A 57,671-nucleotide genomic window follows, 5' to 3' on the forward strand; every position below is an offset into this window, starting at 1 on the left:
GTGCCAATTCTATCTCGGCCTCTCTGGCCTGTGCTTCTGCTTTTTGGAGGTCTAAGAATCGGACATAAGCTTGCTCAAAAACTTTCCCTAATCGTTGAAGTGTCTCATTTTCTTTTTCTGAAAAAGGGAGGCCACTATATCGAATAAGCTGTATACCTGTATTTTTATATAATGCTATTGAAATGATATATGATTTAGCATCCAGAATCATTTTTTTTCTTTCATCAGGGATTATTTTAAAACCTGAATGTTTAAAAAGATGATTCCATAGCTTGTTTTTTTCTTCATATGTATAGGATTTTGTAAAAAGATCCTTCCTTGTTTTAATTACCTCACTAAAATATGCTATATCGGGGTCATTAATTTCAGGTACATGAATACTTGTTGTACTATAACCCCTGTCTGATTCTATGCCAATCCAGATATTCAAATCTGCGTTTTGCTCGGACAAAAGTAAAATACTTGCAGTGTCTATTTGAATATTTAATACTTTCAGATTGGTGAATACAGTATTAACTACTTCCTGCAGCTCATCACTCTTATGCATTGCCAAAGAACGGCTACGCACTTTTTCGAGTGCCGCTTCTATCTGAGCTTCTCTTGCTTGTGCTTCTGCTTTTTGCAGGTCAAGAAAGCGGGTGTAGGCCTGTTCAAATACTTTTCCGAATCGCTTAAATATTTCCTCCTCTTCCTTCGAAAATTCTTCGAGTTGTAGCCTATCAATAATCAATATTGAATTCTTAGATTTCACAACTGACCTGACCAATCCAGGTGCATTATATAAGTTATCTTGCCTTTCTTTTGTAGTGTTTTTTAAATCCGAATTTTCGATAAGAGAATTGAAATATTCATTTTTAAGTCGTTGAGAATAGCTTTCTGTATAAAATTCAGTTTCATTTTTTAAGGCTTTGATAAACCTTTTAATAATAGGATGTTCTAAATAATTTGAATGTTTTATGTATGGGATGTGAAATTTTTGCAGGTAATCACGTCCATCTGCCGCCATCCAGATATTCATGCCATTTTCAATGATACTAAAATCGGTTGAGATATTGATGTAATAAATATCTATCCCTAATCCGAATATTTCTTTGTAAAGAGCTTGAACTACCTTGCTTAACTCCTCACTTTTGTGCATTGCCAAAGATCTGCTTCGCACTCTTTCCAAAGCCGCTTCTATTTCCAGTTCTCGCTCTAATCGTATAATTCTATTTTCGAGCTCCTTTTGAATTGTATTTTTATTAGTTTGCATAATTGCTTTTTTAATCGGCAGGTAAATAGTAAAAATTTAACCCTCCCCTTCTTTAGTCCATAAATTTATTTCTCCACCATGAGCCTTTACAATATCGTATGCTAAACTCAACCCTAATCCTGTGCCTTTCCCAGTGTCTTTGGTGGTGAAAAAAGGTTGGAAGATTTTGTCTTTGATGGCGTCTGGGATTCCGGGGCCGTTATCTTTTACGGCTATCAGCAGTTGGCTGTCGGCATTGAGCTGAGTACTAGCGGAAACAGTTGGTTTGTATTCATCTATTCTCTTCTTCGATTGTTCATTAACAGCCTGAAACGCATTATTAATCAAATTCAAAAGTACTCGACCAATATCCTGCGGAACGACTTCAATTTTTGGGAGGTTAGCCTCGAAGTGGGATTCAAAGTCAGCATTAAAATCTCTATTCTTAGCCCGTAATCCATGATACGAAAGACGCAAGTATTCATCTGCCAAGGCATTGATGTCTGTTAGCTCTTTTTTGCCAGAACTAGCTCTAGCTCGCACTTTTTCTAAAGCGGCTTCTATTCCAAGCTCATGTCTAAGGAATTTTATTTCCTCAGCATTTTTTTCCTGATTTTGGTCTATAATATTCATAGTTAATCCGAAATTTTTAAGAGCTTGATTTTTAAGGTATTTTATAAATATATCAAATTATTCTTCCATAATTTCATATAGAATAAATTCCTAGAGAATCGAAAACATTTTTTTTATTGAATGGTAATTTTTATTGAAATTCTAAAAAATTGGCAATCCCAAAAAATCGGCCCCATTTCTAGAAGCCGATTTTTTTTGCTTAATAATCCACTATTTATTTTACTCTTTGTCTTTCTGCATCGGATGCTGTCGTTCTATTTCTCTTTGCTTTCACCTGTTTGTTTCCAAAGTTTTTGCTGTATGTTAATTTGAAAATTCTACGCTGCATGTTTAAATTCATTTTAGCCTCGTAGCCTAAAATTTCTGAATTTTGTTCGAAATTGAATTTCATGGTCGAGAAGATATCATCTACACCAAATTTCAAGTTAGCGTCTGCCTTAGGGAATTTATAAACGGCACCATAATTCAACTGGCCAAATGCTTTCATTACTGAGATACCGTACAAGCCTTTTGACTGATAAAATCCACTTAACTCCATGCTGATTTTTGGTGAAACCGAAAAGCCTTGAAATCCTGAAAGACTATAGTTCATGACTTTAACAGACACTTCAGGTTGTATAAAATCTGCGACGGCATGATTGGCTGAGGCATTGAAGTTCAATTGGCCATTCCACCACTTGGCGATTTTGGTTGGAACCGATACAGTAGCAAACAAAGACTCGGTAAACTTCAGATTTTCAGCGGTATTGTATTGTTTATTGGTTTCGGTGTTAATTTTCAATTGAAATCCGCCGATACTGTAATCTTCGTGGCTATAATTTAAGCTCACATTTACCATTTTTATATTAAAGCCAGCACTCAGATTATTGGCTATGGCAGGTTGCAAGGCGGCATTGCCTGATATAAAAGTATTGGGGTCAACAAAGATTAAAAATGGAGCTAAGTCATTGAAAGCGGGGCGATTGATACGTTTGTTATAATTGATATTAAATGAATGATCGTCGTTTATTTTGTGACTCCAATAAACAGTTGGAAAAATATATCCATATTTACGATCTACTATATTGGCTTGTTTGTCAGAGCCCAGATTTGAAATGGTGTATTCATATCTAAGCCCGCCTTTAAAACTATTTTTGGTATTCAAAGTATAATTAGCTGAACCGTAAGCAGCAGCTATATTTTCTTTTAAACTGTAATCTGCTGTAAATTCTTCGTCCGAAACCCAAGCTCCCTCTACCTGATTTTGCACCAAAACATCGTTCGAAAATCTTGAAATGACAGTCTTCACACCACTTTCAATAGACAGTTTATTATTCAGTTTTTTGTTAAAATCTAAGGCTATTGGAAGCATATTGATTACTGTCTTTTTTGAGCTGGTCAAATTGTCTTCTCTTTCAAATATACCTTGCTGGCTAAATATGTTTTGGTAGGTATTTGGGTTAGCATTGTCATATTTCAATAAATCGATATTAAAAGCCAGCTCACCACCTTTGGCAAATTCATGTTGAATATTGGCATTGACCATTCCATGTTTCCAAAGATTTGTTTCATTGTTTGCGATATTGATACGGTTAATTTCAATACCATTTTGAGAGATCACCGAAGTATTGTTGGCTTTCATGCTCCACTCATTTCTATAGGTTGAGACTAAAATACCTAAGGCTGTTTTTTTGCCTAATTGATAGTCCATTCCTGCTCTTAGGCCATTGTTTAATTGGTAAGGGTCTCGCACAGAATTGATTTTGGTTTGAGTGCTTACCGATTCAAAAACCGTTGTTCTATCGTTTGATACATATTGCATTTGAGCTAAGCGGCTAAATGAATAACCACCATACAAATTCAATTTGTTTTTACGGTAATTTAGGTCGGCATTGGCCACAGGTGCTGAGCCATTAAACCCTGCTGCAGTTAGAGCGTAAGAGCCATTCAAGCCTTCGTCGAGTTTTTGACTCAATACTATATTGATATACCCAGCATTGCCACCTGCATCATATTTGGCCGGTGGAGTAGTGATGAGCTCTATACGTTCTACATTATTTGAGCTCATGCCTTGGAGCATATTGAGAAGGGCAGCAGCAGGAATATAGCTCATTTTTCCATTGATCATCACTCGTACTCCGTCTTTGCCACTCATACTGAGTGTTCCCGCCTGCTTGTTAACAACAATACCAGGACTTTTTTGCAAAATATCAAGCACGGTACCTCCTGCACTTGTGATGCTGTTTTTGACATTGATAACCAAGCGATCTATCTTTTGCTCAATTAGTGGTTTTTTGCCTACCACTACTACTTGGCCCAGTACCAAACCCGCTACTTTGAGTGAATACTCAGTGGGAGTATTTCCAATTGTAGCCGGAACAACCTGATTTTCATACCCTACATAACTGATATTAAGCAAATAGTCTCCTTTTTTAACTTTATCAAAAAGAAAATAACCATCGGCATTTGTAAAACTTGCTTTTATAAGACTACTATCGGCTTTTTCCATCAACAATACCGTACTTCCAGGTAGCGGCTCATTGGTTTCCGATTTTACTCTTCCGCTAATGTTGTTTTGGGCTAAAGTTTCGAAAGTAAAGGAGATAAATAAGTAAAGCAGAATAGTGCTTAGCAGAGATTTTTTTAACGTTTTCATGATTTTTTTTGGTTTATACTAGAAATAATTTTCTTGTTTATTAATGATCTACACGCCTGTTTTTGAATGGTCTCGGTCTATGGTTTCGATTTAAGCTACATCCCTAAAATGAAAGACTTTTAATTAGCTTACTCAAAGCCATTTGCGTAAATAATTACTCAACAAAGGTATTTAAGCCCTACGGATAAGGCTTGGTACTATGTATCCAAAAGTTTGTATATTGTCACATTCTAGTAGAAATTACCAAAAAAAGAAAAAAAAAAAGGGTGCCAATAGGTCCAAAAGACCGCGTTATAAAACAAATTAATTTAAGCCTTGCCCGTGGAAAAAACCTTAAAAGGCAGCATGTAGAAAAAGCCTTTGAATATCGCAATGCCAAGTTTCAATTTTGGCATTGCGATAAAGGCTTTAGAGGTCAATTTAAATTTTCTAATATAAGATTTCATCCTGAAGACTTTTTTTCTTAAGAAAATATCTAAGTAAAAAAGCTTAATTAAATACCTCATTTTTGTTTCGGACTTAGCTTCTTTTTAAGCCAGTTTCTCATAGGCACTTCAAAGAATCGGTTAGCCAACCATGAAGCAAAAAGGCAATAAAACCAAAGAGAACTATCCAAGTTTCCGTTTGACTCTACACTACAGTAGTCTTGCCAGGTGCTTTGGTAGTTTTAAGATAAGCATGGCAATAAAAGGAAACAACATGTACATCCACCATTCTCTACTTATACTCCGTGTGGCGTGGGTGAAGGTAAACCAATGATGAAAATTCATAGAGTGAAGTAGAAACAAGGTATTTACAAAAGAATAGACCGAATTTTTAACTTGAATTAATGGGAATTTTGGAAAGCCAAGACTCCCTGCAATGCCCCAAATAACAGCATTGAGAAAATAGATGCATAGGGTAAATACGGGCAAATCGTGCCACAAAAAATGTCTTGAATTTCTTCATGTTGAAAACTTCAATAAAATAATCAGCGTAGACATAGCAGAGTATGAAGCCGCTCAATACAAAGAAGAAATCGACCATGATGTACATACCACTGAGCAAGCTTGATTTGCTGGGCTCTATGAGCATACTTCCACCAATAAACTTTAAAAATAGTTCGGCATGAAATACCATAGTGAGTAAGGCCGCTATGCCTCTTAGGGGTATTAAATTTTGAAGATATTGTTTTGTTTTCATTTTTTTTGAGGGTTTATAATTGAAGTTTAATTTGAGTCTTGTAAGCGTCTGAGTTCGTCATTGAGGCTGTTTGATGATTTTCTTTTGGCCTTCAATTTTTGGTTTCCAAATTTTAAAGCGGCACTAATACTAAACCTGCGATTGTCAAAAACTCTTAAGCCATCGGTGACAAAACCTCCATAATTACCTTTATAGAAATAATCGCTGTCGGTTCTAAAAATATCTGACCCTGTGATATTAATTTGCAGTTTTTTCTCGAAAAACTCTTTGCGTAAACCAAAGTTGACTCCCTGGTTTCCTTCTACCAAAATAGAGCCACGCCATATCAAATCGCTAAATTTGTAATAACTCAAATCCATGTTAAAACCTTTTGGGAGTTTTAAGCTATTTTGAACTCTTATGTAATAATTTCTTGCGGAAAGGTCAATAATAGTACCACTTAAGTCTCCATTGAAAGTGTTGAAAGAGCCATTGAAAAATGTGGTCACGTTCCAATATTTATTGACTTGGAAAGGATAGGAAACCGAAACCGCATAGCTAGTGGCCTTCTGCATGTTTTGAGGTATTACTCGGTAGCTATTTTCTCCAATAGATTCGAATATCGTGGCGAAAAAATCTTTGGTCACACTGTAGGCATTGGTAATCGTCAATCGCTGCTTAAGGGTATATGTAAACTGGTAGTTCATGATATAGTTGGGCTTAAGAAATGGATTGCCTTCCCATACCAAAAGCTGACTTTGAGGAGTGATAAAAGGGTTTAAGTCGGTGTAAGATGGTCGAGTAATTCTTTTGCCTAAGCTAAGGTTCCACGCATGCGATTTTTGGTCATTATAAGCAAGGCCAATGTTCGGAAATAAATTGTTGTACTGTCGCATTACATCTTTTTTATCAATCTCCTTTGACGAGAAAAGCTCTCCATGGGAATTGGTGTTTTCCATGCGTAAGCCTACATTCAAATTGTATTTTTTGTTAAACTTTACATTGGCTAAGCCATACAAGGCCAATACTTTTTCTTGATATGAAAACGTATTGCTTCGGCTATCGTCAAGCAGAGGTACATTACCTTCAATATTATAAAAATCAAAAGCATTGTCAGTTTTTATGATCCCGTATTTTGCTCCTGTTGAGAGTGTTAGCTTTTTCCAAGATTTGTCATAGTCTGCCTTTATGGAGTAAAAGTTGATATCAGTTGCGGCATCAAAACTGGTGTTTTTAGTAGAAAGGACCAGTTCTCCGTCAAGTGCATAAAAGGTATTGGGTTGCTCGGTGTGTCGGTCAGTTTGGTAATTGCCATAACTTACATCGGCGGAGAAATTTTCAGATGAGCTTATGTCCCAGCGGTGCTGCAAATTGAAATTAAAATTATTGGCTCCACCATTCATTAGGGTTTTAGCGTTCAATATTTCTTGCAAATCGGTCTTTTGCTGGTATATTTTAGTTGTGTTTTGCAGTTGGTTTAGGTTATCGTTGAGAATGGCGACTCCCGAGAAATTGAGCGAATGTTTTTTGCTCAAAATAGCTTCAAGACCAAAGTCGACATTGCTGCTTTTTTGACTTCTCAATTCATACGATTTTGAATCAATAAAACTTCCATTTTGGTCTTTGGTGTCAAACAAATCATCTTGATTATCAGAGTCAGAATAAGTAAGTCTGGCGGAGGCATTTATTTTTGAGCCGCCGTAGTTCAAAGCGACACCCGCACTGCTGCGGTAGAAGTTTCCTTTTGATGAGTTGGCATTGGCGGTACCATTAAAACCCAAGGCTAAGTTTTTCTTTATTTTGATGTTAATAATACCCGCATTGCCCTCCGCGTCATATTTTGAGGAAGGATTGCTGATAATCTCAATGGTCGCAATATTGTCAGAAGTAAGACTCTGCAAATACATTGAAAGGTCGTTTCCGGTCAATCGTGAACGTTTTCCATTGATATAAATCTGGATGCCCCCGCGACCTAAAAGCGAAATGTTATTGTCCATGTCAAGCGTCACCCCTGGCGACTGCTTAAGCAATTCGAGGCCATTGGTTCCCGAGGCACTGGGGCTGGCTTCTACATTGAACACTATTTTGTCAGCTTGAACCTCAAACAATGGAACCTTGGCCGAAACGACCAATTCTTTCAAACCCGTTGTAGCCACTTTTACCTCTATTTCAGGTATATTTTTTTGCTCACCGGACTTTAAATTAAATAAAGCAACTTGCTTTGTTTCGTATTCTAAGTGCCTTACGATCAAGATATAATTGCCCGATTCAATATCTTTGAAAGCATATTTGCCTAATGTGTCGCTAAGTACTCCGGTAATTATAGTAGAGTCTTGGTCCAAAAGCGAAATCGTTGCGAATTCTACTGGTTTTTTCTCTGAGTTTTTGATCTGTCCAGAAATTTGACCGAAGGCCATTCCCAATTTACTTTGAGCATGAAGGTTCACAGAAAAACCGATTAGGAATAAGAGAACAGGTAGGATACGTTTAAGCATTTTTGATTTGTTAGTTTTCATGATCTACTTTTTTTAATGTTAATTGGCACCACGATCTTTTTATAAGAACTGATTACTGAACAAAAGTAGAAATAGGCAAAAAGAAGGGCTTGGTGTATAATCTCAAAAAGTTGGTATATTGTCTCATTATCGAAATTTTAAAATTAGATTTTGGGCTACGAGAGGAGAGTAGGAAATAAATGAATTTTGCTTAAACCTATATTCGGAAAGTTGAAAGAATCCCTAAAATATTGGGTTCAGAATTATTTTCTTGTTATAGAATATTCCAAAAAGAAGAAAACCTATAGCATGGAACAAATTAAAACTAAATAAAAAAGGCTGGCAAAGTATTCTTTGCCAACACCTTAACTATATATTTCATTTTCATTTTTTGGGCAAAATTCTATTTTTTAATTTTCCAATAGGTGGCTTTACCATGTTGATTGTTCTCATACAGGAACTCATGCCGACCCTCTATTTTACCATTCGGCAAAATTTCGAAAGTCAAAGTATCATGCAATCCTTCAGGCATGCAAGGAAACTGAAAAGTATTCTTACCAACATATTCATATGGCTGACCAAATACTTCATTTTTGAGCCACACTGCACCATTTTCCTTTATAAGCACAATTTCACTTTTATCGTTGCTATAGGTACCTACTAGGTTATCCAAACCATTGGGCGATACAGCATAGTTTTTTGCCAACGAAACGTCAAAGTTCACCTTTTTGCCTTCTTTGCTTTCTTGTACTTTTAATGTCTTTTCATTATTTAAATTGAATATTTATTTACAATTTCAAAAACACTAAAAACTTAAACAAAGGGTATTTTCAAAATTCTAGTAAATGCTTCATTTTTATTCAAAAAAAACTGATAAAAAACCCATCACTAATTGATTGCATTAATTTTAATCTAAAATTAGGCTCAAAGGTATTTGATAATAAATGAGACTATTTAGTTTAGTGTTTCAAATACTTAGCGTATAGTCTCAGGCTAAATATTGACAGTAGAAGAAGTTATTTTTGATAAAAAAAAACTTTAAATAAAGCTATTATTGAGAAAAAGAGGCCTTCGGACATTCTAAATATTTAGAATTTGATATTCATAAATTATTCAAAGAATGGCAATGGTAAATAAGCTTTTTGTAGTAAAGTAGAAATTTTTAAAAATTTAGACTAATGAGTTTTTGAGTACTTACCAAAATTCCTTTAAAGAAGACAAATATGTTTTTTAGTAAGCCAAAAAGTTAAAACCAAACCTATAAAAATATTTAGTTTCTCTAAAGAGGCAAGTTAATTTTAAAAGTTGTGCCAACACCTACTTCACTTTCTACCGCCAAAGTTCCTCCATGCCCTTTTGTAACAATATCATAAGCCAAACTCAATCCTAAGCCAGTACCTTTTCCAGTAGGTTTTGTGGTAAAAAATGGTTGGAAAATTTTTGCTTTGTTTTCTTCGGATATACCTGAACCATTGTCTTTTATGCTAATTTCAATGGTTTTGCCTAATTTTTTGGTTGATACCGTTACCAAAGGTTTATAGGATTCATTATTTTCTTTTGCGGTTTTACTTCGCTCATTGCATGCATAAAAAGCATTGTTTATAAGATTAAGAAAAACCCTGCCAATATCTTGTGGAACCGCCTCGATTTTGGGTAAATCTGCATCAAAATCAGTTTTAAAATCAGAATTGAAGGTTTTGTCTTTGGCTCTTAAACCATGATAACTCAAGCGTAAAAACTCATCGGCTAGATCGTTAATATCAGTAGGTTCTTTCTGTCCAGTGCTGGTGCGAGAGTGTTGGAGCATACCTTTTACAATGCTTGAGGCTCGTTTACCATGGAAATTTATCTTCTCCATATTTTGGCTTAAATCTTGTAAAAGTTCTTCCTCAATGCTCCCAGTTGTTAAGATACTTTTTGTTTTTAGAGCTTCGGCCAGTTCTGATACTAACTCTACATTGAGTTCTGAGAAATTATTGACAAAATTCAAAGGATTCTGGATTTCATGAGCTATACCTGCTGTTAGCTCACCTAAAGATGCTAGTTTTTCTTGCTGAACCAATTGATTTTGCGTTGCTTTTAGTTCCTCCACTGTAGCTTCTAGCTCTTCTTTTTGGGCCAATATTTCTGCAGTCCTTTCCTTTACCAGATTGTCCAATACTTCATTTTCATTCAGTATTTTTTTGTTCTTTTCTTCCTCAGCTTTTAGTGCCTTCTTTTGATTATTAAAACTTACTGCATAAGCGACTAACCAAACCAATCCACCTAGCGAAAAGAAATTAAATATATTACTGTATTCTTTAGTAATCGATGGAGCTATTGAATCAAAAAAACCTTTAATACTTACTATTAAAAAAAGTGGAAACCCAGCCTTTAAGAGGGTAAATGATAGATTATTTTCTCTAATAATCCAAAGTACATATAGGATATAAGCATTTAACCCGAACCAAATAAAATTAACCATTGGCTGGAACTTTTCAGGAAGAACCAAGTCTATCACCAAAGCAAATGGTAAAATAAAAAAGACTAAATACCTAGTAGGAGTTTCTAGATTATATTTATCAACTTCTATTTTAAGCTTTTTTCGAATAAAATTGATTACAAAAAAAGTAATGAGAAAATTGACCATTTCAAATTGGATTTTAAAAAATTCGTCCGCGAATAATATTTATAATTTCAAATTTGCAAAAAAAAGACGAGAAAGTTCTACAAATCAAAAATTACGATTAATAATAGCGTTTTAAACCAAATGCAAAGCCCAAACAAGAACCCAAATCAATACGAAACTGATTAAAAGAGAAATATTAACCATCGTGCCGGCTATTCTAGAATCAAAACCAAATTCGTCAGAAAACGGAAGTATAGTCATGCCCAAAGGTAGAATCACCAAAACTATCAAGACACTTTGCATCAAGGAAGGTGGAAGGAAGAAATATAAAGCTGCAACACAAATACCCCCAATCAAATACCTTAAAATCAAAACTTTTGAGATGTGTTTCATTTGTGATTTATTTAGCTCAAAACTCAAATAAATCCCCATCAAAAGTAGCACCAAGGGCTTGTTGGCTTTTGCTAAAATACCTAAAAAATCAAAGGCAATATCGGGTAAAGGAATACTAAAAATATTGATTGATAAGCCAATAACCATTCCTGTAACAGGCGGCAATGTAAAAACCCGAAGGAGCAGTTTAGAAACTGGAAACTTTCCATCGCCACGTTTGGCAAAATAAGCACCTACGGGGTATACGCCTCCAAATGTCATAATCGTGTTGCCGATATCAAACATGACAGCAAAAACCAAGGCTTCTGTTCCCCAAATTCCTTCAATCAAAGGAAAGCCGAAAAGTCCGACATTCAAGCCTCCTGAGCCCATGGTCAATACACCACGCAATTTGGATTCTAGGCCTTTGAATATATAAAATGCTGAGCTTATCATCACTACGCCCATACTCACACATAAAAACGGCAAAAGAAACAAAGTTGGCTCCAGCTTAACTTTGGCAGTAGAAATAATCATCAAAGCAGGAAAAGTAGTGTGCATCAAAAACTTAGAAAGTACTTTCCCTTCTTTTTCGGTAATAAAATTGTACTTTTTTATCAAAAAACCCATCAAAATGAGGGCAAAAGTGATAACGAAAGTAGCGTTTGCTTGGGCCATCTTGTAAATTTAATCTGCAAAGATAATTTGGTTTTTCAGATGCATAAAATTAATATCAATTGAAGACCAAGAATCTGAATTATAGTATCATTCTTTCATTGAACATGTAAATATTTTAATACTAAAATATGTTTTCTACCAAAAAAATAAACTTCTTAGGACTACCAGATGATTTCAAAAAACAAATTAATTCAGTTTTATTTAAAAACCAGGCGGTGGCCCAGAGGTATTATAATCACAACCATCTATTTTCGCAGTAAAACTAGGCATACTGATGGTTTCAAAACCAGGACTGAAAAGTATACTTTTTCCCGCAGAATAAATCAAGGAACCTATTACTTGCACCTTAGCTGAGGATGTAATATTATTTCTAACATTGACTGTGTTTTGTCCTGCCCAAGTCTCTGAAAAAGTCTGAGATAATCTACAATCTTTTAAAACATGAATTTCCTTACCAGCCAATCCATCATCAGCTACAAACATTACTAAATTTCTCAAATTGGCGTAAAAAAACTTATTGGCACCAGAAGAAAAATTACCAGGATTAACATCTTTTCCAAGAAATGTCTCATTGCCGTCATAAAAATAGGGCTCATAACCAATACTATTATCTAAAGTAGTTGAAAAAATAGATGTAAATTCATTTCCTGAAATCTCAGCACCAACAATTGAAGAATTTTGGATTGTCCCAATTTCTGTTAAATCAGATTTTGTCAATACATTCGAAGTTCCATTGTAAGAAAAAAACAAAACGCCAAAATCATTGTGAGAAAAACTATTTTTATTTAAATTTATAGGATTAGAGGATTCTGATCCTGGCCTTATATCTTTAACCATTACGGTTCCTGTTGGCGTTCCATCAGATTTCCAAAGTTCATTCCCATGTGTGCCGTCATCAGCGGAAAAAACCAAGAATTGATTGTTATAGTTGGTCATATATTGAGGATTAGACCCAGAACTCGGAGATATATCTTTTACTAAAACTGTTCCTGCATTGGTGCCATCTGTTTTCCATAATTCTGAGCCTATTATTGGATCTTGATAAGTAAAAAACAAAGTATTGCCAACTATTTCAAACTTAAAACTATACGTTGGTGCATTTACTCCGGGTATTAGTTCTTTTAAAAGTTGTGTGCCAGTTCCAGTACCATCAGTTACCCAAACCTCCTCTCCATTTGCTTGGGTAAATGCAACAAAAAACAACTTTCCATTGCAGACATTAAAGTCTGTCAATGGACTTCCAGATCCGTAAGGCTCTATGGATTTTAATTTAAATTCTATAGTGCCATTTGTAACCCATAGCTCTTCGTTTACACTAAAATACAAAAAGCCGGCATATTCCTTTAGACCGTATTTAGAACCAACTGAGTAAGCGGCATTTTCATGAAAAATAGTGGGTGTAGTTACTCCATCAGTTACCATCAAATGGCGATTCGCGTAGAAATAGGTTTTGCCTCCAAACTCCACAAAGTCAGTATTTATAAAACTAGAGCCTGAATAAAAATCAAAAGTGGAAAGATTTGAAAAATCCCCTTTGATATCGATTGGGTAAGGATTTAGGTCAGCAAAAAGTGTTGTTCCAGATGTAGTTCCATCAGTTTTCCATAACTCCATGCCATGTTTTCCATCGTCATAATTAAACAATATTGCGTTGGTAGTTTCTTTTACATAATTGAAATTTTTCCCATTTTCAAAACCGGCAGTTTTGATATCTTTCACTAGCGATGCTACCCCCGATTCCATTTTATAAAGTTCGTAACCTGTACTAGAATTAAATCCAGTGAAGTAAAATTTATTTCCAACTTTTGCAATTGGATAAATATTGCTAAGCCCAAGTGATGGATTGATGTCTTCTATATCTATTGTTCCTGCCAATGTACCATCGGTTTTTCTACCACGAAAACCATTAACAGTATCATTGCATATATAATACAGCTCATTATCAAATAATTGGAAATTGGAAAAGGTAGAAGATTCAATCCCAGCAAAATGGTCTTTTACAATCGATGTTCCCAAAAGAGTCCCGTCCGTCTTCCAAAGCTCAAAACCTGAGGTACCATCATTTGCAATAAAATACATTTGGCTATTGGCTACGATAAATTTACGCTGATTTAGGTTTGTAGGAAATATGCCTTCTCCAGAAACAAGCGTCGGATTAATATTTTTCAACAACTGTCTTTGACTAAAAAAGCCTGTATTTTCAAATCTGTAAATTTGTCTTTTATTATTGAAGTCTACTGCTGTATAAATCAAAACATTATTCAAAGCTCTTAAATCTTTTGGGTCACTTTCTGTAGCTCCACTTATGCCATTTCCCAAACCAAACTCATCAATGTAAACGATGTTTCTTGGGTTACCAAATCTTGTAGCTGTAAAATAAACAATATTGTTGCAAAAGGTTAAGTCCTTTGGATTTGAGTTTCCATCACCATACCCACCGTTTAAATCTACCGGAAAAGCAAATGAACCATCAGAATAGGCAATTTCTCGGCCGTAAACAATACTATTTATTGGAAAAAATAGGTAATTTGAGTTTGCTACTGGCAGCTCTTGTCCAAATTCAATAGTACTGGCCGTTCCTGAATTTATTCCTTCAGTCAAAACTACAGTGCCCGCTTCTGTACCATTTGTTTTCCAAAGTTCCCTACCCTGGGTATCATTAGACGCATAAAAATAAGCTTCTCCATTGAAAATGGTAAACCCCTGAATACTCGATGAGGTTTGTCCAGGGTATATATTTTTCACCATTTGAGTCCCAGCTGAGGTTCCGTCGGTAATCCAAAGTTCTTCTCCAGCAGTATCGTTGGTAGCAACAAACAAAACCTTCGTACCTAAAACAAAGAAATTCTTTGGGTAAGAGCCATAAGGTCCAGGATATATGTCTTTCAAAATCATAGTTCCGGCAGCGGTACCATTGGAAATCCAAAGCTCTTGATTACTGCTAAATTGAGCATCATATGCTGAAAAAAGCATAATGTTATTAAAAGCAATAAAATTAGAAGGAATATTATTCTGAAAATATGGCCCAAAAGGTGCCGTATATGGACTTTTTACAAGATTTGTCCCCGCATTTGTGCCGTCAGTTAACCATAGTTCAGTGTTTTCATTCGTATTGGTTTTTGTCAAAAAAAACGAATTCCCATTTGCCAAAGGAATAAACTCTCTAGGATGTGATGAACCGTTATCGGTTTTAATATCCTTTAGTAAAGACTGCCCAACAACATTTGTAAATAAAAATAGAATCGGAATAAAAAAAGTTTTTGGTATCATGATAAATATTTTCAATAATTCAAACTCAAACTAGCTTCAAATTCATCTCTTTGAAAATACTCAACCTAATAATCCAAAAACTTTTTATGTTTCGGTAAAAAAAAATAGAAGTTTAGAAAAATTGCCATTTTTTGACTTAACTTCAATAAATTAATTTTTGAAAAAATGCCAACCCTAAAAATCAATAATTGCGATATTCATTACGAAATACATGGAGAAGGAAACGAAACCATCGTGTTTTCTCATGGTCTGCTTTGGAGTGGAAAACTATTCTATAAACAAGTTGAGTATTTCAAATCAGCCTACAAGGTAGTTATTTATGACCATCGTGGACAAGGAAAATCTGAAGTGACAGCATCTGGCTATGATATGGATGCACTTTCTGAAGATGCGGCAAAACTTATCGAAACTTTAAAACTTGGAAAAGTACATTTTGCAGGCTTATCGATGGGTGGTTTTGTTGCTATGCGATTGGCCGCTAGGCGACCTGATTTAATAAAATCAGCAATTTTAATTGAAACATCCGCTCAACCGGAGCCAAATACGGCAAAATACACCTTTCTAAATACCGTTGTAAAACTATTTGGTGTAATTCCAGTGGCAAATGCCGTAATGAAAATCATGTTTGGGGATACTTTCTTAAATGACACCAACCGCAAAGAGGAAAAAGAAGAATGGAAAAACGAACTTAAGAAAAACCAAAAATCTATTGTAAAGGCAGTAAGTGGGGTTATATCAAGAAATGGTGTTGAAAATGAACTGAAAAACATTAAATGTCCAACTTTGGTAATGGTTGGCAATGAAGACAAAGCTACAATTCCTGCAAAAGCAGAGTTTATACATAAGAATATTCCTCAATCTAGGTTGGTTTATATAAAAAATGCTGGTCACTCTTCTAGCGTTGAGGAACCTGAACAGGTAAACATAGCAATTGAAAGTTTTTTAATCGGGTTAAATCCTTGATTTGCAAATCTTTTATAAATACTTTTCAATCTTACTTTTATAGAAATTATTATTTTCAATTTGAATATTCCAAGAAAAACTGGCTCAAAATATCCTTTTTTATTTTCCTTTGTATATCTTTAAAAAACCTAATCGATTTAACAAACTAATAATATATGAAACTTGCTCTTCATTGGAAAATCCTCATCGGACTTGTACTCGGCCTTGCATTCGGTTATTTCATGAAAACCATCGACGCCAAAGATTTTGTAACTGACTGGATAAAACCATTTGGTACAGTTTTCATAAACCTTTTGAAAATGATTGCCGTACCATTGATAGTGGTTTCGCTCATCACCGGCCTTGCAGACTTAAAAGACATCTCTAAACTTTCAAAATTGGGCAGCAGAACTGTTGTTTTATATTTGTTTACGACATTTTTAGCAGTATCAACTGGATTAGTATTAGCCAATATAGTAAACCCTGGGAAGTTTATAAATGCAGAATCAAGACAATCACTACTCGAAAACTTCGCTGGAGATGCAAGCAAAAAAATAGAGTTAGCCGTAAATCAAAAAAGCAAAGGTCCGCTTCAACCATTGTTAGACATTGTCCCTGATAATATTTTTGGAGCATTATCAAACAATGGCTCAATGCTACAAGTCATTCTTTTTGTAATACTTATCGGAATTGGTTTAATTCTTATTGATCCTGAAAAAGCCAAACCTGTAACGGATTTCTTCAAAGGCTTCAACGATGTAATTCTTAAAATCATAGACCTAATAATGTTGATTGCACCCATTGGCGTATTCTCATTGATGTCTGCACTTATGGTCGAAATTCCAGATTTTTCTGTTTTACAAGCTTTACTTATTTATGCATTTACCGTAGTAATTGGCTTATTACTAATGACTTATGGAGTTTATCCAACTTTATTAAAAGTTCTTGCCAAATACCCTGTGAAAAAGTTTTTTAGTGCCATGGCTCCAGCCCAAATCCTGGCCTTCTCTACAAGTTCGAGTGCTGCTACATTGCCAGTAACGATGGAAAGAGTAATTGAACATGTAGGCGTAGAAGAAGAAGTTGCGAGCTTTGTATTACCTCTTGGAGCTACTGTAAACATGGACGGAACCAGTCTCTATCAGGCCGTCGCAGCTATATTTATTGCTCAAGCTTTTTCTATGGATTTGACTTTTTCACAGCAAGTCATGATTATTCTGACTGCTACATTAGCCTCTATTGGCACTGCCGCAGTACCTAGTGCAGGGATGGTTACATTGGTAATTATCCTTGGTCAAGCAGGAATTCCTGAAGCAGGATTAGCACTTATTTTTGCGATTGACAGGCCTTTAGATATGCTTCGCACCGTAACCAACATTACCAGTGACGCAACAGTTGCAACAATTGTGGCATCTTCAGTGGGGAAACTCAATAAGCCTGAACCCCATGAATGGGATGAAAATCTAAAAAAATAAGTCTAAAAATTCGTTCAAAAACTGTCCAAAATCATATTTTTAGATATTTTGCAACAATTAGCCCTAAATATGGGTTAATTTTGCATTATGATTACAGTTAGAGAAAGGCCGGTAACGCATTGGTTGCCAATCACAAAAAAGGAAGTGGAAATGAGAGGTTGGGATGAACTTGACGTTATCCTTATCTCTGGTGACGCCTACGTTGACCATCCATCTTTCGGCACAGCCGTGATTGGCAGAATAATTGAAAGTGAAGGTTTTAAAATAGCCATCATACCTCAACCCAACTGGAAAGACGATCTTCGTGATTTCAAAAAACTGGGAAAACCCAAATATTTCTTTGGAGTAACAGCTGGTTGTATGGATTCTATGGTGAACCATTACACAGCCAATAAACGTAAACGCTCAAACGATAGCTATACACCTGGTGGTGAAGCCGGCTTTAGACCTGACTATGCGACAACGGTGTATTCAAAAATCTTAAAAGAAATTTACCCTGATGTTCCAGTATTGATTGGCGGCATTGAGGCTTCTTTAAGAAGAGTTACGCACTACGATTATTGGGCAGATAAACTTCTCCCCTCTATTTTGGTAGATTCCGAAGCCGACATGCTGGTATATGGCATGGGAGAGCAGCCACTTAGAGAAATTTTACGATTGGTAAAGAAAGGTATTCCTTTGAATAAAATCAAAGACGTAAATCAAGTCGCTTTTCTAGAGGATGGACTTGAGGATGTAAAAGACTATAAAAACTGGGAAACAGTAGAATTAGCTAGTCATGAAGTTTGCCTAGAAGACAAAATAAAATATGCTTCGAACTTTAAAATCGTAGAAGTAGAATCTAACAAATGGCAAGCCAATAGAATAGTACAAAAGGTAGGTGAAAAAACCTTAGTTATCAATCCACCTTTCAAAACTATGGACGAAGCCGAAATGGACATCTCTTTTGATTTGCCTTATACACGTCAGCCACATCCAAAATATGCCAAACGAGGAACTATCCCTGCATACGAAATGATAAAATTTTCGATAAACATGCACAGAGGGTGTTTTGGAGGTTGTAGTTTTTGTACCATTTCTGCTCATCAAGGTAAGTTCATAGCCTCACGTTCTGAGGAGTCTATCATGAAAGAAGTGGATGCATTAGCACAACATCCTGAGTTTAAAGGGTACATTTCTGACCTAGGCGGACCATCAGCCAATATGTACCGAATGAAAGGCAAAGACGAAGCAATATGTAACCGTTGCCAAGCCCCAAGCTGTATTCATCCTGTTATTTGCTCTAATCTTGACACTTCTCATAAGCCGCTTACCAATATCTATAAAAAAGTTGATGCCCATCCTGAAATCAAAAAGGCATTTGTAGGCTCTGGGATAAGGTATGATTTGTTAGTTGACGACTTCAACAAAAACAACCAAGACGGCAATCACGACGAATACATGGAGCAGTTGGTTACTCGACATGTTTCCGGCAGACTGAAAGTTGCACCTGAGCATACTTCTGATGCAACACTGCGTGTAATGCGTAAACCTAGTTTTAAGTATTTCAGAAAATTCAAAGACAAATACGACAAAATACAGGAAAAACATAAGCTAAAACAGCCCCTTATCCCCTATTTCATTAGCTCACATCCAGGCTGTGAAGAAGCGGACATGGCCAATTTGGCTGCTGAAACCAAAGATTTAGGTTTTAAATTAGAGCAGGTGCAAGATTTCACACCTACACCTATGACCGTAGCGGAGGTTATTTACTATACAGGCGTACATCCGTATACCCTCCAACCCATTCATACTGCCAAAACGAAAGAAGAGAAACTGACGCAAAACAACTATTTCTTTTGGTGGAAAAGCGACATGAGAAACTGGATAAAAAATCGTTTAACCAAACTTGGGCAGAAAGAATTGGCAACGAAGTTGTTGAGTCCGATGAAGAAGGATGGAATTGTTAGTGGTGACACGAACATTGGCGGTGTTGGAAATGTTCGAGAGGACACGAACAAAGGCGGTGAAAGAAATGACCGCAAAGCGGTTTTTAAAGGTTCAACAAAACCTAATGTCAAAGCAAAAGAAGAGATAATTCCAGCCAAGAAAAAACCTTTGAAAAAGAAAAAAGGTTGGGCTTAATAAGCGAATAAAATATTTAGAATATACCCGAAAGATTCCTTTTGGGTATTATTTTTTTAGGCTACATTTGAATTCAAAACTAAAAATAAAAATGTCTGATTATAAATCTTTAGCGTATTCCACAAAAGACTTTATCTGTACACTAACCCTTCTAGGGCCAGGCAAAGGGAACGCAATGGGGCCCGAATTTTGGGATGAACTACCATTGGCAATGGATGAAATAAATGTAAATCCCTCAATCAAAGTTATTATTGTAAAAGGAAGTGGTGAACATTTTTCCTATGGCTTGGATATTCTAAGAATGATGCCGAAACTTGGGGATTTATTGGGTGGACAAATGATGGCCGAAAAACGCCTAAAACTCAAAAGTCTTGTAAAACATATGCAAAGTGGTTTTCTTAAAATGCATCAATCTTCCAAGCCAGTAATAGCAGCCGTACATGGCTGGTGCATTGGCGGCGGCCTTAACATGATTTCTGCAGCAGATATCCGCCTTTGCTCTTCTGATGCTAAGTTTAGTTTAAGAGAGACTAGACTTGCAATCACTCCTGATATTGGTGGACTCCAATTTCTCCCAGATATAATTGGGCAGGGATTTACGAGAGAATTGGCCTACACTGCTAAAGATTTTGATGCCAAATATGCTGAAAAAATGGGATTAGTAAACGATATATTTGCAACGCCAGAAAAACTTTTTGAAGAAGCAAACAATATGGCCAAGCAAATAGTTGAAAATTCGTCGGTTGCTGTTCAAGGAGCGAAAGAAGTTCTAAACTATTGTCAAGACAAATCAATAGAAGCTGGCCTTGACTATGTAGCTACCTGGAATTCTGCATTTTTACAATCGGAAGATTTCAATGAAATGCTTATAGCGGGAATGGAGAAAAGAAAACCTAATTACAAGTAAATAAAATTTCAAATCCTTTATTATGATTGGCGTTTTTGATTCGGGCATTGGTGGTCTTACGCTACTTAAAGAAATGATGCACACCTTGCCTAATGAGAGCTTCCTTTATTATGCCGACACCGAAAATGTTCCTTATTCCTATAAAACCACCGAACAAATCAAAGAATTTGTAGAAAAAGCCGTAGTTTTTCTCAGAACTGAAGGTTGTAAAGCAATAGTTATAGCCTGCAATACTGCCACGAATGTCGCAATAGAATATCTCAGAGAAAAATATGATTTCCCAATCATCGCCATACAACCTGCCGTAAAAGTTGCCTTTGACAATAACTCCGGAAATAAAAGAATTTTAGCTTGTGCTACTCCAGTTACCTTAAGGTCAGACAGGTTTGAAAATCTCATAAACTCCCTAGATATTAATCATTTGATAGACAAATTACCCTTACCTAAATTGGTGGAATATGCTGAAAAAGAAATCTTCGATGGACCGGAGGTCTTAAAATACTTAAAGGAAGAATTTTCAAAATTTGATTTAGAAAAATTTAAATTTGTGGTTTTAGGTTGCACACATTTTACCTATTACGAAGACTTCATTCGTGCCAATTTCCCAAACTTAATTCCTATTGATGGAAACGAAGGCACTGCAAGGCATTTATACAATACTCTTTTTACCTTAAATCTTCTCAAATCAGATGAGAAAGGCACTCTAAAATTTATTGAATCTGGAAAATATGTAGTAGACGAAGGGAGGTTTTGGAGGTATTTAGAGAAATAATAATTTTTTTCTCTAAAATAATTTTAAACTAGTTCGTTTTTCCACTTCCGCGTCCATTCCAATGCTCCAAAGGCAGCGATGATACAGGTTATTCTACATTATAAAAAAAATGAATTTCAGATATCCCAAATGATTTGTAATTTTACGGAGCACTATTTTTTTAACTAATAATGAAATCCAAATATCTAATAATTGCAATTCTAGCAATCTTCACAGGGTCATCTTATTCTCAAAACGTAATTTGTGGGCTTAATGATACCCAAATATCAGAGGAAACTCAGTATGCAATGAATATGGCCAAGGAGTGGAATTTCAATAGGAGTGCTAGAACTTCCCAGAATAATGAATATTCAATATGTAAAGTAGCTGTGGATATTGATTATTTCACGTATGATGAATTTAAAAAAGATACCACAAAAATAATTTTTACTGTAAAACAACAGTTACTAGAAGCTTCAAAAATATTTGAAAAGGAAACAAATACAAAATTGGTTTTAACACAAGTTAATATTTGGAAAGATCCAGAAACTGATCCATACGCTAATACAAAAGATATTTTTCGACTGCTTTCAATTCTCGCTGAAACTTGGTCAAAACCTTCATTTGAAAAATACAAAAGTGATGTAGTTATGTATCTTGTAACTAAACCATTTGAAGGTGCAGGAGGAGTTGCTATGTCGATTGGTAGTAAATTCAATGTTTCTCCCCTATTTAATTTATCAACTATCATTCATGAAACCGGTCACAACCTAGGTTCTCCACATACTCAAAACTGTAGTTGGCCAGGCGGAATGTTAGACTACTGCTATCAATCAGAAGGAGGTTGCTATACTGAAGCACTTGAAAAAACTATTGGAACAGTTATGAGTTATTGTTCTGGCAGAAAAATAACCTTTCATCCTCTTTGTCAAGCAATTATAGAAAATTATTCGAAGAAAAACTTCGAGGCTATCACAAAAAAACCCAACCCTATTGTTTTCCCTGCCGAAATCCAGAATACTTCAAATTATTATGAAGTAAAAAACCAAACAAGTTCTGAAAAAATAATATATCAAATTTCTTCAAATCAAGATTTCCAAAACATCTTATATGAAGATTCAACTGAGATTGGATTATTATATTTTCGAAACCTAAAAAACAATAGCACATACTATTTGAAAGCTTTTTCGAAAAATAGATTTGGTGATTCCAACTGGTCAAATGTTATGAAAATTAGTAATTCTAGTATATACATTGATATTCCTAAAATCTTATCTCCAAACTCCCAAAATATAAAATTAGACTTAAATAATAAGATAAATTTAGAATTTAGTCAGACTGAAGGTGCAACAGAATATGAAATAGAAATTACAAATTATTACAACCCGTTGTTTAGGAATATATCTACAGTTTCAATTCCAACGGGTTCAAATTCCATTGAAATTTCTTTAAAAGATTTAAAAATATCCATATATGACCCTCTAATTTGGCGTGTTAGGGCATTAAATAATTTCCAAAAAAGCGAATGGTCAAACACTGGATTTATTATAAATAAAGAACCAAATTTCTTTGTGAATTTTCCATTTAATGATTTAAACAATGCCCCAAGTACTTTTTCATTTAATTTCTATCAAAACTTAAACTATCTTAACTTAAAAATTCTGGTTTCTGAATTTAGCGATTTTAAAAACCCAATTTTAGATAAAGTTTATAAACATGAAGAATATGAGGTTGAAATTTCTTTTTTTTTAGAAAACCTTAAACCCAATACAAGATATTATTATAAAATTGAAACGCTAAAATCAGAAAATAGCATATGGAAAGAGTATCCGAATTTAGTAATCCATGAATACGAAAACTCGTTTAAAACAAATAATTCAAACCAAAACTCGAATACGGTATTTTTCCATAAAGAACATTATAAAGATATGGGATTCAAAATTGACCATATAATTACACCCTATGATAAAGCTATATTTGTATCTGATAATAAATTGCAAACAATAAATTCTGAAAATTTAGAATTAGAAGTCTTTGATAGAAAAAAAACTAATGGAGAAATTGGAGTTACTTACGCAACATCGAAAATTAAAAGTGACGCAGATAATAACATAGCCAAAATAGTAATTTTAGGTAAAATAGAGAAATACAAAGGAGCATTTCCTGAAGATTTATTTGCCTTAAGAATATATGACCGTAAAACACTAAAACAGGTTTCTTCAACAGAATTTTATATAAGCGACTCCATATCCTATATTCAAGATTTTGACCCAACTAATAAATTAATATTTGATGGCAATAAACTTTGCAAAATTGAAAATAAAAAGCTTATTAACATCTTGAAATTTAACAATTATACCAATATTATAAACTCCTCGCCTAATGTTATTTGGTTTAAATTATATAATAACACAAATAATCAGAATGAACTATACCGATATACAATAAATAACAACTTACTAGAAAAAGTAAGTTTACCTCCTGGAAACAATTACTTTAATGAACTTAAGACAGACAAATCCGAAAATATTTGGATTAATTTTGCAAATGGAGATTTAGGAAAATTTGATGGGAATAATTGGGCAATTTTTAATTATCAAAATTCTCCGTTGGGATATTACACCAATGGTTTTGACATTGATAATTTTGGAAATTTATATGTAAATTCTTTTGATTATTACCCATATGGAAATCTATTGAAATTTTCTGACAACAAATGGACTGTTTTAAAAGATAATTTAAATTTTTCAAGCCAACTAAATGTGGATTCTTTTGGTAAACTCTGGATGAATACCTCAAAATCAGCTTTAATTAGAATAAATCCTTGTCCTGAGATTCAAGCACCTAGTATTGAATCCAATTTTGATGAATTACCCACAAATGAAATCCTAAAAATTAAGGCAAAAGGATGTACCAATGTAGTCTGGAACTGGAAAAACAAAGAAGAATCCATAATAGAAAAATTAATAGTTGGCGATAACCAATTAATTCTTTCGCCAAGTTCAAATACTACCTATTTTGCTCGTTGTTATATCGATGGTTGTTCTAGCATAGAATCATCAAAATCAATATATTTAACTCCAAAAATTTTCGTAAATGAAATCCTAAAAAATAGATTATGTGAAAATGAAATCGTAAAAATAAATCTAAAAATTGAAGGTAATTTTGAGCCAAACAATCAATTTTTTGCAGTGTTTAAAAATTCCGATTCTCAACAAAAAATAGAACTGATTAAAAAAGAAAATTATTGGGAATTAAAAACAGGAACAAAAATCCCTACAGGAAAATTTGTCGTTAGTATAGAAAGTACACTTCCAAAAATCGCATCTAAAGACTCTCTAGATTTGGAAATATTGTCAAGCCCAATATCAAAAATAGAAGGTCCCGATAAATTTTGTATTGGTGACACAAAGCTACTTGTTGCAAAAGTGGAAAGTGGAAACTCTCCTTACAAATATTTTTGGAAAAAAGATAAGACAACTATTTTTGATACAAATACTGGAGCTTTTCAATTGACAGAAGGCGGTGAATATCAATTAATTGTGACCGATTCCAAAGGATGTAATTCAGAACCTACGCTATTAAAAGTATTAGCATATGAATACCCTACTGCTGAGTTATCAAAAAATCAAAGTGAATACATTTTTTTGAACAAACCTGACACCTTAAAAGTAATTACTCAACAAAATTTCTTAATTAATTGGTTAAAAGATGGAAAGATTATAGAAGGAGCAACAAAAAACACATTATTAGTAAATGAACCTGGAAAATTCAGCGTGTCTGTCAATAATAATGGATGCATTTTCTATTCTCAGCCAATCAGCATAAACCTTATTACAGGATATAATCAAGAACCAATTTCCAACAATATCACAATTTTTCCTAATCCAAATAATGGAATCTTTACTATTTCTGCAAAATTTGAAAATGGTTTTACAGGTAATTTATTCATATATGACGAAAATGGTCGTCTTTTAGCAGTAGAAAAAATAACAGATATATTCGATTATAAAAAAGAGGCCAATTTTAGCAAAATTCCAAGCGGACCCTATTACATTTTATTTGCAGATAATAAATTAAAAATGGTAAGTAAATTTATCAAAAACTAATAAAACTAAAATTCTACTTAACTCCCATTTTTCCACTTCCGCGTCCAATCCAAAGCCCCAAAAGCAGCGATAATACAGAAAACGAAATATAGAATAGAGTACAATTTGACATCTTTTACGTAATACATGTAAGTACTAATGATGTCGATGGCAAGCCACATCCACCAAGCTTCTACTTTCTTTTTCATCAACATAAAAGTTGCCACGATGCTCATCACGGTAGTGAAGGAATCTATATAAGGAAACGCACTCGGCAAACTGAATAAAGTTGGAAATATTTGGTGTAGATTTTTAGAAAATGTACCTAAAATATACGTACATACTAAACCTCCAACAATCAATATTGAAGAAGTTTTCAATGGCAATTTGGTGATTCTTAGCTCATTTTTCTGATTAGCATCCAAAGCCTTTGGAAACTTCCACATCCAAAATCCTATAATGTTGGTCACAAAGAAAAAACCTTGTAAAAACATATCAGGATATAGCTGAATCTGATAAAACATAATGGATGCGAGCACCACATTTACCAAGCCAATGATCCAGGACCAAACATTTTCCTTTGCAGAAAGCCATACGGCGTAGCCACCTGTTAGAGTAGCCCAAAATTCCAAATGGCTCATATCGTAGCCAAGAATTGTGAAGAAAATGTTCTTAATATCAAATATTACTGGCAATTGGTTTTGATTTAAAAAGTGGCACAGTACTACAAGGCTCCCCAAACATCAAACTTTTTGCTATTGGCTTTAATCGCATTGTTAAATCTACATAAACCGAAGTCGGTATTTTGGCATTGCTACAGCCTTTCACAACAATTCTTTGATCTCTAAATTGCTCCAAATCGAGCTGATTTAGAGCCACTTCGTATAGCTTTTTTTCTAAATCTTCCAATCCACCAAAAACCAGCATATTGGCAAAAGGTTCGAGTTGAATTGCCAAAAGCATATAGGCCCAAGTTGGTACTATGGCATCTTCAGAACAGATAATGGCCACATTTTTTCCTGAATAAACCGACCAATCATTCTCTTTCAAAAAAGCTCTAAATTCCTTTTCTTTGAGCATCAATCCCATAAAAAGATTGTCTTTGATATCGTAAACCACCCTTTCGCCAGGATGAAAATATTCTTCCAAATCAAAAGAAATTAGGCCGCTATTGGCTACTTTGTTTATTATTTCTGCTTCCATAATTTAATTCTCAATTTGAGGCGATTCTTCCAAAGGCACAATGACCTTTTCTAATACAACAGGCTTGCTTTCAAAATAGTTTTTTGCCACTACCAAAGTAGAGATTTTCAAAAAAGTCCTAACAAATACAAACACCTGTTGCACCAAAAACATCACAAAAATAGTAAGGCCCGAATGCATACCTATTACCTTATCTACTCCCAAATACATCACAGAAAGTATCAATCCTAGTATAATAATCAACCAAAAAAGGGCAAGCGTACTTTGTCTTTTAAAAACATAAGAGAATGATTTCCAGAAAGCATCATAAACTTTCAAAGTTTCCGATTTGTACAGCATTACACGAGCGTAATCGCCTAAAACTATTACAAAACCCACAAAATAAGCCAAAATACCCAAAGGCGGCAGCATAGCTAATATATAATCCTTTTCGTTTCCACCTTCGGCTATTGCCGCAAAAATGAAGAAAAACATTCCAGCCAAAGACACTAAAACCAAAAGAAAAATAAACAAGAAAACTAACAGTAATGCGAATTTTGAAAAATACTTGGTAGAGCCTTCAAAAAATTCGGATAACTTAAATTTCTCTTCATCAAATACTTGTAAAATTCCTCCAGCAAAAAAAGTATTCAGAAACAGATATACCACGCCAATAATCATAGCCAAAGCCACAAAAGGTCGAAATGCCTTTCCGCTTTGCTGCAAAAAATCCGTAAAAACCATGAAGTCAAAATCCGCCACCAGTTTGTCTAGAGCCACTGAGCCATTGGCTTCACTCAGAAATGTGACATAAAATGGCCGAGCCACCAACATGGCCAAAACAAACCCTACTCCACAAAAAAACAACACCAAAGGAAGTTTTTTTGATAAAGAAATGAAGGATTTAAATAAAACTGAGAACATATTTCTAAATTAATATTCCAAAACTATTTCAAAAAACATACAAAACTAAGCCAAAATCTCGATTAAAAGTCCAAAATTTTACTCAAGCCAATTTCGGATTATTCTTATGTCTATCGGCATCTCTTATCGATTTTTTCTCCAGGTTTTTCGCAAAAGCCTCTGTCAAATCTATCCCCGTTTGATTGGCCAAACAAATCAAAACAAACAACACATCGGCCATTTCTTCTCCCAAATCTTTGCTTTTGTCCGATTCCTTTTCCGACTGTTCACCGTATCTACGAGCCATTATTCTGGCTACTTCGCCCACCTCTTCCATCAATATTGCCGTATTGGTAAGTTCGTTAAAATACCTCACACCTACGGTCTTTATCCAATTATCCACCACCTCCTGAGCTTTTTTGAGTTCCATTTTTAGTTTTTTCGAGGTGGCGAAATCATGATATGAGCACGGTGCGTACCCGGATCCATAATCCACGGAGCTCCCGGAACAACTTCTTTAAGCGGTAAACCTGTCGACTCCGAAGTAGCCCAAGGTATATAAACCACATAACGATAATTGGCTTTTTCGAGACTTTCCCCACTCAAGACATGCAAGGTAGCAGGATTTTTAGGCATTTTCAATTTACCCTTTTTAGCCTCCGCTTCACGTATATCAAAAACCTCTTTAAAAGACTTATTCTCTTTTTGAAGCTCCCTACCCCTGGCCATAAACGGCTCCAAATCCTTGTGATAGCACGATACACTAAAGCCTTTTTTGTTAGGATCGTCCGACAAACACACATAAGCACCCTCGCCTTTTTGCAACACAACCAACTCACCATCAGCATTATAACCCATCACCTTCGGATTAACCCTATCAACTTCAGGCAAGGCCATCATCGCTTCTTTAATCTGCACATCGGCAGAAGGAACTTGTCCAAAAACACCTATTGAACCCAGCAAACCAGCAAAAAACAGTAATTTTCTCATATTAGTTAAGGTTTAAAATTTAATAAATTGGGCGATTCCCCTGGTCCGATTATCATCAGGCCCAGTGGCCGGGCTTTCGCCTTTACTCCTCGGAGCTTCCTATCGTCAGCTCCTGTGGGGTACCGGCTCTATCCCTATCGCAGCATCCTCGCTATTAGCAAATATAAAAGAATTATCGACAAAAAGGATGATTTCCCGCCGCCTTTGTTTGTGTTATGACAATCCGCCCTTGTTTGTGTCCTCACAAACAAATACACATTTTCCGGTGGCAGCAATTTTTCAAATTGCTGAAAAAACATATCATATCTTTTTTCACCACGATTTGAAAAATCGTGTTACATTTTCCAGTGGCAGCGATTTTTCAAATCGCTGAAAAACCAAATCAAAACCTCCTTTGACCACGATTTGGAAAATCGTGATACTATATCGGTAAAGCGATTTTTCAAATCGCTGAAAAACCAAATCAAAACTTCCATTGACCACGATTTGGAAAATCGTGGTACCTTATCCGTAAAGCGATTTTTCAAATCGCTGAAAAACCAAATCAAAACTTTCTTTAACCACGATTTGGAAAATCGTGATACATTTTCCAGTGGCAGCGATTTTTCAAATCGCTGAAAAACCGCATTCGTTTGTGTCCTCACAAACGAAAACCCATTTTCCAGTGACAACTATTTTTCAAATCGCTGAAAAACCATATCAAAACTTTTTATGACAACGATTGGGAAAATCGTTCCACCATAAACGTAATACACTTTCATAATACACCCAAAGCAATATTTTCGTAATTTTAGCTTTTCAAAAAACAAAAACAAAATCAATATTTTATGAAGCGATTCGGCTTGGCGTCTGTAGCAACTCTCCTGTTGGTATTTATGAGTTCATGGGGCATGTGGGGACACTATACTATCAACCAATCCGCCATTTTTGCTTTGCCGAAGCCATTGGCATTGTTTTTTTACAATCACATAGATTTTGTTGCCGAAGGAGCCAATGTGCCAGATTTAAGAAAATATAGCCATTTGAGAGATAGAAACGAAGGGCCAAGGCATTTTGTCGACATCGAAGACTTTGGAGACATACCTTTTGACAGCCTAAAAACCAAACCAAAAAATGCCTTTGCCGACAAAGATTTACAAAAATGGGGTTATCTGCCTTGGTTTATTATTGATACCCAAAAAAGTTTAGTCACCGCTATGAAAGGAGGCCGTAGAACCGAAGCTTTGTTTATAGCTTCAGATTTAGGTCATTACATAGCAGACGCACACATGCCGCTGCATACCTCCGCCAATTATGACGGCCAGCAAACCAACCAAAAGGGGATTCATGCCCACTGGGAGGCATTATTACCTGAGAGATATGGCAAAAACTATAATTTCTCCGTTGGCGAAGCACAATATATTGAAAACATCGACAACGAAATTTGGGAAATAATACGTCGTACACATTCTTTGGCAGATACCATGCTAAGCATAGACAAAAAACTCAGGAGCGAATTCCCAGCCAAAAAACTTTATGAGTTAGACGCCGAAGGCAAGCAAATTAAAAACAAATTTGGGCAAACGATATTCTCAAAAGAGTATTCTGAACTCTATCATAAAGCCTTGAATGGCATGGTAGAAAAGCAAATGCGAAATTCGATTCAAGCTGTATCAAATTTTTGGTACACAGCCTGGGTAGATGCTGGAAAGCCTGATTTGTTAAAATTAGATCAAGCCAATCTCACAAAAAGAAACGCCAAACAATACAACAAAGACCTAAAAATTTGGAAAAGGGGCAAACTGCCGTATCAATATTTAGAGAAAGAGTATTAAGTAGAGCGATTTTCCAAAATCGCTCATTTTTAATAAGAATATTACCTGACCATTGACGGTTTTTAAATGAATGGACTTCCAATGAGTTAATTTAAACCAAAATAAAATAGCCTCACTACAATCCCTTTCTCCTCTTCCCTACCTCACGCCAGGTAGTCAAAATGATTTTGTTATCTTCCAAATATTTCTTAAAAGCAGGATCCATCATCACCATGGCGTCGCCTTTGCGTACAGTTCCTGAGCCTGATATGTGCTTAAAAACCTCTGTTGGCCAAGTGCAGTGCATGATTACCATCGTTAAGCCTGGCTTTAAGTTGGTTATGGTCTCTATGTATTTTTGTGTTTTGTAGGTTTGTAGTTCGGCATCAGTGCAATTTGGTTTTCCTTCTGGACAACCCCAACCATACGAAACATTGTGCAAATCATCCAAAACGGGTAATCCTGAAGCCCATAGTTGTTTGCCTACAGCCGTGGTCATTTCTATCGTTAGACCTGCATCTTTTTCAGTTTGCAAAATCATAGAATTGTGCCCTCCAGGAAACATCACAGGTATTTTCTCCTCCATGGCCACTTTCAGGTATCTTTCCAAATAATCTTTTCTTGCAAAAACCGTCCCCATGTGTGTATCCAAGTGTGTAGGTTCCCAACCCATAGTACGTGAACGATCCAATTGTGCCCTTATTTCTTTTTCTATTTCGTCAGCAGAGGCATTGGTGGCGGTTGCTCTCACGCTTGGCCACATAGCACCTTCTTTATCCACCAAGCCTGGCACTGCTGGCTTGCCAGAAAGAGGCCCCCAACGGTAGTTTTCCCATTCTGATGTTAGCGTCAAGTGCAAACCTGCATCAGTCTCTGGATGAGCTTTTAGGTATTTCATAAATGCTGGAATCCACGGACAAGGCATCATCAAACTCAATGAATTCGCCACGCCTGATTCCATCGCTTTGATGGCTCCCTCGTTAGAATCGTACGACATGCCTACATCGTCTATGTGTAATATCAGCACTTTGGCGTCTTTGGGATAGCCTAGTTTTTCGGCATAGGTTTGTGCCGAAACTATTTTTGCGACAAATATTAAACACAGGAAAACAAATGCTTTTTTCATTTAAAATTGAATATTGGGTTGAACTTTCTATTGGAAATTAAAGGTAAATTATTAATTGTGTTTTCGCAAAAAATGTGGGGATTTGGGTGAAGTTTGTGAGTACACAAACTTGGGCGGGCGGGGCAAAAAAAAGAGCCTTTCGGCTCTTTTAAATAAATAGAAAAAATATTTTTAGAACATTGATTTATAATCGCCTGTTCCGAAACTTGATTTGTCATTTGGTTTTAATTCTTCAAATTCCATTTCGGTTTCGTCACCTTTATCGGATTTTACAGTATATCCCAATACCATTCTTCCTTGCTCAGCTATTTTAACTAACTCAGGATGGGCATTATAAGCCATATAGTTTTTTGAGGTGGATTTTCCTCCAAATGGAGAAGAACCTTGCGACATTTTTTGAGCCATTTTAGCCATTTCTCCTACTCTATTTTGACTAATCCACATCAAAATATCCTCTTTTTGATCATCACTTTTTATAATGTATCCATCGCATTTATAACCAGCTATAGTTTTTGTTTGGCTAGTTTTAGTCACACTGATTTTAGAGTTTTCCTTCTCCACATATTTCTCCAATTCATCTCCCTTAAATCCAATCCCCATCAAAGTTTTTTTACCATCATTATTTAAAAAAGTAAACATCTTCTTTTGATCGAAATCCATAACAATAGCGTCCATGTTGGCAGAAGCTTTAGCCATATCTGGATTGTCAGAACTTAAAAACTTAATCGCCATCGCACTCATATCATCAGCAAACATATACTTGTTTCGCATGGTGGTGCTTTTTTTGTCTTTGGCTGATTTTATAGTAAGTTTCATTGTCATTGATGAGCCAAAACTATAAGAAGCTTTAGGTTTCCCTCCAAAACTAAACCCTCCAAATCCCGAACTTTCGGTTTTTTCTTTGGCGGCAGGCTTAGGCTTTTCCGAACTAGTTTTTGGTTCAGAACTCTCTTTTTTCTTAGTTTTGAATAATCCATCAAATGCTTTGTCAAAAGCATCTTCAACTTTTTTAATCGGATCTTCCTCTGTCTTTTTTGTCTCTTGGGCATTCAAAATATTGCTCACAAAAAACACGATTACCAACAATACTACTTTTTTCATCTCAAAAATTTAATTTTATTAAAAATAACAATTTCCATGGATTTATACAACGAATGCAATAGATTATTTAGTTAAAAAAGAAAATTATTTCGTTAAAAACTTTTCTTATGGATTAGTTTAAAAAAACAGACTTGTATTTTTTTGAATAAAATACTTTCATAGCTCATTTTTTTAATATTAAACCTAAAAATGAAATATGCAAATTATATAAAATCTCAACTACAACCCTCTCCTTTAGCCTCTTTTTTACGCTCTACAAAAGTAGTTTTTTGTCCAAACAAAGTTGATCCAAGAACTTTCAAACCATATCCACCTTCCACAACAATCTTGGTATAGCCAGACTTGCAAATTGGCCCCCATTGTAGTTTTGAACCAGTAGTAAAACCTACATGAACATAAGCTAATTCTTGATCGGCAACTTTTAAGGCTATTCTCGGAAAAGCAATGCCAAATTGCACGTCTAATTCCGAACCAATTAATCCTGCAGAATCAAATTGGCCTCCCGTAATTTGTTCGTTATTGAGTGTGCCAGTTGTGTTCATATTACCACCCGAAAAGTCGAAACCATTGTCAGCATCAAAAGTAACAGTACTTTTAGCCGTAGCGGAACTCAAATTACCCGAAAAGCTAATAGAAGTAACGAAATTGACACCTACCTCGATACTCATTGGTATCGGATTAGGAATAGGGCCATACGGCGTTGGAAGGTACCTAATAGGGAAAGTCAAAGCAATATTGGGCAGAACCTCAGTGGTTTCTCCTGGCTCTCCATCAGCTGCATAAATACTTAGATTGATCGTACCAGAAATACCCTTGTTAGTTGAATTAAAACTCTCTAAACTTCCGTCTTTTATCGTAATATTGGTATTTTGCTTAGGTAAAGTCATCGTACCCTCTCCAACCAAACTGACATTGGGAGCACCCCCAGATTTTTTAACCATTTGCATTTTAAACTTGCAAGTGGAAATAGTTCCTCCAGATAGTATAGGCTCAATATTTATCTTATAATCTACCCCCTTTGCCGAAAAAACGTATTCTATAACATTGTCTTTATTACCATATACTTTTTTAGCTTTTTTCCCATCCACCAGCAAGGCTTCTTCTGTTCCCCACGCTGGGGTAATTTCGTATGATAATGTCCCATCTTTTATAATGTCAGTAAGGGCGGCATCCTCTGTTATTAATTCATAATTAGACCCCACAGATTTTGCGGAAACCACTTTTCGCATGTGTAGGCCAGGAACTAAAAATGTCTCTCCATTTTTTGGCTGATTTTTAAAAACATCTTTCGACATAACATACGTTTTTCCATCTGATGAAATATCTTGAACTGGGTCAACTTCACTTTTTTCAAGAATAATGGCCTCGGGTGTATAAACAAATTCAGCATTGTCCGAGTCTGGGCTTGGATCAGATTTTTTGTTGCATGATAGCACCAAAAACAATGTCGCTACAGTTACAAATAATATGTTAATTCTCATTTATTAAACCTATTTATGGAAATTCTCCTTTCCGTTTTATAATATTTTTTTTCAAAAAAACGATTGTCTCAATTACCTTCCTATAAATTCTCAAAAAGTCCATTCAAGAATTCCTGTGATTAAATTTTCAAGTATGATTCCTTGCGATTTTATTACGAAAAAAGAAAATTGAAATACAATATCTGTTTTTAAAAATCCTCAACAAAACCCAATTAAAGTTATTGCATTCTTATAAACTAAATAAAATTTAGGTTTTTATTTAAAGGAAGAACAAATAACAATCATTTACATTTTGCCAAAATCTCTTTCGCCAATTCAATTGCCAAATCTTTATTTAACTCACTATCAGCACTTATCGCTGCAAAAACTATAAGGCTTTGTCATCTATTATAGTATTGTCTCTAACATCCTATTAATCAGAACCATTAACATTATCTATGGGCATTTTGTCTAATTAGTTTTCTTGAAATCTCAATGCCTACTAATGTATTTAAAACAATTTTACACTAAAATTGATATTCCATTTTAATTTCAATTGACATGACAAAAAAAAGCCTATTAAACCTCGGTGTTACAGCCATCAGTAACAGTCAAACTTTGATCGGTCAAGTTAACAGTTCAACCGTGTGACTTAAGACCTAAAACTTCTCCTTTCCAAATTATTGAGCTTGCAGTAGGACCAATAAGATGTTCGCCCTTAGGTAGATCTTCCACTTCAGCAATTACTTCATTAGATTCAGTGCTTTTTGAAAATGACCAAGCTGTTGCAAATACTATGGTACCAAGATTAAAGTGGTAATTTTTTTCATTGTCTTATGATATTTAAATATTTTTCAAATGAATGTATATACACTTCTTTTATAATTGACTAAGCCTGATTTGGTTCAAATGTTTCTGATTTATTTATAGATTAAATATTTTAAAACCTCAAATATGTTTTTTTTAGGAATTTAATTTTCAAATCCATCACTCGATATTTACAAATTTGATTTTAGCATCTTCGTATTTACCGATTATCAAAGTTGAAGAATTTACATCCATATCGGCAGATACGGCAAAAGGGTATTTGGTACAATTAATCTTATCATAAAGTGACCAAAAACCATATTCATCTTTTTTAAAAACAGCAACTGTGCCAGTTAGTGAAGAAATAAAGAGGTAATCGTTCTTTGCAGAAATATAATCTCCAAACCTTATTGTCTCTTGGTAAACAGGTAATATTTGGGCATCAAAAGGACGAATTAATTTATTATACAACCAATTACTCCCACTCCTTTTGAAAATTCGAACTCCGCCTTTATCATTATCAAATCGAGGTGAACTTACAAATAGTGTTTCATTTACTAAACATATGTCAAATCCAAAACTGTCACCATCGTAATCACCATATAAGATTTTTTGTAGGGTCCAAGTCCCTCCACCTTTCACAAAAATAAAAGCGGCACCAGTGGTTTGACCAGATTCGTCGTTGTTATAAGGAGCTCCAATTGCTAAATAATCGCCCGATAGGGCAATTTTCCGACCCAATGTATTGCTTGAGGACGAAGAGAGCGGAATTTGGAGTGTTTGACCAAATGTCCAATTTTGATTCAAATTGTTGTAGACATAGACTATACCATCTTGACCATTGGTACCCACTACCAGGTGATTGTTGTCAAACGCAACATTCTGACCAAATTCGGAGTGGCCGGTAGAGCTGATGTTGGATTGCAACTTTACCTGAAGACTCCAATATTTAATCGTTCCAATATTCGGAATAAAACTGGTGATATATTTATAAAAATAAACTGCACCATTTACCCTATTACCATTAAGACTGTAAGGAGCTCCTACTATTAAACTATCCCCTTTAATAGCAACGCTTCCGCCGAAACGATCATTAGACTGACCATCTGCAGGGCTAAGTTTAGTTCTTTGAATCCAACCATTTAATGTTTTTTCGAAAATAATAACCGCTCCCTTGTTCTGTAGCCCATTTACATTTTCTTCGGGTAAGCCGACAGCCGCCCATTTTTGTGAAACCGCAACTCTCATTCGAAAATATTTCGCTGCAGCATTACTTATGGTCCTTTCATTAGCTATCAATTCGGTTTCCAAATCAAGTTTTAATGCCAGCCAAAGCTGTCCATCAAAAAGATAGTAGCGTAATTTATCCTTATCATATACCAATGTGCCAGCATTGGGGTTATTTATGGCTTTTCTCTCCGTTGTAGTCATGCGAGCCAAAACCACACCTTGATTACTACTTTTGGCCTCCATTAATACGCCATTACTATTTGCCGGATCTATGGTGACAGATTGTGCTTTGGCTGCTACTGAAATCAAAAACAAAAGACATATTACTAAATATTTCATGTTAGTACTTATTTACATTTTGCCAAAATCTCTTTCGCCAATTCAATTGCCAAATCTTTATTAACCTCACTATCAGCACTTACACTAGCTACAACTTTAAAAGTTTTGTCACCAATTAAAATGATTAGAGCATTGTCTCTAAAATCCCACGAAGCGGCATCACCAAGGCCATCTACATCGTCATATTTTGCACCCGCTGCCAATCCTTTTGCCATTCCCATTGCAGAGTTTTTAGTTTCTTCAGTCACATTTTTATCCTCAGAAACCTTCTCTTCGGCTTTATTTAATGCCATATCCAATTCTTCTTTTGTCGGTGTATGATAAAATGCCTTAAACGAGGACACCGGATTTCCTCTATCCATGATTTTGTACAAATCATCCCCTAACCATTTGATGCCTATCTCGTTTGGGATCGGTAGGTTCATTTTGGTTCCACCAAACTCCATTATCTTGGTTCTATCACTATTCCAAGTGTAGACGTAAGTATCTCTTTTTTGACTTATAGCATCTTTACTTACCTGATATTTCATTTTGGCAGAGCTCATGTCTCCTTTATAATGTTTTTGGATGGTCTCCAATGGCAATAGTTGATCGTATTTGTCGATATAAGAAAAAACACAATCGGCATTTGTACTTGCTACCGTTTCAGATAGGGAATTGGACGACTCACTTTCAGTCTTTGACGAGCAGGAAATCATAAAAATGACTGAACTTAATAAAAGAAGAAATTGAAAATTTTTCATTTTTAAAATAATTGAAATTTATTGAAATTTATATTCGACGATAAAATGAACCAAGCGTAAAAAAGGATTGTCTTCTGCTCTCCAAGGCGTTATATAAGTATCAGGATCTTGAAGGATTTCGTCTGATTTTATACTTGCCAAAACAGGAAATACACCCACGTAATAGCTATTATTAGCAGCATCAATTGGAAAAGCAGAACCAAAACCTTCTTTCAAATCGAAACATTGATAGGTAGCATTGTTATTTGCACTTCTGAATACCATTTTTGGGTTTACCACTAAAGGAAACTGACCCACACTTGAATTTACCTCATATACCACCGCAGCTAAATCTCGGGAGTTTTCTTTGTCATAAGTACACATTCGAGCATTTACAAAGCTAATATTTTGGTCGGCATTATTTAGAGGAAAAACCAAAGGTGCCACCAATTTAAAAAGATGGTCATTGGCAAGAGATTGGCCCTCAACCTCTCCATTGTTTACGAATCTTCTGATACCTCCCACAACTAAGCTACTGCTTATACTTTCTAATGGAGAGATATTTTCAGGTGTAAAAGCCACCGCAGGAATCGACATAAACTGCGACTTTGATTCTTTGGTGACCTTGCCGTTTTCGTCCGTGAAAACGGGATTGGCACTTATAGAAGAACTTATAACAAGTTCATTTACTGATCCTATATTACCAGAGAAATTCTGTAGTTGTGAGCTTGCATTGACAAACAAACTGGTAAAAGTACCCGTAGCGATATTTGATTGAACCCCTGAAATAACATTTGCATTAAGTGTCGAGGTTTTTAAAGAAGTAATTCTTCCAGCTGGGCTTTTTATTTTTGAAATATAGACCGAATCAGTATTTCTAACGATAGAATCAGCCACCACTTTTATAGTAGATATGCTTTGATTTGTAATCTCTGCATTTTGAGCAATAAGCCCAAAAGGCAACAGCACTAATATGGCAATTAGTTTTTTCATGTCAATTATCACAGTTAAAATCTTTTAGCTGATCTTCATATACTTTTCGCTGAGCATTAGTGTACAGCGAACATGACTTTATCACATCATTTAGGGATTTTTTAACAGCTTCGCACTTACTTTTGCTTTCAATGTCTGTTGACCAAGTATCAATGGCTTTCAAATATCTTTCGGTTGCGTTTTCGCAATTATTGCTTGAAACGGGATCTAAAAGTTTAGCAGGTCCGCACGAAACACACACTATAATAATTAGGATAGAAAAGATCTTTTTCATAATTAAAAAATTAGATTTTATTATTTATAGGTCATAGAAAATTTGCAGTTTTCGAGTTTTATTTCTGGGTTTATTCCATCCCAAAGCAAAGCGTTTAATTCGCCTTCGACAGTTTTACCTTTGGTGTATTTAGTGATTTTCAAGGTGCCTGAATTTCCGAAATAAACATTCCCTTTAACTTTCACTATGAGCGATTGTAGCTCTTGCTTGGAAGATTCAGAACCTAATTCATAGCTCGTATTCAGTTTTAATTTTGAATCATCTAGCTCGATTGAGATAAGGTTGTCGTCATCGATGGATCCGTTGATTTGAATCAGTGCAAGAGCACCTCCAAAACTTAATTTCTTTGCCTCCCAAGCCTTGCCATCGAGGGTGGCTTTCATGCTACCACTTATTTTAGGATCAGCGTTTGAGGAGCCATTGTCGTCATCTGGAGAAATATCAATTTTCCCACATGAACTTAGAACAAGAGCCAAAATGGCAATAAGAATTACATTTGATTTAGTTTTCATCTATTTTATTATTTAATTATTTCTTCTTTTTTGAGACCTAAACACTGGATTGGAGGAGAGGTTATACTTACTTTTCCTTTAATACTTTTCCATGCATTTGAATTTTCGGTATCTTGCGGCAAACCGCCTTTGGCATCTATTTCGAATTCGGCAATGTCTTCATTGAGTTTAAGAATACGCATGGTTCCTTCAAAGGGCATTGGCGTAGCTTGCATACCTGTTTCAGAGATTTTCATAAAAACCAAACTAGCACTAGGAACACCTTCTGTTTTGGCATTTGAAACTGCAAATTTAGCTTCCAATGGCAAACTAAAATTTGTATTAAAATTGGAAATAACACCCATAACAGATGTGCCACTTTCATTCACTATTTGAAAAGAAACATTTAAGTCTTCAGCTGATTTTTGAGCAATTATAGAGCCCCTAAATGCTTGCTTATCCTCTATTTGCTCTTTTCCATCAAATTCTAAACTTACCTCCACTTTTTGATCCAGGTAACTATCAACTTTTGCAAGGTCTACTTCTTGTCCAGTTTGACTTTCAATTGCTTCCTCAAGTGCGGAGTTTATGCCTTCTTGTGCTGCGTCTTTGGCTGATTGGCAGGCCGAAAACACAAAGAGAATTAGGGTAAATTTGGCTAAATTTTTCATGATTAATACTTGGTGTAAAATAGTTTTTCACTTGATATAAGGTCAGACAAAAAATAAAAGATGAATTTATTGTTAATTGTAAAGTTCTCTGTGACCGAATAATGGCCGAAGGTATTGGCGTTTATTTTTCGGATATAGGTGTTTTTTTGTTCCTCATTGCTGACTAAAAAGAGATCATTTTGGTAAATATTTTTACCATGAAGTGCTAAAATGTTTGATCTATAGGCTGATAAAGCTTTAGGGAAAAATCCTCCTTGTATTTCAGGGTTAAGAATAATGGTTGTATTTCCGCTTTTAGAATACACAAATGTATAACCTTCTACCTCATTATAATTGACATTGCTAAGGCCAATTACAACTAAACTATCGCTGATGGCCAAGGCTCTTCCTATTTTACCATTTGGATTATTATCGCTGTCATAGAATAAATGTGTTCCTGTAAAAATGCCATTTACACGTTCAAATAAATAAGTAATTCCTCTTCCTGCATAGCTTTCTGGAGCACCGATGTACAAGTTAACATCTTTCATGACTACTTTGGCCCCAAAATTTTTGTCGATATTAGGATTAGGAGCCTCAATGATAGATTGAAACCAGATTGAGTTGCCTTGAATAGTCGTACGTGAGAAATAATACACTCGACCTGTGATATTTAATGGTGCTGAAACTACACCCGGTGCACCTATGGCCACGCCACTGTTTTCTAAATCTAATGAGGATCCGAAATAATCGCCTGCCACCCCATTGCTTGCTGTCAGCTTTGACCGTTGAACCCATGTGCCATTAAGAATTTCAAAAATGTATACGGCCCCTTTACCACCAGCAGATGAAGCCCCAACTGCTATTCGGTTTCCAGCGATATCTACCGCTGAGCCAAACCTTGCACCAGCGGCGGCATCGGTAGCCTGTAAATAGGCTTCTATTACCCACTCATTACTACTGTTGAGCTTAAGTAGAGTTGACCTGCCCGTATTGTAATTGAATGTGGGATCACCTATTATAACATATTGGTTATTCGAAGCAATTGGACCATCTTTTATGCCATCTATGACAATGGATTCTTCCTCTGCAATAAGTTTTTTGTATTGATTCCCACTGTATACATACATGGCCTTTTGGGTGGTGTCGTATACGATCATTCCCTCAGCTGGGTTTGGAATATCTCGGCGTTCTGCACTGCTCATTCGTGCAGGAATTACTCCTTTAGAATTGCTTTTTACCTCTAAAATACCACTCGTGCTTGAGGAAGGATCTATAGTGACAGATTGTGCAAGAGTCAAAAAAGGAAATAAAAGGATTATAATAAATAGTTTTTTCATGATTTCGATTTTTTACAATTTCACAAATTCAACTCTCCTGTTATTAGCCTTTCCCTGAGGCGTATCGTTCTTATCCACCGGCTGGCTTTCACCTTTGCCCTCGGTGAGCATGCGATCTGCAGTTATGCCAAAATCGCTTGAAAGTGCATTTTTTACACTTAAAGCACGTTTTTCAGATAGTGTCTGATTGGCGGCATCTGCTCCATCGGAATCAGTATGGCCTATAATTTTGACTTTGACAGAAGGGTTTTCTTTGAGCACTTTGGCAATTTCTTTTAGCGTGCCTTCAGAGCTGGCTTTTATTTGGTCAGAGTTTACATCAAACAAAATACCTGTAGTAGAAAAACGGCCTTCGGTGATGAGTTTGGAGCGGGTATCGGGAGCACCAACGGCATAGCGTACATTGGAAACCATGAACTCGTCTTTGTTGTCGGCACTTGAAAAGTTCATGTATTTTGAACCCAATTTAAAAGCATTGTATTTTAACTTCGGATTAAACGCTTGTGGCAAATCCAAGACTTTGAGCTCGTCTACGTATACTCTCAATCTGTTTTTTTGACGCCAAATCGCGAAATGTACCTTGCTGGGCTCTTCATTATTATCTCCCACGCAATCCAGGCTTTTGACAGTTAAGTTTTCATTTTTATTTATTTCTTGTCCATTTTCATAAATGATAAAGCCAGCACTGGAGGTACCGCCTGTCCAATTGAAATAAATTCCATTTTGGTAATAAGCCTCTGAAAAATCGCTTCTTGGATTGTCACTGGCGTAGATATTAAAATTGTAATTGAGAATATTGTTGCTGGCGTATCGGGTAAAAATGTCATATTCCAGCGTGAAATTGTCAGGCATATCACTCACAAAATCAGGCTGAAAATAGCCGTCTTGCGACATAAAAAGCCATTTTTCAGGGCTGTCGTTAAAGGTAACTATTTCTGCGGCAGAATTAGTATTCCATCCTAAAGGAAAATCGCCAACCGAAGTTTCAGAAAAATCATCAAAACCAATTACTTTTTCTCCTGGAACAAAGTCAAACTTTGAATTGGCCGAAAATTTAATTTTACCTGCAGGTTGTTCTTCTGACGTAGTGGACTTATTTACTTTCGTATCTGATGATTCCTCTGTTGACCAGCCAGAAGTAGATTTACCATTATTCCCTTCTTCTATCTGCTCTTCTTTATCACTATCTCGCTCAGATTCTTCTTTCATAGTTTTTTCTTTCTTTTTAAAAATGTTACCAATGCCCTCTTCTATTTTATCCAATCCTTTGTCGATATTCCTATCTATGGCATTGTTTGTCCGATCTGTTGCTTTACGCTTGACAGTTTCTTTGGGTTTAATAATTTGTGCATTTAATTGAAATACACAAATAAAAAATGTAAATGCGAGAAAAGTTTTCATTTTAAAAATCATTAATTTGTATTTAGTATTGGAATCTCGAAAAAGTAAACACTAACAATTAAATATTTTTTGTGAATATTGTTTTTACGGCTAAATCATTAAAAATCATCAAGAAATTGGATCTTCTTCTTCTCGACAAAACCGCCTTCATGTTATTATTAAGTAAAATTTCGTTGTTTGTAAAACTCCGGCAGTGCATGAGATTAATGATACATGAGCGGTGTGTTCTATAAAATGAATACGGCTCAAAAATATCTTCACATTGTTTGAGTGTTTTGGCAAGTGTAATGCGTTTGCCATTGCTGAAATAAAAAATAGAATAATTCTCATCAGCTTCAACTTTAATAATTTCGTCAGGACTGACTTTGGCACTTTTTAGCCCCCTAACATTTTTAAATTGGCACTTCATTAGCTATCGGTTTTATGTTTAGTAGTAAAAAATCCAAAAAGTAAACATCCATAAAATAAAAAATTTTGTATGTTTACTTTCTAAGCATAAACATACTAATAAGCAACAGTGACGGAAATTGAGAAACTAAAGCAGCGGGATCCAAAAACTTTAGAGCGATTGTATTTGGCACATAAAACTAGCTTTGTGCAGTTTGCTGCAAAATATCAAATGAGGCGAGAGGATGTTCTAGATGTTTATCAGGATGCTTTTGTGGCCATGGTAGAAAATGCCCAAAAAGGCAAGATTGATGATTTAAAGTCGGAATTGAAGACGTATTTGTTTTCGATAGGCAAATACATGATATTCAATTTATTAAAAAAACCAAAAACTGACGAACTTATAAATTTAGAAGATAATTATGAATACGAAGACATAAATGCTTCAGAAGATTTATTAATAAAATTAGAAAAAAACTTAAACAATCTCGGTGAGCAGTGTTATAAAATCCTTAGGATGTTTTATTATGAAAATCTTAAATTAAATGACATCCTAAATAAAAGCTCTTACCAATCGAAAGACGTGCTTAAAAGTCAAAAGGCAAGGTGCATAAAACAATTAAAAGAGATGTTACAAAAAAGCTAAAATGGAAGAATTGATAGAAAAATATTTTGAGAATACTTTAACAGAACAAGAGTTAAAAGCTTTTGAAGAAAATCTGCGTAGCAACGCAAGTTTTAAGGAAGAATTTGAGTTTCAAAAAAGCTTAAAACAAAGTATTCATTTGAAAGAAAGAAATGAACTGAAGAGTATACTTAAAGGCTTTGATAACAAAAACTCAGATGTCCGTTTTGAAATACAAAAAAACAATAAAGTTTGGAGATTCGCTGCAGCAGCAGTCGTGCTTATTTTAGCTGCATTTGGAATTTACAAATACCAAACAGATGGTAAAAATACCCAAGATTTATATTTAGCCTATCATCAGCCATATCCAAATATTGTAGCTCCAAATGTACGTGGCGAAAACACAGAGGGAATTAAAAATGAAGCCTTTAAAGCTTACGAAGCCGAAAATTACCAAGAAGCCATTCGTTTGTTTTCGCAAATAAAAGACGAGGAATTTGCAATATTTTACACGGCAATTTCTTATTTGGAATTAAATGAAAACCAAAAAGCCATTGAAATTCTAAAGTCAAATAAATTTAGTGAAACACCTTTTCCTTTCGAAACCTACAACAAATGGTATTTGGCTCTTGCTTACTTAAAAACTGGGCAAAAAAATGAAGCTAAAACAATATTAGAAGACCTTACCAAAACAGATAACCCTCAAAAACAAAAGGCCCAAGAGTTATTAAACGAACTGTGATGTTTGTTTTTTCCGGAAATAAAAAAAACCTATAGCTAAGGCAGAAATAGACAAAATTCCCAGGCCGTAAAGCCACCAATAGCTTTGTGGTGAAAGCGGTTTAATGTCTCCATTAATGATAAATCCTGACCAATAATATGGGTGATTTTTCAAAGGATTTTTGCTAATAAACTTCCTTTTGGCTTTTACCAACGCCAGATCTTTAGCGATGCCTTCGTTCAAGAATTCATAAAAATAAGACATCAATTCAGAAGTCTCTTTGTCGGGAACTTGCCAAAGGCTATTAACAGTAGACTGCACACCAGCGTAATTCAAGGCCCTAGAAATACTCATCAAACCCTCGCCATTCAGATACTCGCCTACGCCAGTATTGCAGGCACTCAATACCACCATTTCAGAAGGAAAATTTAGAGCATAAAGCTCAAAAAAATGCATTTTTTCATTGTTCTGAAAAACCAAACTTGAATATTCATAATCTTTGTCATCAAGGATAGAGTGCATCGCCAAATGATGAACATTACTACTACCAAGTGATTTTAAGAAATTGGTTTTAGTTGCATTCTCACTAATAAAAAGCGTTGAATTCCTGAAAATATCCGCAATACTATTTAGCTCCGCTCCAGTATAGATAAGTTGTCCATTTGAAGCCCTCGTTACGCCTATGCCATCTTGATACTTCGGAGCAAAACCCGTCAAAAAATTATCATAGCTTGTGTTTTTTTCTGAAAATAGTTTCTGAGAAAATTTCAAAGAATTTGAATAAGAAACTATATGATTTACAGCAAAAGGCAAATCTTTTCCATCAACTAAGGTTTCGAAAGGACAAAAATTGAGGAAATTTTCTGGAATAAAAATAACAGAATTTTGCATTGGCAAATTTAGTGGTTTCAAGAAAAAATCATACAAAACTTTAGAAATAGCCTTGTATCCAAAATCAATTTTGCTTATTTGCTCATGATATGTTTTTGAAAGCTTCTCTACTTTTTTTCGTTGGCCTAAATACTTTAAATCAAGGGAATTTTGACCAATATTACAGGCAAAAACTGAACTGTCGGTTACATAATATTTTACAATGGTTCTGGTAGTTTCTAAGTTTTTTTGGAGATTTTGAACCTTAAAATCTATGGCCTGAAAACGATCATAATTGGGATATTTACTCGCGATTTCTTTATCTATTGAAGTCAAACTAGCATTAAGCAACTTTTCTCTTTCTGTTTCTTTTTGGATTTTTTCTTTCTTTTGAGCCAAATAACTCAATTCTATTACAGTCTCATTTCTTTTATTTATGAGTTGTTTTGATAGGTTGAGATTGTTGCTATACTTCGACAAAAACTGTTTCCAAAGATGCTGAGAGCTCATATCTTCAATTTTATTGATACAGTCGGCCAAATAAACTTTATCATTGGGAGTTTGTAATGCTGAAAACATCAAACCTTCCTTGATATTGTTTAATTGCCGCTCGAGAGCTGGATTAAAATAGCCTTTTTGGTAATAGCCCTTGAACATGTCAGCAGCCAATCCGTAAAAATTTTTCAAGATTTTTAAATCTGATTTTGACTTTCCAGTTTTTTCGTAAATTCTTCGATAAGCCATTCCCGAATGAATAAAAATATTTATATAGGAAGCATTACTGATTTCTCCAAAATCTTTGATTTTGATTTTTTCAACCGCCGTTTCTTTATCAAATTGAGTGGTATAGACCTCTTTTACTGTGGCTTTAGCTTCTTTAATACGCCCCATATTTGCCAAGTTTTCTGCTTTTAGAATTAGCAAAGTAAGATAACTCGATTTATAACCTAATATCTCCAAATATTCTAAGGCTTTTTGGGTATGAATCAGAGACTGTCCATAGTCAAACTTGTAATAATATAGCATAGCCCTATTTGCGGAGGCCTTCATTTTATAAAAATCGTTATTAGCTAAATCTTCCATTATCTTATTATAAGCCAAAGCTTTGGATGACTGCTCATTATTATAAAAAGAATAGGAGGCACTGTCATAAGAGGATAATAAAACGCCCTTTTCTTTTTCTACCCATTCTTTTGGAGCAACAGCATACAATTGCTCTTGGGATTTAAGGTGGAACATTATTTTTGCTTCATCAAAATTCATATCATAATATCTTAGTGAAGAAAGATGATACATTGCTCGAGCGTGGTAATCATCATAAGGATTATGATCTTTATAATTCTTTCTGTTTTTCGGATTTAAATATTGCTCCATATAAGCATCAAAACGCTTCTGATATTCAGAGGCTTTTTTTCTATCACCATATTCGATAGCTGCAAAAATCGCATCGTTGTATGCAACCGCAACTATTGATGCATCAGCAGCATAATAGATAGACCATATTTGAAGTGCCTTTTCAAAAGTCGGAATCATTTCTTTTTCTGTATTGGCGTAATCATAGCTAAATGCCAAATCATTGTAAGCCAAGGCTGTTGCATAATGATTTCCCCAACCGTTTTTCTCAAAACCCTCAATGGCTTTTTTTAAATTCGTTATAGCCTGAAAATAATTATTGCTTGACTCATAGGTTTGGCCAATATTAAGATACAATTCGGCCGCTTTTATTGACTTGGCAGGCACTTTTTTAAGGGCGTGCTTAAACAGTACTATTGCCTCATCGAACTTTTTTTCGGAAATTAATTCGTTAGCCTTTAGCCTATCAATATCTACTTCTACTTGTTTTTTTTCAGTATTAGAAAAGCTCTCATAGTATTTTAAAATTTCCTTGTTTTTAAAGGAGGCTTTATCATAAGCCAACATTTTTTCCAAAACATTCATCTCTGCTATGTCAAAAAGGACTTTAGCAATTTTAAATTGACTAGAATTTTTTGGTGCTGCATCTAGTATCTTTTTACGAAAAAATACTTCTTCTTTGAAATATCCACAGTCACTTAGGCTATCAGCTTTAAACTGCCAATCAGATTGGGCGAAAGATGAAAAACTTATTAAAACTAAAAAAGTGAGTCTATAGAAAATCATTATAAGTGGGCTATTTTATGTTTTTTCCAATCAAAAATTAAAGATAAAAAATAATTGCTTTTTGACTCACAAAAAAATGCAGACCTTTGTCAAAAATCTTATTTTCGGGAAAGTAAAGCCTGATTAAAAACCATTATTTGATTTTTAATAAAACCCTTCAATATACAAAATTGATTTGAAAACGCTTAAATATTTTACCTTCTATTTATTGCTTTTTGGTTCCGCCAGAGTTTCATTTTCTCAAAAAAACGTTACAAATCAAAACCTTTTTTGGTTAAGATTTTCGAATCAAACCAATTTCAAAAATTCAAAATTTTTCCTAATAAATGAAGTGGAAGACAGGAGATTTTATATTAGCAATACCCAGCACCATACTATTCAACACAATCATTTGCACTACAAAATCAAACCCAATGTTGACGTAGCCTTGGGTCAGACATTCTCATGGCAAAATCCGCAATTTCCAGATGCCAATATAAAGTTAACAGTTCCAGAGGTTAGACCTTTCCAAGAAATTAATGCCTCAGAAAAAATAAATCCTAAACTGATATTCAGCACGAGGTTCAGGATAGATGAGCGATTTATAAGGAACAACAACGGCACAGAACTTTCAGATGGCTATAAATTCAACATGAGGTACCGACTGCGTATTCAATATCAATATTTAATTTGGAAAAATGGCAGCCTTAAAATATCAGATGAACTAATGATAAACTCAGGCAAAAACACCAATTTCTTTGACCAAAATAGAATCTTCATCAGCTATGAGCATAAGTTCACCAAAAACACATCTTCAGAAATTGGCTACCTGAGATGGTACCAACAACGCAGCCAGTTTGATACTTATTTCCAAAGAGATATTGTTAGATTTTCACTTTTTCAAAAGCTAAACTTTCCTCTAAAAGCCAAAAGCACTTTATAAAAAAAAGACCCCCAAAGGGAGTCTTTTTCTAATAAACCAAAGAAAATTATGAAGTATGGCCAAAGCCATTTTCCAATAATTTTTGGTTTATTATCTATTGAACAATTCATCATACGATATCGTCACATAATAAGTGCTTCCTACCATCGCACTACCAAATGCTTGGAAATATGGTTTAGAGCCAATATTGGTAGCACCTACCTTTACAATTGATTTAGCTGCAGGCAATTTGAAACTTACTTGAGCGTCTAAATTATTGATTTTTGGAACAGTGGTATTTGTAAAATTATCGTTAGAAGTAGTTGTTGGAGAAACAAAAGAAGATTCCCAAATAAACTCATCTTGATGACGGAAATTCACATTAAATCCGATTTTATCTCCACTACCCAATCTTTTTCCAAAATTCATATTGTATCTATACTTTGGTGTATTAAAACCTGCGTATAGTTGTTCTGGTGTTACTACAAAATTAGTAAGCTCATTGTAAGCGACGTTTCCACCTACATTATAACCTTTACCTAGTGAATAGTTAGCATTTGCGGCCCAACCTTTAACTTTGATTACCGCACTTGTATTAGAAGGACGAGAATATGCCAATCTGGTAGAGGCACTTCCTACACCTGACTCTATCGGAAGACCTGGGCCTGCCGCTGCAGTAGGCACTAAAATAGATGTACCACCTATAAAGTTTGTATACTTACTCCAATAATGGTAAGCATCTACGAATAGTTTTTTACCCCATAGACCTTTGTATCCTATCTCATAAGATTGAATTCTTTCTGGCTGTAGAGCTTTCACTTGGTATTTAGGAATTGCTGCCAATGCATAAGCTGGTAAAACTTGAGCAATTACCCCAGGAGAGTTCGCATCGATAGCTTTCTTCAATTCAGCATCAAAAGCTGGCTGAAAGTTAGCAGCCAATGCCCCAGGCAAAGTTGCGTCTATACCCGGTTGCAAATTTGCTGCTAAAGCACCAGGTAATGTAGCATCAACTCCGGGTTGTAAGTTAGCAGCCAAAGCACCAGGAAGTGCAGCAGCAACTTGAGGTTGTAAATTTGCATTTAATGCCGCAGGAAGTTGAGCAGCTACACCAGCCTGGATAGCCGCAGGAGCAGCCTCAGCGGCTAATTGACCAGCTGTAACAGCTGCGTTTACACTTGCAGTAACAGCGTCAGTTACAGATTGAGTAATTCCAGCTGTAACTGCTTGGGTTACTGATTGAGTTATAGAAGCTGTAACACCATCTATTACTTGTTGGGTAATAACTGCAGTAACACCAGCAGAAACCTGCTGGGTAATAGCAGCAGTAACACCAGCGGTGATAGCAGGAGTAGCTTGTGCAGTTATTGCAGCCACTGCATATCCTTTAGCTTGAGCTTGTACTGTTGGGTCAGCAGCATATTTAGCAATATTTGCAGAAGTAAGACTGGCAACTGCAATACCATTTGCAAGATTATATCTCGTATCAAACTCAGGCAAACCGCCTATCAAAGTCCCAGAGGCCGTTTTCAAATCAATATATTGATTTTGCGTAGTTGGAATCCTAAATCCAGACTGATAAGATAATCTAATATTATGCTCACCAAATGAAAACACTCCAGAAATTCTAGGTGTAAACTGTCCATCAAAATTTTCGTTTTTATCGTAACGCATAGAGGCACTTAACTTAAAGTGATCAGCAAACATACTTTTGGCTGCTTGAATAAAACCACCATATTCTTGAATACCAATAGTACCATTTCTGCCATCTTTTAAATCAGCAAACAAAGTTCCATTTGACCTCAATTGGTACTGTCTAAGATTTGCTCCAACACTCAAATCCATAAATTTCACTTGATTTTTGAAATTATAATAGCCTTCTAAGTGATAAACGTTAGATTTATCAGCAAATGCACCTCCACCATCTACAATATTCATTTTATTGTATTTATCGGCCAATGCTAATAAAGCATCACTTCCTTGAGCAGGCATTCCTTGGTCAGCAACACCTCTAGCTGTTAATTGAGCTGCATCTTCTGATTGTCCAGCTGAGCGAGCTGCAACAAAAGCCCCAACATATTGGCCAAACCAAGTAGCATGAGGCTTGATCTCATTTAACATAGACACAGCAGAAAGTCCCGATGCATATGATTTACCTGATCTTTCTTGGGTAGTATAAGACCTAATATTAAAATTATCTCCTTTTAATTCTAATTTAGCTTGGGTAATATTAAAGTTCCTCAAAGAATATCTAGCAGCACCAGTGTAAACGGTAGTTCCATATCCATAATTTAACTGACCAATTAATACAACTTTTTCGTTGATTCTATAATGTAAACCTAAGTTAGTTTTAAAAGATTTTGTATTGTAATCGACTAAATCACGTTCAATAAATCCAGTTCTTGAAACAGGGATATTTGGTACTAAAGCCGTTGCTGCAGAAGGCAATAACTTTGCAGCAACTAAACCATTTGCAACTGTTAGCATATTTGCTTGTACTTCGTCACCATAAATATTAACTCCATCGTAATCAGGATCAACTCCAGCTCCTCTTGTTCCATTTTCTACACCACCAACATTTAGGTTTGTGAAATTATTCGCTTCCCAATCTTTGGCACCTATATAGGCCACATTAACCTTAAATGCAAATTTATTATTGAATGCTTTGGCATATCTCATAGATAAATCATAAAACGGCGTAGTGGCAGTAGATCTACTAGTTTCACTCATTAGACCAGTCTTGATAGTAGAACTAAGACCTTGGTATAAAAACGGACTTTTAGAATTCATCAAAACCAAACCATTAATAGCATTTGGACCATATAAGGCAGATGCAGCACCTGGTAGTATCTCAACAGACTCAACGTCCAGTTCAGGCATACCTACTATGTTATCGACAGGGAAATTTAAACCTGGAGCAGAATTGTCCATACCGTCAATCATTTGAACTGTACGAGGATTACCTGTGGCTCCAAAGCCTCTCATATTTATAGATTTGAATAATAACCCCTGTGTGGTCATATCTACACCTTTCATATTCGCTATTGCATCGTAGAAATTGGGTGAAGCTGTTTCTCTAATTGCTCTCAGATCAAGTTTTTCGACAGTTACAGGAGACTTCATTACACTTTGCTCCACTCTTGATGCAGAAACAACCACCTCTTGGCCCATAATGTCTTGGTCTTCTAGACTGATATTGATTGCTGCGTTTTCAGAATCTACCGTATATTCTTGGGATTTATATCCAACAGAGGATATAACCAACTGAAAAGGCAAAGGAGTGGAAGTTGAAAATTCAAATTTTCCTTTTACATCGGTGATTGTACCGATTACTTTACCTTTGATTTGAACACTGATACCAACCAAAGGCTCCTTTGTTTTGGCATCCGAAATCATTCCCGAAATCACTGTTTGTGCTGATGCAAAGCTTATGTTTACTAGGCAAATAGCTAGGAAAAGGAATAATTTTTTTAGCTTTGATAAATTTTTATTCATAAATAAGGTTATAATATTTGGTTTAATAATGAAATGAAAAACCAAAAATAACAATTAAAATTATTTCAATACAATAAAATCAAAAAATAATTATAAAATGCACTATTTGCTAAAATCTAGTATTTTCATTTTTACTCTGCTATTACCTTATAATGAAAGTATTGCCCAAAATAGATTTATTATATCAGAGAAATTTGATGATAAGAAAACGCCTCCGAAACCAGATTTTTCTGATAAAAACAATTGGTCTTCAAGGCCTGATTTAAAAGATATGGCGGACGAAATTCCGATTGGAGATAAAAACATATTTGATAACCAATTGAATTCTAAAGCAGATGTGTTTTTTATATATCCAACTATTTACACTAAAACGCCAAATAATCAGTATCTGTGGAATGCAGCCGTAGATGATAATATTTTAAATAAAGAAATAGACGAGAGTACAATTAAAAACCAAGCTTCGGTATTTAATCAAAGTTGTAAAATATATGCCCCTAGATATAGACAGGCACATTATTCAGTCTTTTTAACTGATGACAAAGCATCCGCAAAAAGTGCACTAGATTTGGCTTATGAAGATGTAAAAAATGCTTTTGAATATTATTTGAAAAATTTCAATGAGAACAGACCAATAGTTATCGCTGCACATAGTCAAGGAACTCTGCATGCTACAAGACTTTTGCAAGACTTTTTTGACGAAAAACCTCTAAAAAAACAATTAGTTGAAGCGTATTTGGTGGGAATGCCTGTAGCTGATTCCCTTTTTAAAGAAATTAAATTAAGTACAAGCCCTAGCGAAACCGGAGGTTATGTAAGTTGGAATACTTTTGCTAAAGATTATATTCCTGATTATTATAAAAATGGCTTAAATAATTCTAACTTAGTAAATCCAATAACATGGACAGCTGACAAGGATTGGTCTAATTATAAATTCCATAAAGGCACGTTAAGTGCAAAATTTAAAATCAGAGATAGGATAATTTCGGCTAAAACCGAAAATGGGCTGCTGTGGATAGAAAAACCTAAAGTATTAGGAAAGGCATTAATCAAAACCAAGATATGGCATTTTGCTGATTACAATCTTTTTTGGATGGATATTAGAGATAACGTAGCTTTGCGAGTGAATAACTATTTAAAATAATATGTCTAAAAATAATTTCTTAATTATAATGGCTGGTGGAGTAGGGACAAGATTTTGGCCTTTTAGTCGCCAGAGCTTCCCAAAACAATTCCATGATATACTTGGGACAGGTCGCACCCTTATACAGCAAACTGCCGATAGATTTGATGGTATATGCCCGAAAGAAAATATTTATGTGGTAGCAAGCCCTGAATATTTTGAAATCATTAAAGAGCAATTGCCTTTCTTAACAAATGACCAGATTCTTTTAGAACCAAGCAGAAGAAATACGGCACCCTGCATAGCATACGCAGGTTTTAAAATTGGAAAAATCAATCCTGATGCTAATATTGTAGTAGCTCCAGCAGATCATATTATTCTTAAAGAAGAAGAGTTTAAAAGAAGAATAAACATTGCTTTAGAATTCTCGAAAGAAAATGATGTTTTGGTCACTTTAGGTATAAAGCCTACACGCCCTGACACTGGATATGGCTATATACAGTTTGATGATTCTGATCAAACCGAACTTAAAAAAGTGAGAACTTTTACTGAAAAACCAAATCTTGAACTAGCTGAAATGTTTTTAACAAGTGGCGATTATGTTTGGAATGGGGGAATCTTTATTTGGAGTTTAAAAGCTATAAATGCTGCTTTTGACATGTATCTACCCGAAGTGGCAGATGCGTTTAGAATAGCTCAAAAGCATTTTTATACTGAAAAAGAAAAAGAAGCATTGGAAAGTGCATATCCTAGATGCCGATCTATTTCTATAGACAACGGAATAATGGAAAAGGCTGAGAATGTGTACGTTGTACTATCAGACATTGGCTGGTCAGATCTGGGAACATGGAAATCAGTGTATGAAAACTCTGAAAAAGACGAAGTAAATAATGTTATTGATGCCAAAACGATGCTTTTTGATGTGGAAGATTGCATCATAAAAACTCCAAAGCATAAATTGGTGGTTATAAACGACTTAAAAGGCTATATCGTGGCTGAATTTGATGATGTGTTAATGATTTGCAAAAAAGACGATGAGCAAAAAGTAAAGGAATTTGTAGCAAAAGCTGAAAGTTATGGAAAGAAGTTTGTCTAAAACTTCTTTCCATTTAATAATCAACCATTTACGGCAACATTATAAATATCGTACCAGTCTTCTCTAGGCAATTTGATGGTAGCAGCACTTGCCACGTTTTTTATCCTATCTTCTGACAACGAACCAATAATTGGCAAAGTACCCAACTGCATCAACCAAGCTACGGCAGTTTGCTCGATATTAGCATCATACTTTTTGCCAACATGAGACAACTTTGCATTCAATACAGAAGCTTTCCCAACTTGACCTTCTAATATATCACCTCCAGCCAAAGGCGACCAAGCCAAAGGTTTACTAAATTGCTGTTTTATAAAATCCAATCTACCATCAAGCAAGGCTGAAATGTTCATCAGATTCATTTCTATATGGTTTGTGACTATTGGCTTTGTAAGGTATGAAGCCAACAGTTGATGCTGAAATACCGTAAAATTCGCAACACCTATATGTTTTACTTTGCCACTATTTACGACCTCTGCTAGTGCCATAGCGGTTTGTTCTGGGTCAGCTAAATAGTCGCTATTGTTCAATAAAAAAATATCTAAATAATCTGTTTGAAGATTCTTAAGTGAATTGTTTACACTTTCAATAATATATTTTGGAGAATTGTCGCAGATTTCTTTTCCAGTAACAGATTTTTTTACGCCGCATTTGCTGAATAAAATTAAGTCTTCACGCTTAATACTTGAGTTTTTCATGAATTTGCCAAACTCTGATTCAACTGTACTTCCGCCATAAATATCTGCATGATCAAAAGTGTTTATGCCCAATTCAAAGCAAAGGTTCACGACTTTTTCAAGTTTCTTGGCCGTATCCTTCCCAAAATCTTCCCAACGCCAAAACCCATATATGGCTTCACTTACTTTTGGACCGCTATCGCTTAATAATATTTTTTTCATTGCATTTCTATTTTTCTAATAGTACAAAGGTAAGGAATTTAAAAAATATTTTTCTTAAAATAACTAAACAGGAAAATCTTAAAATGAAAATTCCTGCATCGAAAATCGACGCAGGAATCCGATAGAACCCTATAAACCATTATGAATATACTAATTGAAAATTATTTTACAAGGAAGCTTCCAGTACCTATCTTGAAACCTTCAGAAAATAGCTCTATGGCATATTTCCCAGATTTAAAAGCAGCCTCTTTTTTGTAAAACATATCGACCTTTTGGTCATCGTTTGTGTATGGTATATTTTGTTTTAAACTATACCCAATTTCTTGATTTGCAAAGTTTAATACGCCACCTCTAGCCATATCATTTAGTACTGCTCCGTTAGGATCAAGCACTCTTAAATAAACATCTTTGTTATTACGCTCTGTCAAAGGATTGGTAGGAAGAATATAAGAAACCTTCAACTGATCTACTTTACGATTCTTCAATTCGCCTTCTTTTTCTTTACCTCTTGAAGTCAAACCTACCACTTGAACATTTACTGCTTTTAGTGCCGACCCAACATTTACTTTCTTACGTAAATCCTCGTTTTGAGTACTTACCTCATTCACTTTTGTGTACAAAGAATCTTTGGTATTGCTTAGGCTTTTGTTTTGACTTATTACCTCTTCTTTCTCAGATAGAAGTGCCAAATTTTGCGAGTTCAGTAGACCATTCTCTTCTTTCAGCTTCATGATTTCCTCATCTTTCTGCGTAAGAAAAGCTTCATATTCAGCTATTTTTCCTTCGTATTTTTTTGCTGAAAAATTCGAATCCGCTCTTAATTTCTTTTTGTCTTGCTCTAATTGAGCCTTTATTTTCTCAAGCTCATCTACACTTCCACCCAAAGCTGTCACTTCTGCTATTTTAGCATCTAATGCCTGCGAAATTGAATCCAACTTAACCTTTGTGGTAGATAACTCGTCGACTTTACCTGTCAGCATTTTCTGTAGATCGGCGTTTTCGTTTTGAGCTCCATAATATAAGTATCCTAATAAACCCAAAGCTCCTAATAAAACTACCAATCCTATTTTTAATGTATTTTGATTACTCGGTGAGTGTTGTTCCATTTTTGATTAACTAATGTTTGATTATGGCACAAACTTAAATCTCCTCAATTAAATCAGAATTAAACTCACATTAAATTTACCTTAAAATTTCAATTAGTAGAATGAAGTGTAGAAAACAAGACCTCAAAAACATTACCAGTTTGGTAAGGTTTTACGGATATCCTGCCTTTGTGTATCTCAATGATTTGTTTTACAATAGCTAAACCAACACCATGGCCAGACTTGCCTTTGGCTGTTGAATCAGAGCGGTAAAATGGCTGAAATATTTGAGATATTTCGTCCAAAGGAATGGGTTTACCCTCATTTCTGATAGAAACTGCTATTTGTTTTGGAGTAAATGCTATTTCTAAAAATGCCTCTAGATTTGATGAAAATTTACAGGCATTGTCCATCAAGTTTTTAAAGACCACTTTTAAGGCATCGACATTACCAAAAATTACCAATGCGTTTTCATCTTCTGGAAAATTCTCAAGTTTAATATGAATAGTTTTCTCGGGATTCCATTTTTTAAATTCTGAAACAGCATCAATAACAACCTCATCTATTCTGATTTCAGATAGTGGATGAGCGTTTTCGTCTGAAAAAATATTGGCCAGCTGGAGCAAGGAAGATGTTAGATTATTTAGCTTAAGCGTATCTTCTCTAAGGGAAACTATTTGAGCATGAAACTCTGGAAAGTTTTTATACTTCATCTCCAAGAGTTCTATTTGTGTAAATATCTTCGTTAGCGGATTTTTAAGTTCATGGGAAATATTGGCCACAAACATCTTTTGGGTAAAAACAGCATTTTCAGCCCTTTGCAAAAGCTTATTTATAGTCTCAGCCATTTGGCCTATTTCATCATCGAAATTGGTGTGTATGATCCTTTTGGAAATATTTTTTGGAAATATTTGTTCTAATTGATTTATGATATCCGAAATTGGGGCTAATGCCTTGTTGGCTAAATACCATCCTAAAAATCCGATAAACAACAAAGCCACCAAAGACATTATTATTAGGATATTTTTTAAGTCGGCGAGTGCCTCCTCTCCTATCTTGTCCACTGCCGTCACCACTACCCAATAATCGCCCGAGTTATCTTTAATCTTCAGATACGCCATTTTGTAGGTACCTAACTTTGATGTACCAACAGAAGTTGTATTGTCTATAGTCAGCAACATCAAGCGATGAAATTCTTCTTTTTTGACATTTGTGGAGAACACAAACAAATTGCGTTTTATGTCAATTATAGAAATTATTTCCTCGTTAAGATACTCTTTCTCCGTAGTTTCTACGATTTTCCGAATGTCAATATTATTGGCTTGAAAATCAAAAAAAAGAGATGAAGTGGTAACTGCTCTGTCTTGTAGTTTTTTGTAAAAGCGTTTTTCGAGATATAGTTTGCTGAAAAAATAAATACTGACTGAAAAAAACATAAACAGGAAACCCACCAAAAGCAAAACTTGCAAGGTTAGTTGTCCACGGATATTTAGTTTTAAGTCAAATTTCATTAAATTTTCACTCTTGAGATAAAGCCAAAACGCTACTCTTTCATAACGTAGCCCATACCTATTTGCGTATGAATCAGTTTTTTGTCAAAATCTTTATCTATTTTTTTTCTGAGAAAATTCACATAAACCTCTATAACGTTTGTCCCAGTGTCAAAAGTTATATCCCAGATTTTCTCGGCTAGCTCTACTTTGGAAATAACTCTCCCTTGATTACGCATAAAAAACTCCAAAAGGTTAAATTCCTTGGCTGTAAGTGTAATTTCCTGACCAGCTCTTTTAACTCCTTTGGTATCTAAATTTAGTTCAATGTCGGCTAATTTAAGAATATTGGCAGAAGAAATAGCCTGTCCACTCCTTCGAGTTAGAGCCCTAATCCTGGCCATGAGTTCATTAAACTCGAAAGGTTTTGAGAGATAATCATCAGCACCAGCATCAAGTCCATTTATGATGTCCTGTGTTGTCCCAAGTGCGGTTAGGAGTAAAATTGGGGTAAAAATATTCTTTTCTCTTAATTGCTTACAAAGATTCAAACCGTTGATTTCTGGCAAAATGATATCAGTGATAATTAACGCATAATGATTTCTTGTTGCCAAAGTTAGTCCCATTAAACCATCATAGGCCACATCAACCTCTAAATGATGCTGTTCAAGTCC

Annotated in this window: 44 protein-coding genes (1 of these 44 running past the window's edge); 13 read left to right on the forward strand and 31 right to left on the reverse strand. The window is 35.1% G+C overall.

Annotation, left to right across the window (positions count from 1 at the left end):
• From EGI22_RS22615 to EGI22_RS22625, 3 genes are all read right to left on the reverse strand, one after another.
• Positions 1 to 1,252, reverse strand: a 1,252-nt coding sequence (locus EGI22_RS22615) for a hypothetical protein (protein WP_255070877.1), incomplete at its 3' end; no start/stop codon positions are given.
• Positions 1,253 to 1,288: 36 nt separating this feature from the next.
• On the reverse strand, positions 1,289 to 1,864 hold the full coding sequence (locus EGI22_RS22620; protein ID WP_255070238.1) for a sensor histidine kinase: 576 nt from the start codon (positions 1,862 to 1,864) through the stop codon (positions 1,289 to 1,291).
• 214 nt (positions 1,865 to 2,078) lie between these two features.
• Entirely contained in the window at positions 2,079 to 4,499 is a 2,421-nt protein-coding gene (locus tag EGI22_RS22625) for an outer membrane beta-barrel family protein (RefSeq protein ID WP_255070878.1), read from the reverse strand.
• Between the two features lie 891 nt (positions 4,500 to 5,390).
• Between EGI22_RS22625 and EGI22_RS22630 the strand changes: the two genes are divergently transcribed.
• The gene (locus EGI22_RS22630; protein WP_255070880.1) at positions 5,391 to 5,552 is read left to right on the forward strand and encodes a hypothetical protein; all 162 of its coding nucleotides are present in this window, start codon (positions 5,391 to 5,393) and stop codon (positions 5,550 to 5,552) included.
• Between the two features lie 155 nt (positions 5,553 to 5,707).
• On the opposite strand, the gene EGI22_RS22635 is transcribed toward EGI22_RS22630, so the two are convergent.
• The 5 genes from EGI22_RS22635 to EGI22_RS22655 all read right to left on the reverse strand — a co-directional run bounded on the left by EGI22_RS22635 (position 5,708) and on the right by EGI22_RS22655 (position 15,083).
• Entirely contained in the window at positions 5,708 to 8,176 is a 2,469-nt protein-coding gene (locus EGI22_RS22635; protein ID WP_255070881.1) for a TonB-dependent receptor, read from the reverse strand.
• A gap of 382 nt (positions 8,177 to 8,558) precedes the next feature.
• Positions 8,559 to 8,879: a hypothetical protein gene (locus EGI22_RS22640; protein ID WP_255070883.1), complete on the reverse strand. Its 321-nt coding sequence runs from the start codon at positions 8,877 to 8,879 to the stop codon at positions 8,559 to 8,561.
• Between the two features lie 555 nt (positions 8,880 to 9,434).
• Positions 9,435 to 10,784: a sensor histidine kinase gene (locus tag EGI22_RS22645; RefSeq protein ID WP_255070884.1), complete on the reverse strand. Its 1,350-nt coding sequence runs from the start codon at positions 10,782 to 10,784 to the stop codon at positions 9,435 to 9,437.
• Between the two features lie 111 nt (positions 10,785 to 10,895).
• Positions 10,896 to 11,813: an AEC family transporter gene (locus tag EGI22_RS22650; RefSeq protein ID WP_255070885.1), complete on the reverse strand. Its 918-nt coding sequence runs from the start codon at positions 11,811 to 11,813 to the stop codon at positions 10,896 to 10,898.
• A 201-nt stretch (positions 11,814 to 12,014) separates the two neighbouring features.
• Positions 12,015 to 15,083: an ELWxxDGT repeat protein gene (locus tag EGI22_RS22655; protein WP_255070886.1), complete on the reverse strand. Its 3,069-nt coding sequence runs from the start codon at positions 15,081 to 15,083 to the stop codon at positions 12,015 to 12,017.
• 165 nt (positions 15,084 to 15,248) lie between these two features.
• Between EGI22_RS22655 and EGI22_RS22660 the strand changes: the two genes are divergently transcribed.
• The 6 genes from EGI22_RS22660 (at position 15,249) to EGI22_RS22685 (ending at position 25,391) form a co-directional block, all read left to right on the forward strand.
• The gene (locus EGI22_RS22660; protein ID WP_255070888.1) at positions 15,249 to 16,046 is read left to right on the forward strand and encodes an alpha/beta fold hydrolase; all 798 of its coding nucleotides are present in this window, start codon (positions 15,249 to 15,251) and stop codon (positions 16,044 to 16,046) included.
• Between the two features lie 155 nt (positions 16,047 to 16,201).
• Positions 16,202 to 17,500 carry a dicarboxylate/amino acid:cation symporter gene (locus EGI22_RS22665; protein WP_255070890.1) on the forward strand — a complete coding sequence of 433 codons (1,299 nt, stop codon included), beginning with the start codon at positions 16,202 to 16,204 and terminating at the stop codon, positions 17,498 to 17,500.
• An 87-nt stretch (positions 17,501 to 17,587) separates the two neighbouring features.
• Entirely contained in the window at positions 17,588 to 19,624 is a 2,037-nt protein-coding gene (locus EGI22_RS22670) for a YgiQ family radical SAM protein (RefSeq protein ID WP_255070891.1), read from the forward strand.
• A gap of 91 nt (positions 19,625 to 19,715) precedes the next feature.
• Positions 19,716 to 20,531 carry a crotonase/enoyl-CoA hydratase family protein gene (locus tag EGI22_RS22675; protein WP_255070892.1) on the forward strand — a complete coding sequence of 272 codons (816 nt, stop codon included), beginning with the start codon at positions 19,716 to 19,718 and terminating at the stop codon, positions 20,529 to 20,531.
• Positions 20,532 to 20,553: 22 nt separating this feature from the next.
• Positions 20,554 to 21,303: a glutamate racemase gene (gene murI / locus EGI22_RS22680; RefSeq protein ID WP_255070893.1), complete on the forward strand. Its 750-nt coding sequence runs from the start codon at positions 20,554 to 20,556 to the stop codon at positions 21,301 to 21,303.
• 170 nt (positions 21,304 to 21,473) lie between these two features.
• Positions 21,474 to 25,391: a M12 family metallo-peptidase gene (locus EGI22_RS22685; protein WP_255070895.1), complete on the forward strand. Its 3,918-nt coding sequence runs from the start codon at positions 21,474 to 21,476 to the stop codon at positions 25,389 to 25,391.
• Positions 25,392 to 25,408: 17 nt separating this feature from the next.
• Here the strand turns inward: EGI22_RS22685 and pnuC are convergent, their stop codons facing one another.
• From pnuC to EGI22_RS22710, 5 genes are all read right to left on the reverse strand, one after another.
• Positions 25,409 to 26,065 carry a nicotinamide riboside transporter PnuC gene (gene pnuC / locus EGI22_RS22690; RefSeq protein WP_255070896.1) on the reverse strand — a complete coding sequence of 219 codons (657 nt, stop codon included), beginning with the start codon at positions 26,063 to 26,065 and terminating at the stop codon, positions 25,409 to 25,411.
• The gene (locus tag EGI22_RS22695) at positions 26,049 to 26,573 is read right to left on the reverse strand and encodes a DUF2480 family protein (RefSeq protein ID WP_255070897.1); all 525 of its coding nucleotides are present in this window, start codon (positions 26,571 to 26,573) and stop codon (positions 26,049 to 26,051) included. Before EGI22_RS22695 ends, pnuC begins: the two co-directional genes overlap by 17 nt.
• 3 nt (positions 26,574 to 26,576) lie before the next feature.
• A complete protein-coding gene (locus EGI22_RS22700) occupies positions 26,577 to 27,476 on the reverse strand; it encodes a hypothetical protein (protein ID WP_255070899.1) in 900 nt (299 codons plus the stop codon).
• Positions 27,477 to 27,558: 82 nt separating this feature from the next.
• Positions 27,559 to 27,885 (reverse strand): nucleotide pyrophosphohydrolase, encoded by a 327-nt coding sequence (locus tag EGI22_RS22705; RefSeq protein ID WP_255070900.1) that lies wholly within the window; start codon positions 27,883 to 27,885, stop codon positions 27,559 to 27,561.
• Between the two features lie 2 nt (positions 27,886 to 27,887).
• Entirely contained in the window at positions 27,888 to 28,445 is a 558-nt protein-coding gene (locus EGI22_RS22710) for a hypothetical protein (protein ID WP_255070902.1), read from the reverse strand.
• Between the two features lie 827 nt (positions 28,446 to 29,272).
• Here EGI22_RS22710 and EGI22_RS22715 point away from each other — a divergent pair.
• Positions 29,273 to 30,259 (forward strand): zinc dependent phospholipase C family protein, encoded by a 987-nt coding sequence (locus EGI22_RS22715; protein ID WP_255070904.1) that lies wholly within the window; start codon positions 29,273 to 29,275, stop codon positions 30,257 to 30,259.
• Between the two features lie 115 nt (positions 30,260 to 30,374).
• Here the strand turns inward: EGI22_RS22715 and EGI22_RS22720 are convergent, their stop codons facing one another.
• From EGI22_RS22720 to EGI22_RS22775, 12 genes are all read right to left on the reverse strand, one after another.
• On the reverse strand, positions 30,375 to 31,364 hold the full coding sequence (locus EGI22_RS22720) for a polysaccharide deacetylase family protein (protein ID WP_255070905.1): 990 nt from the start codon (positions 31,362 to 31,364) through the stop codon (positions 30,375 to 30,377).
• A 171-nt stretch (positions 31,365 to 31,535) separates the two neighbouring features.
• On the reverse strand, positions 31,536 to 32,465 hold the full coding sequence (locus EGI22_RS22725) for a DUF4412 domain-containing protein (protein ID WP_255070907.1): 930 nt from the start codon (positions 32,463 to 32,465) through the stop codon (positions 31,536 to 31,538).
• A 215-nt stretch (positions 32,466 to 32,680) separates the two neighbouring features.
• A complete protein-coding gene (locus EGI22_RS22730; protein ID WP_255070909.1) occupies positions 32,681 to 33,946 on the reverse strand; it encodes a hypothetical protein in 1,266 nt (421 codons plus the stop codon).
• A gap of 966 nt (positions 33,947 to 34,912) precedes the next feature.
• Complete coding sequence (locus EGI22_RS22735; RefSeq protein ID WP_255070910.1) at positions 34,913 to 36,301, reverse strand: FG-GAP repeat protein; 1,389 nt, start codon at positions 36,299 to 36,301, stop codon at positions 34,913 to 34,915.
• 8 nt (positions 36,302 to 36,309) lie between these two features.
• On the reverse strand, positions 36,310 to 37,044 hold the full coding sequence (locus tag EGI22_RS22740; RefSeq protein WP_255070911.1) for a hypothetical protein: 735 nt from the start codon (positions 37,042 to 37,044) through the stop codon (positions 36,310 to 36,312).
• Between the two features lie 18 nt (positions 37,045 to 37,062).
• Positions 37,063 to 38,016 carry a hypothetical protein gene (locus EGI22_RS22745; RefSeq protein ID WP_255070912.1) on the reverse strand — a complete coding sequence of 318 codons (954 nt, stop codon included), beginning with the start codon at positions 38,014 to 38,016 and terminating at the stop codon, positions 37,063 to 37,065.
• 1 nt (position 38,017) lies between these two features.
• Positions 38,018 to 38,290, reverse strand: a complete 273-nt coding sequence (locus EGI22_RS22750; protein ID WP_255070913.1) for a hypothetical protein — start codon at positions 38,288 to 38,290, stop codon at positions 38,018 to 38,020.
• 20 nt (positions 38,291 to 38,310) lie between these two features.
• Entirely contained in the window at positions 38,311 to 38,802 is a 492-nt protein-coding gene (locus EGI22_RS22755; protein WP_255070915.1) for a hypothetical protein, read from the reverse strand.
• Between the two features lie 8 nt (positions 38,803 to 38,810).
• Positions 38,811 to 39,452: a hypothetical protein gene (locus EGI22_RS22760; RefSeq protein WP_255070916.1), complete on the reverse strand. Its 642-nt coding sequence runs from the start codon at positions 39,450 to 39,452 to the stop codon at positions 38,811 to 38,813.
• 2 nt (positions 39,453 to 39,454) lie between these two features.
• Complete coding sequence (locus EGI22_RS22765; RefSeq protein WP_255070918.1) at positions 39,455 to 40,771, reverse strand: FG-GAP repeat protein; 1,317 nt, start codon at positions 40,769 to 40,771, stop codon at positions 39,455 to 39,457.
• 12 nt (positions 40,772 to 40,783) lie between these two features.
• Positions 40,784 to 42,172 (reverse strand): OmpA family protein, encoded by a 1,389-nt coding sequence (locus EGI22_RS22770; protein WP_255070920.1) that lies wholly within the window; start codon positions 42,170 to 42,172, stop codon positions 40,784 to 40,786.
• A 58-nt stretch (positions 42,173 to 42,230) separates the two neighbouring features.
• The gene (locus EGI22_RS22775) at positions 42,231 to 42,581 is read right to left on the reverse strand and encodes a LytTR family DNA-binding domain-containing protein (protein WP_255070921.1); all 351 of its coding nucleotides are present in this window, start codon (positions 42,579 to 42,581) and stop codon (positions 42,231 to 42,233) included.
• A 108-nt stretch (positions 42,582 to 42,689) separates the two neighbouring features.
• Here EGI22_RS22775 and EGI22_RS22780 point away from each other — a divergent pair, with 108 nt between their 5' ends.
• On the forward strand, positions 42,690 to 43,205 hold the full coding sequence (locus tag EGI22_RS22780) for an RNA polymerase sigma factor (RefSeq protein ID WP_255070923.1): 516 nt from the start codon (positions 42,690 to 42,692) through the stop codon (positions 43,203 to 43,205).
• Position 43,206: 1 nt separating this feature from the next.
• A complete protein-coding gene (locus EGI22_RS22785) occupies positions 43,207 to 43,926 on the forward strand; it encodes a tol-pal system YbgF family protein (protein WP_255070924.1) in 720 nt (239 codons plus the stop codon).
• Here EGI22_RS22785 and EGI22_RS22790 read toward each other — a convergent pair.
• Positions 43,912 to 46,914, reverse strand: coding sequence for a CHAT domain-containing protein (locus EGI22_RS22790; protein WP_255070926.1), 3,003 nt, complete (start codon positions 46,912 to 46,914; stop codon positions 43,912 to 43,914). The genes EGI22_RS22785 and EGI22_RS22790 overlap by 15 nt on opposite strands.
• A 208-nt stretch (positions 46,915 to 47,122) precedes the next feature.
• Here EGI22_RS22790 and EGI22_RS22795 point away from each other — a divergent pair, with 208 nt between their 5' ends.
• A complete protein-coding gene (locus tag EGI22_RS22795; RefSeq protein ID WP_255070947.1) occupies positions 47,123 to 47,836 on the forward strand; it encodes a DUF2490 domain-containing protein in 714 nt (237 codons plus the stop codon).
• A gap of 90 nt (positions 47,837 to 47,926) precedes the next feature.
• Here the strand turns inward: EGI22_RS22795 and EGI22_RS22800 are convergent, their stop codons facing one another.
• On the reverse strand, positions 47,927 to 51,310 hold the full coding sequence (locus EGI22_RS22800; protein ID WP_255070928.1) for a carboxypeptidase-like regulatory domain-containing protein: 3,384 nt from the start codon (positions 51,308 to 51,310) through the stop codon (positions 47,927 to 47,929).
• A gap of 97 nt (positions 51,311 to 51,407) precedes the next feature.
• Between EGI22_RS22800 and EGI22_RS22805 the strand changes: the two genes are divergently transcribed.
• Together EGI22_RS22805 and EGI22_RS22810 are read left to right on the forward strand one after the other, a co-directional pair.
• Complete coding sequence (locus EGI22_RS22805; RefSeq protein WP_255070929.1) at positions 51,408 to 52,451, forward strand: DUF3089 domain-containing protein; 1,044 nt, start codon at positions 51,408 to 51,410, stop codon at positions 52,449 to 52,451.
• A 1-nt stretch (position 52,452) separates the two neighbouring features.
• Positions 52,453 to 53,526, forward strand: a complete 1,074-nt coding sequence (locus EGI22_RS22810; RefSeq protein WP_255070930.1) for a mannose-1-phosphate guanylyltransferase — start codon at positions 52,453 to 52,455, stop codon at positions 53,524 to 53,526.
• A 20-nt stretch (positions 53,527 to 53,546) separates the two neighbouring features.
• Here EGI22_RS22810 and EGI22_RS22815 read toward each other — a convergent pair whose 3' ends face one another.
• From EGI22_RS22815 to EGI22_RS22830, 4 genes are all read right to left on the reverse strand, one after another.
• On the reverse strand, positions 53,547 to 54,422 hold the full coding sequence (locus EGI22_RS22815; protein WP_255070931.1) for an aldo/keto reductase family oxidoreductase: 876 nt from the start codon (positions 54,420 to 54,422) through the stop codon (positions 53,547 to 53,549).
• 161 nt (positions 54,423 to 54,583) lie between these two features.
• Positions 54,584 to 55,528 carry a hypothetical protein gene (locus EGI22_RS22820; RefSeq protein WP_255070932.1) on the reverse strand — a complete coding sequence of 315 codons (945 nt, stop codon included), beginning with the start codon at positions 55,526 to 55,528 and terminating at the stop codon, positions 54,584 to 54,586.
• 89 nt (positions 55,529 to 55,617) lie between these two features.
• A complete protein-coding gene (locus tag EGI22_RS22825) occupies positions 55,618 to 57,018 on the reverse strand; it encodes a HAMP domain-containing sensor histidine kinase (RefSeq protein WP_255070933.1) in 1,401 nt (466 codons plus the stop codon).
• A 32-nt stretch (positions 57,019 to 57,050) separates the two neighbouring features.
• On the reverse strand, positions 57,051 to 57,671 hold the 3' portion of the coding sequence (locus EGI22_RS22830; RefSeq protein ID WP_255070934.1) for a response regulator transcription factor. It continues 54 nt past the right edge of the window; 621 of the gene's 675 nt are visible here — the last part of the coding sequence; its start codon lies beyond the right edge, outside the window — the gene reads right to left on this strand; it ends in the stop codon at positions 57,051 to 57,053.

The sequence above is a fragment of the Lacihabitans sp. LS3-19 genome (assembly GCF_024343575.1).
Lineage (GTDB): Bacteria > Bacteroidota > Bacteroidia > Cytophagales > Spirosomataceae > Leadbetterella.

Coding starts and splice junctions, on each gene's coding strand:
- murI (WP_255070893.1), top strand. CDS start 20,554: ATGATTGGCGTTTTTGATTCGGGCATTGGTGGTCTTACGCTACTTAAA.
- EGI22_RS22730 (WP_255070909.1), bottom strand. CDS start 33,946: ATGAGAATTAACATATTATTTGTAACTGTAGCGACATTGTTTTTGGTG.
- EGI22_RS22745 (WP_255070912.1), bottom strand. CDS start 38,016: ATGAAAAAACTAATTGCCATATTAGTGCTGTTGCCTTTTGGGCTTATT.
- EGI22_RS22710 (WP_255070902.1), bottom strand. CDS start 28,445: ATGAGAAAATTACTGTTTTTTGCTGGTTTGCTGGGTTCAATAGGTGTT.
- EGI22_RS22770 (WP_255070920.1), bottom strand. CDS start 42,172: ATGAAAACTTTTCTCGCATTTACATTTTTTATTTGTGTATTTCAATTA.
- EGI22_RS22755 (WP_255070915.1), bottom strand. CDS start 38,802: ATGAAAACTAAATCAAATGTAATTCTTATTGCCATTTTGGCTCTTGTT.
- EGI22_RS22660 (WP_255070888.1), top strand. CDS start 15,249: ATGCCAACCCTAAAAATCAATAATTGCGATATTCATTACGAAATACAT.
- EGI22_RS22625 (WP_255070878.1), bottom strand. CDS start 4,499: ATGAAAACGTTAAAAAAATCTCTGCTAAGCACTATTCTGCTTTACTTA.
- EGI22_RS22825 (WP_255070933.1), bottom strand. CDS start 57,018: ATGAAATTTGACTTAAAACTAAATATCCGTGGACAACTAACCTTGCAA.
- EGI22_RS22665 (WP_255070890.1), top strand. CDS start 16,202: ATGAAACTTGCTCTTCATTGGAAAATCCTCATCGGACTTGTACTCGGC.
- EGI22_RS22750 (WP_255070913.1), bottom strand. CDS start 38,290: ATGAAAAAGATCTTTTCTATCCTAATTATTATAGTGTGTGTTTCGTGC.
- EGI22_RS22655 (WP_255070886.1), bottom strand. CDS start 15,083: ATGATACCAAAAACTTTTTTTATTCCGATTCTATTTTTATTTACAAAT.
- EGI22_RS22775 (WP_255070921.1), bottom strand. CDS start 42,581: ATGAAGTGCCAATTTAAAAATGTTAGGGGGCTAAAAAGTGCCAAAGTC.
- EGI22_RS22785 (WP_255070924.1), top strand. CDS start 43,207: ATGGAAGAATTGATAGAAAAATATTTTGAGAATACTTTAACAGAACAA.
- EGI22_RS22815 (WP_255070931.1), bottom strand. CDS start 54,422: ATGAAAAAAATATTATTAAGCGATAGCGGTCCAAAAGTAAGTGAAGCC.
- EGI22_RS22650 (WP_255070885.1), bottom strand. CDS start 11,813: ATGGCCCAAGCAAACGCTACTTTCGTTATCACTTTTGCCCTCATTTTG.
- EGI22_RS22620 (WP_255070238.1), bottom strand. CDS start 1,864: ATGAATATTATAGACCAAAATCAGGAAAAAAATGCTGAGGAAATAAAA.
- EGI22_RS22630 (WP_255070880.1), top strand. CDS start 5,391: ATGCATAGGGTAAATACGGGCAAATCGTGCCACAAAAAATGTCTTGAA.
- EGI22_RS22790 (WP_255070926.1), bottom strand. CDS start 46,914: ATGATTTTCTATAGACTCACTTTTTTAGTTTTAATAAGTTTTTCATCT.
- EGI22_RS22720 (WP_255070905.1), bottom strand. CDS start 31,364: ATGAAAAAAGCATTTGTTTTCCTGTGTTTAATATTTGTCGCAAAAATA.
- EGI22_RS22685 (WP_255070895.1), top strand. CDS start 21,474: ATGAAATCCAAATATCTAATAATTGCAATTCTAGCAATCTTCACAGGG.
- EGI22_RS22635 (WP_255070881.1), bottom strand. CDS start 8,176: ATGAAAACTAACAAATCAAAAATGCTTAAACGTATCCTACCTGTTCTC.
- EGI22_RS22670 (WP_255070891.1), top strand. CDS start 17,588: ATGATTACAGTTAGAGAAAGGCCGGTAACGCATTGGTTGCCAATCACA.
- EGI22_RS22700 (WP_255070899.1), bottom strand. CDS start 27,476: ATGTTCTCAGTTTTATTTAAATCCTTCATTTCTTTATCAAAAAAACTT.
- EGI22_RS22765 (WP_255070918.1), bottom strand. CDS start 40,771: ATGAAAAAACTATTTATTATAATCCTTTTATTTCCTTTTTTGACTCTT.
- EGI22_RS22800 (WP_255070928.1), bottom strand. CDS start 51,310: ATGAATAAAAATTTATCAAAGCTAAAAAAATTATTCCTTTTCCTAGCT.
- EGI22_RS22645 (WP_255070884.1), bottom strand. CDS start 10,784: ATGGTCAATTTTCTCATTACTTTTTTTGTAATCAATTTTATTCGAAAA.
- EGI22_RS22705 (WP_255070900.1), bottom strand. CDS start 27,885: ATGGAACTCAAAAAAGCTCAGGAGGTGGTGGATAATTGGATAAAGACC.
- EGI22_RS22760 (WP_255070916.1), bottom strand. CDS start 39,452: ATGAAAAATTTAGCCAAATTTACCCTAATTCTCTTTGTGTTTTCGGCC.
- EGI22_RS22820 (WP_255070932.1), bottom strand. CDS start 55,528: ATGGAACAACACTCACCGAGTAATCAAAATACATTAAAAATAGGATTG.
- EGI22_RS22725 (WP_255070907.1), bottom strand. CDS start 32,465: ATGAAAAAAGTAGTATTGTTGGTAATCGTGTTTTTTGTGAGCAATATT.
- EGI22_RS22735 (WP_255070910.1), bottom strand. CDS start 36,301: ATGAAATATTTAGTAATATGTCTTTTGTTTTTGATTTCAGTAGCAGCC.
- EGI22_RS22740 (WP_255070911.1), bottom strand. CDS start 37,044: ATGAAAAATTTTCAATTTCTTCTTTTATTAAGTTCAGTCATTTTTATG.
- EGI22_RS22695 (WP_255070897.1), bottom strand. CDS start 26,573: ATGGAAGCAGAAATAATAAACAAAGTAGCCAATAGCGGCCTAATTTCT.
- EGI22_RS22715 (WP_255070904.1), top strand. CDS start 29,273: ATGAAGCGATTCGGCTTGGCGTCTGTAGCAACTCTCCTGTTGGTATTT.
- EGI22_RS22675 (WP_255070892.1), top strand. CDS start 19,716: ATGTCTGATTATAAATCTTTAGCGTATTCCACAAAAGACTTTATCTGT.
- EGI22_RS22810 (WP_255070930.1), top strand. CDS start 52,453: ATGTCTAAAAATAATTTCTTAATTATAATGGCTGGTGGAGTAGGGACA.
- EGI22_RS22805 (WP_255070929.1), top strand. CDS start 51,408: ATGCACTATTTGCTAAAATCTAGTATTTTCATTTTTACTCTGCTATTA.